Source organism: Roseateles sp. UC29_93 (assembly GCF_042695725.1).
Classification (GTDB): domain Bacteria; phylum Pseudomonadota; class Gammaproteobacteria; order Burkholderiales; family Burkholderiaceae_C; genus Roseateles; species Roseateles noduli_A.
On the sequence record NZ_CP170545.1, the window covers coordinates 4,084,311 to 4,139,016 of the forward strand.

Consider the following 54,706-nt stretch of genomic DNA (forward strand, 5'->3'; position numbering starts at 1 on the left):
ACATCGGCGCTCATCTCGGCGCCGCCACCGCCGCGATCGGCGCCGCGGTCGGCGTCGCGACCACCTTGATGCGCGCGATCATCTCGTCGACGGCCTGGTCGACCGGCACCTTCTCGTTGAGGACGCGGTTCATCGCCTTGGCCCAGACGTTCTCGTTGTTCAGCACCGTGAACTTGTAGTTCTTCGTGAACTCGAACGTGACCGTGCCGGCCATGAACTGATCGTGGACCGATTGGCGATGGGCGTCGGCCTTCCAGAATGCGCTCTGCTGCGCCGTCCTGGTGACCGGGAACCAGCGGCCCAGCGCGCCTTCGACATAGGGCGTCAGGTTCTGCTCTTCGAGCAGGAAGGCGACGAACTGCTTGGCCGCGGCCTTGTTCTTTGCCTCCTTGAACACCACGCCGGTCTTCACCGCCGCGCGGTACACCATCTTCGAGCCGTCGGGCTTGGCGGGGAACCCCGCGGTGCGGATCCGCTGCGTGTAGTTCTTCTTCGCCGTGGCGCGCTGCTCGTCGCTGAGCATGGCGTTGTTCATGTCGTCCAGCCACTTGGCGGCGATCGAGATCGTCGCGTTGTGCGTCATCACGGTCGTCCTGTTGTGGAACGCGACGTTGTTGTCCGGGTCCTTCCAGCTCGTGCTCGACGGCGGCGAGCATCCCTTGCTGTAGACCTGGGTGTAGTCGGTCATCGCGCGGATCAGCCCCTGGCGCACGGTCGGGTCGTCGATCAGCAGCTTGCCGCTGTCGTTGACGAGCTTGACGTTGTAGGCGTCCATGAAGGTCAGGAACGAGTAGAACGAGTCGCTCGAATCCACGCCCAGCGGCATGCCGATGCCGAACACGCGCGAACCGGTCTTGGCGCGGTACGCGGGTTGGACCCTGTCGCACCAGAAGCTCCAGAAGTCCTTCCAGACGGTCGGGATGTCCGACTCCTTGAAGCCTGCTTCGGCGAGCATGTCGACCCAGAACTCGATGTGCATCGTCTGCTGCTTGATCGGGAACGCGTAGTACGCGCGCTTCCTCTCCTGGTCGTTGTACAGGAACGTGGTCTCGACCGTGTTCGGCGCGAAGCGCGCGCGGATCGGGTCGATCACGCTGCTGATGTCCTCGAGCTTGCCGTCGAAGGCCCACTTGCCCGTGACCTGCAGGTCGAAGAGGTCGCCATAGGACACGTCCGGCGGGTTGCCGGAGTCGAGTGCGGACACGATCTTGGGGATCATGTCGTGCAGCGGGTACAGCGACAACTCGACCTTGATGTCCCTGTGCTTCTCCTCGAATTTCCTGATCGCGGCGAAGAGAGCGTCGTCCTCGGCCTTGTAGAAGCCCTTGACCCACCAGACGGTGAGCTTTTCCTGCGCGAAGACCGGACCGGTGGCAACGAGGCAGGCGCCGGCGAGCGCGACCGTCATCCATGTTCTGAGCTGCATGTGCTTGTCTCCTGTGGAAGGGCCCAATCTGTCGAGGTCTAGTAGTATCGTATGATGATTGGCTGAATCGGACTGCCGGGAAATACCCGGATGGCGGCGCCGATCGGACCGCCTCAGGCGGTGCCGGCCGCCCGCGCGACCGCCCGGGGATCGACCCCGAGCTGGCGTGCGCTCTCGAGGATCTGCCCCCACGTCGTCGCATCGACCGGTACGCCGTCGCGCAGCCGGCGCACGCGCGATTCGCGTTCGGGCTCGCCGGCCAGCCGGATCTTGTCGACGCCTTCACGCGGCGGCGACGCGAGCGCCCAGTCGGTGAACGCCAGCACCTCGCGCTCGAAGGCCGCGCGGTCGCCGAGCGCCGCCGGGTCGACCAGCACCGAGAGCATGCCGTTGAGCACGCGCCGCTGGCCGGTGTCGTCGCCGTGCTGCGCGAGGCCCGCGGCAAGCGCGCCGCCGAGCAGCTCGCACAGCATCGCCAGGCCGTAGCCCTTGTGCGCGCCGAAGGGGAGGATCGCGCCGAAGGGCTCGATCACCGAGTAGCGCGGATCGCGCGTGGGCCGTCCGATGTCGTCGATCAGGATGCCCGGCTCGAGCAGCTCGCCCTTGTTGTGCGCGACGCGGGTCTTGCCCTGCGCCAGCAGGCTGGTCGCGAAGTCGAGGATCATCGGCGGGCGGCCCGGCATCGGCACGCCGGCGGCGAACGGGTTGGTGCCGAAACGCGCGTCGCTGCCACCGAACGGCGCGACGATGCAGCGCGAGATCACGTTGACGAAGTGGAGCGACACCAGGCCCGCCTCGGCCGCCAGCTCCGCCCAGGCGCCGATGCGACCCAGGTGGTGCGAGTTGCCGAGCGCCACGATGCAGCAGCCGCATTGCCTGGCCCGTGCGATGCCCAGCGCCATCGCCTCGCGTCCGATCACCTGGCCGAAACCGGCCCCGCCGTCGAGCCGCAGCATCGCGCCGGTGTCGAGCAGCGTGCGCACATGGGCGTTGGGGTTGAGGCCGGATTCCTGGTACGCCCCGGCGTAACGCGGCAGGATGCCGATGCCGTGGGAGTCGTGACCGGTCAGATTGGCGTCGACGAGGTGGGTGGCGACCGCGTCGATCTCGTCGTCGCTGCTGCCGAAGCCGGCGACGATCAGCCGCACGGCACTGAGCAGCCGCGTCGCGTCGATGGTCAGCATCCCGCTCATGGTTGACATTCCGGCACCGGCGAGATCGGCGGCCTGCCGCCGAGGCGCGCCTGCAGGTTGGCGACCACGAGGTCGGCCATCGCCTGGCGTGTCTGGGTGGTGGCGCTGCCGATGTGCGGCGAGAGCACCACGTGCGGGATCGCGCGCAGGCGCTCGGACACGTCCGGCTCGCGCTCGAACACGTCGAGCCCGGCGCCGCCGATCACGCCGCGCTCCAGCGCATCGATCAGCGCCGCTTCATCGACGACCGAGCCGCGCGCCACGTTGATCAGAATGCCCTTGTCGCCCAGCGCGGCCAGCACCTCGGCGTTGATCAGGTGGCGCGTCGCGGCGCCGCCCGGCGTGATGACAACGAGAAAGTCGCTCTCGGCGGCCAGCGCCACGGGGTCGGCGAGGTAGCGGTGCGTGACCCCCGCCCGCGGGCTGCGCGAGGTGTACGCGATCGACATGCCGAACGCCGCGGCACGGTGCGCGATGGCCTGTCCGATGCGCCCCATGCCGACCAGCCCGAGCCGCGCGCCCGACATCTTGCGGCCCAGCGGCATCGGCCCGCTCGCCGCCCATTGGCCGCTGCGCACATGGCGGTCGGCCGCGGGCAACTGGCGAGCGGCCGACAGCATCAACCCGATCGCGAGGTCGGCGACGTCGTCGTTCAACACGTCGGGCGTGTGCGTGACGACCGCGCCGCGCGCCCTTGCCGCCGCAACGTCGACGCCGTCGTAGCCGACCCCCATCACCGAGATGATTTCGAGTCTGGGCAACTGGGCGATCAGCTCGGCGGGGATCTTGGACTCGCCGTTGGCGGCGATCGCGCGGATCGTCGGTGCGACGGCCGCGAACGCGGTGGGGTCGGTCTCGTGCAGGCGATCGTGCACCGCAAAGGCGGCGTCGAGTTTCGGCACGAGCAAGGACGACAGTCTGGCGGCAGTGAGCAGCGGAATGGCGGCGGGCATGGGTGATTCCTCGGAATGACACGACAGGTTGACGTTCAATCGTCATACCATAATACTGATGCCAGTCCCGGGCGCCGATCCGGGTTAACCGGGGTGGAAATGAACCAGACTCCCAAGAAGAAACCCGCCGCGCTCCGCAGCCAGCAATGGTTCGGACGCCAGGACCGCGACGGCTTCGCCTACCGCAGTTGGCTCAAGGGATCGGGCGCGCCGCACGACCAGTTCGACGGCCGGCCGGTGATCGGCATCTGCAACACCTTCAGCGAGCTCACGCCCTGCAACTCGCACTTCCGCACACTGGCCGAGCAGGTCAAGATCGGCGTGTACGAGGCGGGCGGCTTTCCGCTCGAGTTCCCGGTGATGTCGCTGGGCGAGACGCTGATGCGCCCGACCGCGATGCTGTACCGCAACCTGGCGTCGATGGATGTCGAGGAGAGCATCCGCGGCAACCCGATCGACGGCGTCGTGCTGCTGATGGGCTGCGACAAGACGACGCCGTCGCTGGTGATGGGCGCGGCCAGCGTCGACCTGCCGACCATCGGCGTCAGCGGGGGGCCGATGCTCAACGGCAAGTGGCGCGGCCAGGAACTCGGTTCGGGTACCGGCGTGTGGCGCATGAGCGAACAGGTGCGCGCCGGCACGCTCAAGCTCGCGGATTTCCTCGACGCCGAGAGCTGCATGCACCGCAGCCACGGCCATTGCATGTCGATGGGCACGGCAAGCACGATGGCGTGCATGGTCGAGGCCCTGGGCCTCGGGTTGCCGGGCAATGCGGCGTACCCGGCCGTGGACGGCCGGCGCAACCTGCTGGCGCGCAACGCCGGGCGGCGCATCGTGCAGATGGTGCACGACGACCAGCGGCTGTCGACCCTCCTGACGCGCGAAGCCTTCGAGAACGCGATCAGGACGCTCGCCGCGATCGGCGGTTCCACCAACGCGGTGATCCACCTGATCGCGATCGCCCGGCGCATGGGCGTGGCGCTGGACATCGAGGACTTCGACCGGCTCGGGAGCGACTTGCCGTGTCTCGTGGATCTCCAGCCGTCCGGCAGGTTCCTGATGGAAGACTTCTGCTATGCCGGCGGGCTCCCGGTGGTGATGAAGGAGATCGCGCAGCACCTGCACCTGGGCGCGATGACCGCGAGCGGTCTGAGCGTGGGCGAGAACATCGCCGACGCCGAGAACTTCAACGCGGAGGTGATCCGGCCGCTCGCCGCGCCGTTCAAGGAGAAGGCGGGCATTGCCGTGCTGCGTGGCAACCTCGCGCCGCGGGGCGCGGTGATCAAGCCGAGCGCGGCGACGCCCGGCCTGCTCGTGCACAAGGGCCGCGCGGTGGTGTTCGAGGACATCGAGGACTTTCACCGGCGCATCGACGACGAGGACCTCGACATCGACGAGACCTGCGTGATGGTCCTGAAGAATTGCGGCCCCAAGGGCTATCCCGGCATGGCCGAGGTCGGCAACATGCCCTTGCCGCCCAAGGTGCTGCGCAAGGGCATCACCGACATGGTCCGCATCAGCGACGCGCGCATGAGCGGCACGGCCTACGGCACGATCGTGCTGCACACCGCGCCGGAGGCCGCGGCGGGCGGGCCGCTGGCGGTCGTGCGCAACGGCGACATCGTCGAGCTGAACGTGCCGGAGCGGCGTCTGCAGCTGCACATCAGCGACGCGGAGCTGGCGACGCGCCTGGCGGCCTGGCAGGCGCCGCCGCCGCCGCTCGCCAGCGGCTACTGGCGCCTGTACGTGGACCACGTGCTGCAGGCGGATCAGGGCGTGGATCTGGATTTCCTCGTCGGCAGGCGCGGGGCCTTCGTGCCGCGGGACAACCACTGAGGACCTGGATCGCGGTCGACGAGGCCCGTCGTCGCCGCTGACGTACGCAGAACGGCATCCTGCCTGCCATGCGTCTTCCCACAAGGAGACGCCATTGATGGAGAGCGATGCGCATCGAGACGGCATCCACCGGGCCGCACTGGCCCGACAACTGCGCGAACTGATCGACGACGGCCGCGACGCACTGCCGCTGCCCGGCGGCGGCCGCACGCTCGACCGCTGGCGCGCGCTCGCCCGCGTCGCCGCGCAGGATCTGTCGCTGGTCAAGCTCTTCGAGGGCCACACCGATGCCCACGCCACGCTCGCGGAGGCCGGCGCCGCGCCGCACGCCCGCGCCAGCTACGGCCTGTGGGCCGCCGAACCGCCGCAGGCGCGGGTGGTGTTCCGCCGCGTGGCCGCGGGCGGGATCGTCCTCCACGGCAACAAGTCCTGGTGCTCCGGCGCCGAGAGGCTCGACCGTGCGTTGCTGACCGTGTGGGACGAGCAGGGAGCCGGTCCCTGGCTCGCGGATGTCGATCTGCATCACCCCGGCGTGCACATCGACGACGCCGCCTGGCACGCCGTCGGCATGGCCGCCACGGCGAGCGCCACGGTGAACTTTGAAGCCGCTCCCGCACGCCTGATCGGCGACGCCGGTTTTTACCTGTCGCGCCCCGGCTTCTGGCACGGCGGCATCGGCATCGCGGCCTGCTGGCACGGGGCCGCGTGTGCGGTGGCAGACGCTCTCCGTGCGCAAGCGAACACAAGCCCCGACCCCGGCTGGCACCGCAGCCTGGCGCTGGGCGAGGTGGACCGCCTGCTCAGCGCCAACGCCGCCCTGCTCCGCGAGGCCGCCGCCTGGATCGACCGCCATCCGACCGCCAACGCCCGCATCTGGGCGCTGCGCACGCGGGCGGCCGCCGACGACTGCGCCCAGCAGGTCCTGCGCGCCGCCACGCGCGCCATGGGCGCCGGTCCGCTGTGCCTTGACCCTCATTTCGGGAGGCTGGCAGCCGATTTGCCAGTGTTCATCCGGCAATGCCACGGCGACCGCGATCTGGCCGCCCTGGGGGCCGACAACCTCAAGGAAGACACCCCGCCATGGACGCTCTGATGCACCGACGCCCGTTCCAGACCGTGAACGAGGGCATGCCCGCCGACCTCGCCTCCGGCGAGTCGCCGCTGCGGTCACCGTCCGACCGCCGCATCGACGGCGAAGGGACGCCCGAATGGGCCTGGCGCCAATGGCAGCCGCTGTGGGGCGCGCCGCTGACCTCGCTCGACGAACTGGTGCCCGAAGGCCGCCGCGCCGTCGTCGTCGCGCCGCATCCCGATGACGAGGTCCTGAGCTGCGGCGGCTTGCTGTCGCTGCTGGTGACGCGCCACCGCGCCGGCCTGCCGCCCGATCGCGCGCCGGCGCCGCCGGTCGAACTGGTGGCCGTGACGGATGGCGAAGCCAGTCATCCGGGCTCGCCGCGCTGGACGCCGCAGCGCCTGGCCGTGCAGCGCCGCTACGAGCGTGCCTCCGGCCTGCGCCGTCTGGGACTGCACGTCCCCGTGCATGCGCTCGGCGTGCCGGACGGGCGCATCGCCGAGCAGGAGGACGACCTGGTGCTCGAGTTGTGCCGCCGTCTGCGGCCGGACGATGTCGTCCTCACCTCGTGGCGATTCGACGGCCACCCGGACCATGAGGCCACCGGCCGCGCCTGCGCGCGCGCCACGCTGCTGACGGGCGCCTCGCTGGTGGAGATCCCCATCTGGGCCTGGCACTGGGCCCGTCCCGGCGACGCCGCGGTGCCCTGGCACCGGATGCGGCGCCTGCCGCTCAACGCGCGTTCGCTGCGGGACAAGCGCACCGCGCTGGCCGCGCATCGCAGCCAGCTGCTCGACGACGGGGACCACCCGCCGGTGCTCTTCGCCGAAGCGGTGAACCGCCTGCTGCGCCCCTTCGAATTCGTGCTCGCGCCCGAGGCGCCTCAATGAAGGACGATGCCAGCGGTGCTCCGGCGGCGTTGGCGCGTCATTTCGAAGCGCTGTTCACCGACAGCGCCGATCCCTGGGGCTATCGAACCCGGTGGTACGAACAACGCAAGCGTGCGATGGTGCTGGCCTGCCTGCCGCGGGAACGCTACGCGCGCGGCTTCGAGCCCGGCTGCGCCAACGGCGAGCTGAGTGCCGCGCTGGCCACGCGATGCGACCGCCTGCTGTCGACCGACGGCAGCGAGACGGCCGTGGCGCATGCGAAGGAACGGCTGGCGTCCCTGGTCCATGTCGACGTCACGCGCGCGACCATGCCGGCCGACTGGCCGGTCGGCCGCTTCGACTTGATCGTGCTGAGCGAGATCGGCTACTACCTGGAGGAGGGCGGTCTCGACGCGTTGATCCGCCGCGCCGCCGCGAGCCTGGAGACGGGCGGCACGCTGCTGGCGAGCCATTGGCGGCACCAGGAGGGCGACTACCTGCGCCTGGGCGACGAGGTGCACCGCCGCATCGACCTGCTGCTGCGCGAGCGCCACGGCATGACACGGCTGCTGCGGCACGACGAGGCGGACTTCCTCGTCGAGGTCTGGAGCGACGACGTGCGCTCGGTGGCGCAGCGCGAGGGCTTGAGACCATGATCGGCATCGTGGTCCCCGCGCATGACGAGCAGGCGCTCATCGGCCGCGCGCTGAGGGCGCTGAAGATCGCCGCGGCGCATGAGGACCTGGGCGCGGAGGAGGTCCGGATCCTCGTGGTGCTCGATGCGTGCCGCGACGCGACGGAGGCGGTGGTCCACGCGCTCGGCATCGACTGCCTCGCGATCGAGGCGCGCAACGTCGGCATCGCGCGCGCGGCCGGCGCCCAGGCGCTGATCCAGCGCGGCGCGCGCTGGCTCGCCTTCACCGACGCCGATTCGACGGTCGCGCCGTGCTGGCTCGCGCGGCAGCTCGCGCTGCGCAGCGAGGCGGTCTGCGGCGTCGTGGAGGTCGACGACTGGAGCGGCTATTCCAGCGAGGAGCGGCGCGCCTACGAAGCCGGCTACCTCGATGCCGAGGGGCATCGCCACATCCACGGCGCCAACCTCGGCGTGTGCTCGAACGCCTATCAGCGCGCCGGCGGCTTTCCGCCGCTGACCAGTCGCGAGGACGTGGCGCTGGTGCACCGGCTCGTCGCGCAGGGCGCCCGCATCGCATGGACCAACACCGTGCGCGTGCTGACGAGCGCCCGCCGCGCCGGCCGCGCGCCGGAAGGCTTCGCCTCCTTCATGCAAGGGCTGTGCGTGTCCCCGCAGACCTCGTGAGTTTCGTGAGACTCGCACGCGTCGCGGTAGGACCCAGACGCCTCACGGTCCACAGGCGCCACAGCGCCACTGGTCACTGACCCCGCAGGCCACCAGCCCCGCTGGCCTCATGGGCCTCGCGATGACCGACGCCGTGGCTCTCCTCATGTCCGCAGGTCGGCGACCTTGTCCGGCGTCATCGGCGTGCTGCGCAGGCGCTTGCCGGTGGCGTGGAAGATCGCGTTGCTGATCGCCGCGGCGACGCCGACGAGGCCGATCTCGCCGACGCCCTTGGCGCCGAGGCTGCTGACCACGCGGTCGTCCTCCTCGACGAAGAGCACGTCGATGTCGGGCACGTCGGCGTTGCAGGCGATGTGGTACTCGGCCAGGCTGTGGTTCATGAAGCGGCCGAGCGCGTGATCGCTCAGCGTCTCCTCATGCAGCGCCTGGCCGATGCCCCACACGACGCCGCCGATGATCTGGCTGCGCGCCGTCACCGGATTGATGATCCGCCCCGCCGCGACCGCGCTGACGACCCGCGTCACGCGCACCGTGCCCAGACGCTCGTCGACGCGCACCTCGACGAAGACCGCCGAGTGCACCGCCCGGATGTACTTCCGCTGCTTCAGTACGTTGGGCAGCATCAGGTACTTCTCGTCGAGCGGCCCGCCGGCCTCCTCGCGCAGCAGCTGCGACAGCGGCACCGCCGCGCCGGTGTCGGATCGATGGAGCTGGCCGCCGCGGCAGACCACATCGGAAAAGCGCGCTCCATCGAAGCCCGGCGCGTGTTGCTTCGCCCGTTTCCACAGCGTCTTGCGCAGTTTCTCGCAGACGCCTTGCACGGCTGAGCCCACCGTCGCGACGTGCGCCGAACCACCCTCGATCGGCGCGACCGGCAGCGTCGAGTCACCGAGCCGGAACGTGACCCGCTCCAGCGGCAGGCCCATCTCCGCCGCCGCGATCTGCGCCATCGTCGTGTAGGTCCCGGTGCCGATGTCGGTCGCGGCGCTCTCGACGACGAGACGACCGTCCTCATCGAGCGTCGCCCGCGCCCGCGCGAACATCTGCATCGCATCCCAGGTCCCCGTCGCCATGCCCCAGCCGACGAACTCATGGCCCTGCCGCATCGAGCGCGGCGCGGCGGGCCGTCGCTCCCAGCCGAAGCGGCGCGCGGCCTGCTCGTAGCACTGGCGCAGCGCCTTCGTCGAATAGGGCAGGTCGTTGGCCTCGTCCCGCTCGGCGTAGTTGCGCAGCCGCAGCTCGAGCGGATCGATGCCCGCGGGCATGGGCGAGTTCGTCCATCGCGACCTCCAGCGCATGGACGCCGTGCGCGGCGCCGGGCGCGCGCATGTCGATCGGGCTGTACTGGTCGAGCGGGACGACCCGGTAGTCCAGCCGCACGTTGTCGCAGGCGTAGAGCTGGCCGGACCAGTTGACGACGACCTCCACATAGTCCTCGCGGCGCGAGGTCTCCGCGATGGCCTCGTGCATCACGGCCGTCAGCCGGCCGTTCGCGTCCGCGGCCAGCCGCACGCGCTGCCAGGTCTCGGGCCGATGGCCGAAGGTGAACATCTGCTGGCGCGTCAGCACGACCCGCACCGACTGCTTCAGCTGCAGCGCCGCCATCGTCGCGAGCAGCAGGTTGTACTGCGGCCGCAGGCCCGAGCCGAAGGCGCCGCCGACGAAGGCGTTCTTCACCGTCACCCGGCGCGCCGGCAGCCCGAAGGCGCGCGACACGACCCAGCGCGAGTTCTGCGATCCCTGCGTCTTGTCGTGGATGGTCAGGTGACCGTCGGGATCAATCAGCACCGTCGTGGCGTGCATCTCCATCGGGTTGTGGTGCTCGACGCCGGCGTAGTACTCGCCGTCGGTCGAGAACGCGGCCGCGTGCCACGCGGCCTCCGCATCGCCGCGCGGCTTCGGCGGCGGCGAGAAGCCGACCTTCAGCCGCGACGGTTCGCGGGCGCGCGAACGGTTGTCCAGCAGATGCGTGTCGTGCGGCACGACCTCGACCTCCACGCGGACCAGCATCGCCGCGTAGCGCGCCAGCTCCAGCGTGGTCGCCACCACCAGCGCCACCGGCTGGCCGCTGTAGTGGACTTCGTCGTCGTGCAGCGGCTTGAACGGCGAGCCTCCCGGTGCGGTCATGTCCTTGTAGAACAGGTCCATCGATCGCATCTTGGGCCGGTGGAGGTGGGTCAGCACGTCCACGACGCCGGGCAGCGCCAGCGCGGCGCTCGCGTCGATGGACACGATGCGGCCGCGCGCGACCGGCGTGTTGACGACGACGCCGATCAGCAGCCCGGTGCCCGAATGCTCCGCGGCGTACTTCGCCGCGCCGGTGACCTTTGCCAGCGCGTCGATGCGCGGCAGCGGCGTGCCGATCGCGACCGCGCCGGTGCCGGCGGGGGCCATGGGCTGCTGCGTCTCGCGCAGTCGACGGCGTTCATCACCGGTCGTCGTGCCGGCGCCGGCGGGAAGGTCGAAGGCATCGGCGGCGTCGGAGGCATTGGACGCGTTGGACGCGTTCGCCGCATCGGACGAACTGGAAACGGGCAGTGAGCTCATGGAGCCTCCGCGGTCGGGGCGCGGTCCTCTCGCGCGCCGAGCGCGCGAAAGGCGTCTTCGCCGGTATTGGTGGGGATGCCCGCCAGCGCCATCTCCAGCGCGCGCACGACGGCCTGTCGCGCCAGCGGGATCTTGAAGGCGTTGCCGGGCGTCGATTCGGGCAGCGCGGGACCGCCGCAGGGGGTGGCGTCCTTCAGCAGCGCCGCCGCGCAGGCGCTGAAGAGCTGCGGCGAGGGCCGCTCGCCGACCAGCAGCCGTTCGGCATCCGGGTTCCGCCACGGCTTGTGGGCGACGCCGCCCAGGGCGACCCGTGCGTCGACGATCAACCCCGTGTCGTCGAGTTCGAAGCCGGCGGCCACCGAGACCAGCGCGAACGCGTAGGACGCGCGCTCGCGCAGCTTCAGATAGCAGCTGTGCGCCTGCAGGCTGTTGGGCGGCACGACCAGATGGGTGATGAGCTCGCCCGGAGCCAGTGTGGTGTCGAGGTCCGGTCGATCGCCGGGCAGCCGGTGGAACTCGCCGAACGGGATCACCCGTCGGCCCGCGGTGCCGATGACATGGACCTCCGCGTCCAACGCGGCCAGCGCGACGCAGAGGTCCGACGGATGCGTCGCTACGCAGTGCGCGCTGGCCCCGAGGATCGCGTGCTGCCGCGCCAGTCCCGTCGCCGCCGGGCAGCCGCTGCCGGGGATGCGCTTGTTGCAGGGCACGCCGATGTCGTAGAAGTAGAGGCAGCGGGTGCGCTGCAGCAGGTTGCCGCCGTTGGTCGCGCGGTTGCGGATCTGCGGCGAGGCGCCGGCCAGGATGGCCGAACGCAGCAGCGGCAGGCGCTCGGCGACCAGCGGGTGGTAGGCGGTCGCCGCGTTCGTCGCCAGCGCGCCGAGGTGCACGGCGCCGTTGCCGGTGTCGCGGATCTCGCGGATCTCGCGCAGGTCGCCGACGCCCAGCCGGCCGATGTCGACGAGCCGCACCGGCGCCATCACGCCTTCCTTCATCAGGTCGACGAGGTTGGTGCCGCCGGCAAGGTAGCGCGGCGCGCGCGCCTCGGCGGCGCCGGAGGTCCCGAGGTCGCGCGGCCCGATGGCCGCTTCGGCGAGGGGCGTCTCGGCAGCGTCACCGACCGCACCGGTGGCCAGACCGGCGGCCAGGCCGGCGAACTGGTGGAGGGCCTCGTCCGCGGACGTGGCGCGGTGATAGTCGAAGCGGTTCATTCGCGCACCTCGCCGGTGTCGGCGGCGGAGGCCACCATCGACGCCGCCGCCGCGCAGACGGCGGGCACGGCGCTGTCCGATCGCAGCACGATGCGCGCGACCGCGTCGACGATCTGCGGATAGGCCCCGCAACGGCAGAGGTTGCCGCTGAGCCGCTCGCGCAGCTCATGCCGGTTGACGGGGCGGGGGCTCGTTCAGCAACCCCGCCGCCGAGCACAGTTGTCCTGGCGTGCAGTAACCGCACTGCAGCGCGTCGCAGTCGATGAACGATTGCTGCAGCGGATGCAGGACATCCGGGTCGGTGGCCGTGGGGTCTTGACCCGTGTTCGTGGTTGCGGCCATGGCCGCGTTCGTGGCCGTTGCCGTTGCCGTTGCCGTTGCCGTTGCCGTTGCTGCGGTCACAAGACCGGGCAGGCCCTCGACCGTCGTGATGGCCTGGCCGTCGAGGCTCACGGCGAGCAGCAGGCAGCTGTTCATGCGCGCGCCGTCCACGAGCACCGTGCACGCGCCGCATTGGCCGTGGTCGCAGCCCTTCTTCGTGCCGGTGAGGTCGAGCTGCTCGCGCAGCAGGTCGAGCAGCGTCGTCCATGGCTCGACCGCGAGCGCGTGAGTGCGTCCGTTGATCGTGAGCCGGATCGGCTCGGGCCGCATCGGCGCGGGCAGGGCGTCCGCGCCGGTGTGCAGGGGCGGGTGTTCGGCGATGTCCATGGGACCTCCTGACGGGTGCCGGGGTTGTGCTGCGTTGGGAGCCGGAGGCTCAGGATTTCTTCGTGACGGACGCCCACAGTTCGCGCAGCGTGGCCGCGATGACGCCGCGCGCGTCGGGATCGCCGAGCAGCAGCGCCCTGGCGTACTGCAGCATCTGCCGGGGCTCGACGTGCGGCGGCAGCGGCGGGACGTCCGGATCGACGACCATCTCCAGCAGCATCGGCCGGTCGGCGCGGAGCGCGCGGTCCCAGGCGGGCGCGACGTCCTCGGGCCGGTCGATGCGCAGGCCCTCGAGACCCAGCATGCGGGCGTACTCGGCATACGGGAACGCGGGCAGCGTCTGCGAGGCCTCGAACTTGGGATCCCCGGCCGTGACGCGCTGCTCCCAGGTCACCATGTTGAGGTCGCCGTTGTTGAGCACCATCACGACGAGGCGCGGGTCCGACCAGTCGCGCCAACGATGCGCGATCGTGATCAGCGCATTGATGCCAATCATCTGCATCGCGCCGTCGCCGAGCAGCGCGATCACCGGCCGCCCCCGGTGCGCCAGCTTGGCCGCCAGCGCATAGGGCACGGCGCAGCCCATCGTCGCCAGCCCGCCGGAGACCGAGCCCATCATCCCGGGGCGCGCCTTCAGGTCGCGCGCGTACCAGCCTGCGGACGTGCCGGAGTCGCAGGTCAGGATCACATCGTCCGGCAGGCGGGGCGACAGCTCCCAGAACACGCGCTGCGGATTCAGCGGCTTGGCATCGGTCATCGCGCGCGCCTCGAGGACCTTCCACCAGTCGCGGACGTCGGACTCGATGCGATGCCGCCAGGACGGGTCCGGATTGGGTCTCAGGTACGGCAGGAGCGCCTCGAGCGTGATCCGGCTGTCGCCGACCAGGTTCGCCTCCATGGGGTATCGCGTCGAGACGCGTCGGCCGTCGATGTCGATCTGCACGCCGCGCGCCTGGCCTTCCTTGGGCAGGAACTCCGAATACGGGAAGTGCGATCCCACCATCAGCAGCGTGTCGCACTCGTTCATCATCGTCCAGCTGGGCTTGGTGCCGAGCAGGCCGATCGAGCCCGTCACGAAGGGCAACTCGTCGGAGACGGCCATCTTGCCCAGCAGCGCCTTGGCGATGCCCGCGCCCAGGCGCTCCGCGACCTGGATGAGCGCATCGCCCGCGTGCAGCGCGCCGGCGCCGGCCAGGATCGCCACGCGCTTGCCCGCATTGAGGATGTCCGCCGCGGCGCGCAGTTGCGCGTCGCCGGGCGCGCCGGGCGACGCGGTCCAGCCGATGCCGGTGTGGATCGTGTCATGCGCGCGCGGCGGTTCGGTCACGGCGTCCAGTTCCTGCAGATCGTGCGGCAGGATCACGCAGGTCACGGTGCGCTGGTCCCGCGCGATGCGCACCGCGCGGTCGATCAGGTGGCGCACCTGCGCGGGCGCCATCGCCGTGTGGACGAACTCGTGCGCGACGTCCTTGAACAGGCTGTGCAGGTCGACCTCCTGCTGGTAATCGCCGCCGAGCGCGGAGCGCGCGCTCTGCCCGACCAGCGCGACCACCGGCATGTGATCGGCCTTGGCGTCGTACAGGCCGTTGAGCAGGTGGATCGCGCCCGGCCCCGAGGTGGCCATGCAGACGCCGACCTCGCCGGTGAACTTGGCGTGCGCGGTCGCCATGAACGCGGCGAGTTCTTCGTGGCGGACCTGCACGAAGCTCATGTCGTCCTTGCGCCGCCCGAAGGCGCCCATCAGGCCGTTGATGCCGTCGCCGGGGTAGCCGAAGACGCGACGGATGCCCCAGCCGTGGAGTCGATCGAGGATCTGGTCGCTGACGGTGGCGGTCATTCGGTGAGGCTCCGGCGGGTGGGCGTGTTCCTCGTCGGCAAGCCGCTTGCCCATCCCCGGCAGGGCACACGGCAGCAATGAAGCGGCGGCAGCGTCCGTTCGACACCGTGCCGCCATATTCGATGCCGCCATTCCACGCCGCCGACCAGGCACGAGCGCGGCGGGGCATTGCCGCGGCGCAGCATGACAACGCCGAGGACCGGGGCGTAGCATCGAGATTCCTCGGACTCATGTCCCCCGTCATGTCAGTCTGGCAATTCGATCTCGCCTTTTCGCAAGGCGGCGCGGCGGCCTCGTGGTTGCCGTCCTCGCGCACCGACGTCATGCACTACCTCGCCTCGCGCGTCGGGCCGAGCACGCCGATGCTCGAAGGCTGGCGCTACTTCGGCAACGAGGCGGGCAACTGCATCGACATGGTCTCTGACCCCGACGGTCGCTATGAGCTGCACGCCCGGCTGGACGCCTGCGCCAGCGAGACCGACCACTTCATCGAGGTCGTCTGCGACGTCGCCCATGCGCTGGGCTGCGAGTTCTTCAGCGAGGAGCTGTCGGCGCTGGTGCGGCCGAGCTCGCGTGAACTGAAGGAAGCGCTGCAGCGCTCGAGCGCCTGGCGCTTCGCGCTCGATCCCGAAGGCTTCCAGCCGAGCCGCTGATCAGCCACTGATCAGCCTCGGTTGATCAGCCTCGGGTGTTGCCGTCGATCGCCGCCTTCAGATGCGGCGCCGTGCGCGAGTCCGTGCTGGCGGCCACCTCGTCCGGCGTCCCCGCCGCGACCACGCGCGCGCCATCGCCGCCGGCCCCGGGGCCGAGGTCGATGACCCAGTCCGCCGCGGCGACGACGCGCATCTCGTGCTCGACGACGACCACCGTGTGGCCGGCCTCGACCAGGTCGCGCAACTGGACCATCAGCTTGTCGACGTCGGACGGATGGAGGCCGGTGGTGGGCTCGTCCAGCACGTACAGCGTGTGGCCGCGTTGCGTGCGCTGCAGCTCGGTGACGAGCTTGATGCGCTGCGCCTCGCCGCCGGACAGCTCGGTCGCCGGCTGGCCGAGCCGCAGGTAACCCAGGCCGATGCCCTTCAGCAGCCCCAGCGGCCGTGCCAGCGCCGGTTCCTCCGCGAAGAACTCGAAGGCCGTGTCGACAGTCATGCCGAGCACGTCCGCGATGCTGCGGTCGCGGTAGCGGATCTTCAGCGTCGCCTCGTTGTATCGGGCGCCGTGGCAGGCGGGGCAGGGCGCGAAGACGCTGGGCATGAACAGCAGCTCCACGCTGACGAAGCCTTCGCCCTCGCAGGTCTCGCAGCGGCCCTTGGCGACGTTGAAGGAGAAACGACCCGCATCGAACTTGCGGGCGCGCGCGGCCGGTGTCGCGGCGAAGAGCTTGCGCACGTGGTCGAACAGCCCCGTGTAGGTCGCGAGGTTGGAGCGCGGCGTGCGGCCGATCGGCTTCTGGTCGACCTGCACCAGCCGGCGGATCGCCTCGGCGCCGCCGGCGATCCGTCCGCCGGTGGCCGCTTGCACGTCGGCGCTGAGCTCAGCGTCCTCGTCGTCCTCGACAGCCGCGGGTTCATGGCCCAGGTGCGCGCCGACCAGGTCCACCAGCGCGCGGCTCACCAGCGATGACTTGCCGGAACCCGACACGCCGGTCACCGCGGTGAACACGCCGAGCGGGAACGCGGCGTCCACGTCGACGAGGTTGTTCTGCGTGATGCCTTCGAGCCGCAGCCAGTCCGTCGGTGCGCGGCGAGCGGGCCGCCGGTCGGGACTGCTCGCCGCGCCGGCGGGTCCGATGGAGTGCTCGGAGCCGCCGTGGGCCGGCGCGTCGGGGGAAGGACTCGGGGAACAGGTAGGCGGCGGTGCGTGACTCCGCTATGCCGCGCAGTCCCTCCGGGGGGCCGCTGTACAGCACGCGGCCGCCGAGTTCACCGGCCGCGGGCCCGACATCGACGATCCAGTCCGCGGCGCGCATCAGGGTGAGGTCATGCTCGACGACATAGACCGAGTTGCCCGCCGCCTTCAGCGATCGCAGCGAGGCGAGCAGCGATTCGTTGTCGGCCGGATGCAGGCCCGCGGACGGTTCGTCGAGCACGTAGACGACGCCGAAGAGGTTGGAGCAGATCTGCGTGGCCAGCCGCAGCCGCTGGAGCTCGCCGGGCGAGACGGAGGGCGTCGCGCGCTCCAGCGACAGATGGCCCAGTCCCAGCGTGAGCAGCGGACGCAGCCGCATCAGCACGTCGTCGACCAGGCGCCGCGCCGCGAGGCGCTTCTCCTCGCTGAGGCCGTCCGTCGCGGCATCGCCGAGGTGCTCCGCCAGCTGCGCCAGCGGGAACTGCGACAGCGCGCCGATGTCGAGCCCGCCGAAGGTCACCGACAGCGCCTCGCGCTTGAGCCGCTTGCCGTCGCAGACCGGGCAGGCGCCGCCGATCAGGTAGCGCGACACGCGGCGCTTCATCAGCGCGCTCTGCGTGGTCGCAAAGGTGTGCATCACGTAGCGCCGCGCGCTGCTGAAGGTGCCCTGGTAGCTGGGCTCCATCTTGCGGCGCAGCGCGTCTTTGGTCTCTGCGGGCGTGAAGCCGGCGTAGACGGGCACGGTGGGCTGCTCGTCGGTGAACAGGATCCAGTCGCGCGTCTTGCGCGGCAGTTCGCGCCAGGGCTTGTCGACGTCGATGCCCAGCGTGACCAGGATGTCGCGCAGGTTCTGGCCGTGCCAGGCCGGCGGCCAGGCGGCGACGGCGCGGTCGCGGATGGTGAGCGTGTCGTCGGGGACCATCGAGGCCTCGGTGACCTCGTACACGCGGCCCAGCCCGTGGCAATGCGGGCAGGCGCCCTGCGGCGTGTTGGGCGAGAAGTCCTCCGCGTACAGCATCGGCTGCTTCGCGGGGTAACGGCCGGCGCGCGAGTACAGCATCCGCAGCAGCGACGACAGCCCGGTCACGCTGCCCACGGACGAGCGCGCGCTCGGCGTGCCGCGCTGCTGCTGCAGCGCCACGGCGGGCGGCAGGCCGTCGATCGAATCGACGGCGGGCACGCCGACCTGATCGATCAGCCGGCGCGCGTACGGCGCGACCGATTCGAAGTAACGACGCTGCGCCTCCGCGTAGATCGTGCCGAAGGCGAGGGAGGACTTGCCGGAACCCGACACGCCGCTGAACACCACGAGCGCGTCGCGCGGCACGTCCACGTCGACGTTCTTGAGGTTGTGCTCGCGCGCGCCGCGGACCTGGACGAAGGCGGCGCGTCCGGGGCGTTCGCGCACGGCATCGGGCGCCGCGACGGGCGCGGACGCGGACGCGAACGTCTGCTTGGACCCGGGCGTGGACGACGAAGAGGACGGTGGGCGAGCGGTAGGGCGTTTGGCCAAGACGGAACCTCGGGTGATCAGCGCGACGCGCGCTGGGACGGCGGGGGCGAAGTATCGGTCGATGGCACCGATCAGCAAGCAGGATGCCCACCGGGACGGACATGGCCCTTGCCGATGCCGATGCCGATGACGGGTTCCACTCCCGAGCCGCCATGAAGCGCTCGACCGATGTGATGCCCGTGCGATTCGCGCCTGCGCCCGAGCGGTTCGGCGGGCCGGGAGCGGGACTTGCTGCGAAGGAGGGAAACCTTTCCACCTTTCACAGGAGTCCCCATGACCGACAAACCCCTCTCCGACACCGAGCGACGCGAGAAGCTCTGGGACCTCATCAAGGACATCAAGGTCGGCCTGTTCACGACGCACCATGCGAACGGGCATCTGCACTCGCGCCCGATGACGCTGCAGAACAAGGCGCTCGACGAGGGCGAGTCGCTGTGGTTCTTCATGTCCCGCAGCGGCGAGCCCTTCAGCGACATCGTCGCGTCGCCGCAAGTGAACGTCGGCTTCGCCGATCGGGACGACGACACCTACGTCTCGGTGTCCGGCACGGCGGAGCTCAGCGAGGACCGCGCCAAGCGCCAGGAGCTCTGGAGCAAGGCGGCGGAGGCCTGGTTCACCCAGGGCATCGACGATCCCGACCTGGCGGTGGTGCGCGTGCGCATCAGCCACGCCAGCTACTGGGACGTGAAGGCGTCCAAGCTGACGCAGCTTTATGCGATGGCGAAGGCGGCCGTGACCGGCAAGCCGCCCACCGGCCTGGCCGAGACCGGCGAGGTGCGCATGAAGTGAGGCCGTAATGAGGCCACATTGAGGCCGGCGGATCGCGAAGGCGGTCTGCCGGATTTCCAGCATCGAACGACGATCGGAGGTCCCCATGCCCAGAGGCGACAAGTCGTCCTACACGGACAAGCAGAAGCGACAGGCCGAGCACATCGAGAGCGGCTATGAGCACCGCGGTGTGCCCAAGGATGAAGCGGAACGGCGCGCGTGGGCCACGGTCAACGCGGAAACGGGGGGCGGCAAGAAGTCCGGCTCCGGTCGAGGTCAGCCTGAGGACCACGCGCCCGCCCGCAAGGGCGGACACCTGGGCGGCAAGGCTGCGGCGAGCCGCACGGCTGCGGAGCGCTCCGCGTCCGCGAAGAAGGCTGCGGCGACGCGCAAGCGCAATGCGGCGGCACGCGCCGGTCATCACTGACGACGGATCTTTCTCCCGGCCCAAATGACAACGCCGACAGGATGAAGGTCCTGTCGGCGTTGGTCGCTTCGGGCTCCAAGCCCGAGGGGCAGTCTTAGCGGGCGGCAATGCCTTCGGTCGCAACGCCCTTGGCTTCCTTGGCCGCATAGCGCTGCACCAGCGCGGCGTACGTCGGCGACGCCTTCATCTCCGCGTAGCGGGCTTGCGCCTTGGCGCGTTGACCGGCGTTCAGGCTGAAGTCCTCGGTGCGGTCGACGGCGGCCAGGCCGGACTCGCGATAGATCTCCAGGTCGGCCAGCACTTCGGCGCGGCTCTTCTGGCTCTGCGTGATCGGATCGAGGTGGCTGTAGCTCTGCGCGAAGGCCGGCAGGGCGGCGGCGGACAGGGCGATCAGGGCGGTGGCGATCAGGGTCTTGGCGGTCATGATGGGTTCCTTTGAGAGAGCGGTGGATCGGGGTGTCTGAGAGTCTTTGGCCGGCGTCGTTTGCCGATGACTGAAGGTTAGGCGTGGGACTCGTCCGGATAAACGGGCTGCGTCGCAATGCCTCGTTGTGAGGCTCGCAACAATCGACCGTCCTTCGATACGCGCGATTCACAGGGGCTGCTCGACGTGCTCGGCACAAAGCAAGACGCCCGGCATGAGCCGGGCGTCTTGCGTGGGAGCGAACCGAAGGCCGTCAGTCCGTGGATCGCTCCACCGACACAGCGCAAGCTGAAGCGTTCATTCGGCCGAGTTGTCCTGGTCGACAGCCGTGCTGCGGCGGCCGGTCACGTACACCGTGGGCAACTGCTCGCGCTTCACGGTGACGACCACCGGGTCCAGCGTGACGATCGAGGCGCGCATCTCGCGTTGGCCTTGTGCATGAGCGATACCCAAGCCGAGGGCCAGCGCCGCGATGGCACCGAAGGCGACAGCCTTGACGGTGGTGCTGGTGGCGGAAGTGATGGCGAGGCGGTGGGCGGTATTCATGTCGATCTCCTTGGGGGCGTTGGCTGTGTCGATGGAGTCAGTGTCGTCATCGAGCCCCTTCGTTTCGAGCGCTCAGCGACGAAGCTGCGCGGCGGCGGTGTGAGATGCATGCCAAGCGGACAAGCCGTAGCGGTTCACACGCCGTTTCGCCCCTCCCAGACGAAGACGCCGGCGGGACCGAAGTCCTGCCGGCGCTTGTGGCCGGGGAGGGCGAGGGGATCACTCAGCGGGCGGAGACGCCTTCGGTCGTCGAACCCTTGGCTTCCTTCGCCGCGAAGCGCTGCACCAGCGCCGCGTACTTCGGCGAGGCCTTCAGCTCGGCGTAGCGGGCCTCTGCCTTGGCGCGCTGGGCTGCGTTCAGCGTGAAGTCTTCCGTGCGTTCCGCGGCGGCCAGGCCGGACTCGCGATAGATCTCCAGGTCGGCCAGCACTTCGGCACGGCTCTTCTGGCTCTGCGTGATCGGATCGAGGTGGCTGTAGCTCTGCGCGAAGGCCGGCACGGCGGCGGCGGACAGGGCGATCAGGGCGGTGGCGATCAGGGTCTTGGCGGTCATGATGAGGTCCTTTGAGAGAGCAGTGGATCGGGGTGTCTGAGGTCTTGGGCCGGCGTCGTTTGCCGATGACTGAAGGTTAGGCGTGGGCCTCGTCCGGATAAACGGGCGGCGCCGCAATGCCCCGTTGTGAGGGCCGCAATAATCCTGGCCACCGTCGACGCCCGAGAGCCTTTGATCCATGCAGACTGCCCGACTCACCCTGTCTCCGCTCGTCGACGCCGATGTCGATGCGCTGGCGAATCTGCTCTGGGACGAACGCGTCTACGAGCACATCGGCGGCCTGCCGTCAGGCGCGGCAGAGGCCGCGCTGGGTCTGCGGAGGGCGTTGGCCGGGCCTCCCGCCCATCGAGCTTCGGAGCGGTGGCTCAACTACGCCGTGCGACTGCGCGGAAGTCATCAACTGATCGGGCGGCTGGAGGCGACGGTGCACGCCGGCATCGCAGAGGTGGCCTTTCTGCTGGCACCGGCGTACTGGGGCCACGGCTACGCCAAGGAGGGATTGAGCTGGCTCCATGACGAGTTGTCGCGCGTGTGCCCCGATGCGCGATGCTGGGCCACGACGCTGCCGGTCAACCTGCGAAGCGGCCGGCTGCTAACCGCATGCGGCTACGAGCGGGTCGATCCGGCCACGGCTCCGGACTTGCTGACCTATGACGAGGGTGACTGGGTCTTTCGCCGGGCTCACGCCTGACTGCAACGCGGCAGCGTGGACCGCCGGCGAGGCGGATGAACCGTTGAGCTCACAAAGCCAAGACGCCGGCAGGACCGAAGTCCTGCCGGCGTCCATGGCCGGGGAGGCGAGCGGCGCTCAGCGGGCGGAGACGCCTTCGGTCGTCGAGCCCTTGGCTTCCTTCGCCGCGAAGCGTTGCACCAGCGCCGCGTACTTCGGCGAGGCCTTCAGTTCAGCGTAGCGGGCTTCTGCCTTGGCGCGTTGGCTCGCGTTCAGCGTGAAGTCTTCCGTGCGGTCCGCGGCAGCCAGGCCGGACTCACGATAGATCTCCAGATCGGCCAGCACTTCGGCGCGGCTCTTCTGGCTCTGCGTGATCGGATCGAGGTGGCTGTAGCTCTGCGCGAAGGCCGGCACGGCGGCGGCGGACAGGGCGATCAGGGCGGTAGCGATCAGGGTCTTGGCGGTCATGATGGTTTCCTTTGCGAGCGCGTTGGATCGGGGTGTCTGGGGTCTTGGGCCGGCGTCGTTTGCCGATGACTGAAGGTTAGGCGCGGGCCCCGTTCGGATAAACGGGCTGCGCCGCAATGCCTCGTTGTGAGGCTCGCAACAATCGACCGTCCTTCGATACGCGCGATTCACAGGGGCTGCTCGTCGTGCTCGGCACAAAGCAAGACGCCCGGCATGAGCCGGGCGTCTTGCGTGGGAGCGAACCGAAGGTCGTCAGTCCGTGGATCGCTCCACCGAAACAGCGCAGCCTCAGGCGTTCACTCGGCCGAGGCGACTTGCGTGTCGACCGCGTCGGCGCTGCGACGGCCAGTGATGTAGACCGTGGGCAGCTGCTCGCGCTTCACGGTGATGACCACCGGATCCAGCGTGACGATCGAGGCACGCATTTCGCGTTGTCCTTGTGCATGAGCGATTCCCAGGCCGAGGGCCAACGCCGCGATGGCACCGAAGGCGACGGCCTTGACGGTGGTGCTGGTGGCGGAAGTGATGGCGAGGCGGGTGGCGTTCATGTCGATCTCCTGAAGGGGTTGGCTGTGTCGATGGAGTCAGTGTCGTCAGTGGCGCGCCGTCTTTCGAGCGCTGCGCGACGAAGCTGCGCGGCGGCGGTGTGAGATGCATGCCAGGCGGACAAGCCGTCGCGCTTCACACGCCGTATCGCCCCTCCCAAACGAAGACGCCGACAGGATCGAAGTCCTGCCGGCGCTGGTGGCCGGGGAGGGCGAGGGGATCGCTCAGCGGGCGGAGACGCCTTCGGTCGTGGAGCCCTTGGCTTCCTTCGCCGCGAAGCGCTGCACCAGCGCCGCGTACTTCGGCGAGGCCTTCAGCTCGGCGTAGCGAGCTTCCGCCTTGGCACGCTGATTCAGTTCCAGCGACGAGTCTTCGGTGCGGTCCACGGCGGCCAGGCCGGACTCGCGATAGATCTCCAGATCCGCCAGCACTTCAGCGCGGCTCTTCTGGCTCTGCGTGATGGGGTCGAGGTGGCTGTAGCTCTGCGCGAAGGCCGGCACGGCGTCGGCGGACAGGGCGATCAGGGCGGTAGCGATCAGGGTCTTGGCGGTCATGATGGTTTCCTTTGAGAGAGCGTGGGATCGGGGTATCTGAGGTCTTGGGCCGGCGTCGTTTGCCGATGACTGAAGGTTAGGCGCGGGGCCGAATCGCATAAATGGCTCAGGCGCGAATGGGTTGTTGTGAGGCCCGCAACAATCGCCCGTCCCCACGCGCGCAGGGCGCTGGGGGCTGAAGCTCCAGCAATCGCACCGGACATTCATGGACCCTTCCATGAAGCGGCTCTATGATGAGAAGAATTCTCATTTGCAACAAAACCCGTCGTCCATGTCTTTCCCGGTCTCACGCCTGCGGGGCGCAGTACCGCTGATCTCGCGCATCGCCGCGGCGATCGGCGGCGGTTACGCGCTGGCGGCGCTGGTCAGCGTCGCGGTGCTCGCGCTGCCGGTGAACCGCATCCAGGCGGTCATTGGCGGCATGCTCGGCAGCTTCGCCGTCTACGCCGGCGCGGTCGTCTGGGTCTTCGCGGTGCGTAGCGCCACACGGGCCTGGGTCGGGCTGATCGTCGCCGCGCTGCTCCTGCTGCCTCTCGCGTGGTCCGTCTGGACCGCGGTCGAACCCGCCGCCTTGCCATGAGCGTCGACGTCCAAGCCCCCTCGGCCGCGCCGCAGCCGCGCGGCATCCGGCAGACGATGTCGGACCTGCACATCTGGACCGGCCTGCTGCTGGGCTGGTTCCTGTTCGCGATGTTCCTCACCGGGACCGTCAGCTACTTCAAGGAGGAGCTGTCGCAATGGATGCGGCCGGAGATCGCGCATCAGGCCGTGACGCCCGAGCCGGCCGTCGTCGCCGGCCGCATCGCCAGGGAGCTCGAGACGCTGGCCCCGGGCACCACGCAGTGGAGCCTGCGCCTGACCGACGATCGCCACAGCGTGGCCAACGCCTTCTGGCGCGTGCCGCCGAAGGACGGCGTCAAGCGCGCATTCAAGGACGCGAACTTCGATCCGCAGACGGGGGAGAAGGTCAGCGCGCGTGAGACGCTGGGCGGCGAGTTCTTCTACCGCTTCCACTTCCAGTTCCACTACATGCCGGTGGTGTGGGGCCGCTGGCTCGCGGGACTGGCGGCGATGTTCATGCTGGTGGCGATCGTCAGCGGCGTGATCACGCACAAGAAGATCTTCACCGACTTCTTCACCTTCCGCTGGGGCAAGGGCCAGCGCTCGTGGCTGGACGCGCACAACGCGCTGTCGGTGTTCGGGCTGCCCTTCCACCTGATGATCACGTACACCGGCCTGGTGACGCTGATGACGCTGTACATGCCGTGGGGCGAGCAGGCCGGCATCAACTCGCCGGCGATGAAGCAGCAGCTGACCTCGGAGATGAACGCGTTCCTCCAGCCGGCCAAGCCCTCGGGCGAGGCGGCCCCGCTGGCCTCGATCGAGGCGATGGTGCGTGAGGCCGAGCGCCGCTGGGGACCGGGCAGCGTGGCGCGGGTCACCGCGGTGAATCCGGGCGATGCCGTGGCGCGCGTGGCGATCACGCGCGGCGAGGGCGGACGGGTCTCGATGAGTCCGCAGTACCTGCTGTTCGACGGCGTCTCCGGACGACTGGTCGAGGAGAAGAACGGCGTGGGCGCGGCGGCGGAGACCCGCGGCGTGCTGTACGGATTGCACCTCGGGCGCTTCGGCGATGACGCGACCCGCTGGCTGTACTTCATCGTCAGCCTGGCCGGCACGGCGATGGTCGGCAGCGGGCTGGTGATGTGGACCGTCAAGCGCCGCCAGAAGCTGCCTGACCCGGACAAGCCGTACTTCGGCTTCCGCGTCGTGGAGCGGCTGAACATCGCCGCCATCGCAGGCCTGCCGCTGGCGATGAGCGGCATGTTGTGGGCCAACCGGCTGTTGCCCACGGGGCTGGAGAAGCGCGCCGAGTGGGAGGTGCACGTGGTCTTCATCGTGTGGGCGGTGACGCTGCTGCACGCGCTGGTCCGGCCGGCGAAGCGCGCCTGGATCGAACTGCTGTGGCTGGGCGCGGTGTCGCTGGCGCTGCTGCCGGTGGGCAACGCGCTGACGACGGACCGCCCGCTGTGGCGCAGCGTCGCGCAGGGCGACTGGACCTTCGCGGGCGTGGAGCTGATGTGCTGGGCGTTCGCGGCGGTGCTGGCGTACCTGGCGATCCGCACGGGGCGCCACGCCCCTCGCGCGTGGAAGGGGTGGCCGGTCGCCAAGGACAGGCCGCATGCCCAGGCCTCGCGGGCGCCGCTGGCCGCGTCGTCGGCCTCGTCTTCCGGAGAGGTCGGCTTGGCGCTGCGATCCGGCGGGGAGGGCGCGCGGTGATGCACCTCCTCAGCCTGTTGATCTGCGTGGCCGCCTTCGCGGCGCTCGCGATGGCGACGGACCGCGCGCAGTGCGACGTCCTGGGCCGCGAGCTGCCCGCGGCGAAGTCCCGCGCGCTGCGCACCGCCGGCTGGGCACTGCTGCTGGCAAGCCTCGCGCTCGTCGTGACCGAACAAGGCTGGGGCCTGGGCCTCGTCAGCTACAGCGGCCACACCAGCGTCGCGGCGGGCGTGGTGTTCGTCGCGTTGATCGTGCATCAGCGGCGCCAGCCTCGGAAGCGCAGGCGCTGAGCCCCGGCGCGGCGTGAGCGAAACCCGTCGCCGTGTAGTCCTTCGCCTGACTTCCTGTCGGCCAGCGGGCCCACCCTGGCTGGGGGCCGGTCAGTCTCGAAAAAGATCCGGGCATCAACCATCATGGAGTCACACAGGGAGACAAGACATGAAGGTTGCACTGATCGAGGACAACGCGCTGCTCCGACGCCTGATGGTGTCGCGCCTGGAGTCCGAGGCGTCCATCACCGTGGTGAGCCAGGCCTCCAGCGAGAACGCCGCGATCAGCACGATTGCACTGAGCGCGCCGGACGTGGTGCTGGTGGACCTGAGCATCGACGGCGGCTCCGGCCTGGGCGTGATCGAACGCCTGCGCGCGGCGCGCTTCCGCGGCCGCATCCTGGTGCTGAGTTCGGAAGACCGCTCGGCCTACGAGCCGCGCGTCCTGTCCTGCGGCGCGGACGGCTTCTACGACAAGGCCTGCGACTTCGAACGCCTCGTCGGGGAGCTCTGCACGCTGTCCAACAGCGCGTGGATGGCGGACTGAGCCGCCCAGCGACGTCGACCGCAGCGCGCGATCGGTAAAGTGCGGGATCCTTCCTGAGGATTCCCATGACCAACATGGCCTACAGCACCGTGTCCTGTCTCGAATGCGAGGAGCGGTTTGCGTTCCCCAACGAGACACTGCTGTATCTCCCGCCCGGCAAGGCCGCGGCCGACGCCAATGTCTATGGCGAATATGGCCGCATGCTCACCGATCGCGTGTGGTGTTTCCGCTGCGAGCGGCCAGCCTGGATCGAACGCATTCCAAATGTCCGGGAGTTCGAAGTAGCGGCCCGCCTTCGCGCGATGCCCGACCGTCCGGCCTTGCCGAATGTGGAGGACGAACTGCTCGACATCCCCGACGCGGAGTTCGATTTCCTGAGGAGACATCTGACTCGGCGGACAGCCACCGGGCAATGCTTGACATGTGGCTCTCCGTCAGTGCGCCGTCTGGACGTGGCCATCAATCAGGTGGTCAACCTGAGGCACCCTTTGTGCGGGGGCGCTCTGCAAGTCGAATCCTGGTTTGTCATGGGCGCCTATCCCACGATGGCGCGCTGGTTCACGGTCGACGGCGTCGCCATGGAAACGGTCGGAATGAACGTCGACTTCGGTGGTACCGGCCCCGGTGCTCGAACCAGGGATGGTTGCTCGGTGGAGCTCTACCGCCGGGCGCGCTACGCTGGCGAGATCGAGCACTTGCGGCCGCTTCTGCCCCCCGGCACAACGGTACTGGAGCTGGGGTGCGGCACAGGATTGCTGACGCATCGGCTGCTTGAATTCGGCTGCAAGGTGACCGGTGTCGACAACTCGGAAGAGATGCTGGCCCACGTCTCCGGGCAGGTGCGAAAAGTCCACGCGGACATCGTGGCGCTGGCGCTTCCGGAGCGTTTCGACGTCGTGCTGATCCCGAGCGGACTCATCAATCACGCGGACGCCGCAGTGCGGCGGGGCTTCGTCGCCGCAGCTGCGCGCCACGTCGCGCCCGGTGGCGCCGTCATCCTCAAATGCCAGAGTGCCCACTGGTTGCGGACGGTGATGTTGGGACGCGTGGCCGGGGACGACGATGAGGCCATTGACGTGATCCACGTCGATCGCACGCCCGATGAGCAAGGCCTGAAGGTAAACATGACCCTCAAGTACACGATGGGCGACGACGAATGGACACATTCATTCGCCGTCGTGCCGATGGACGAAGCGGCGATCACGCAGCTGTTGGGCGACGAGGGCTTTCAGCCGCCTGAGGCGTTGGATGCGAAGCGCGAGTGGTTTGCTGCTCGTCGCGGAAGCGATTCAGCAGCGATAGGACTTCGCTTCTACCCGCGCGATCTCTCCGACACATCCACAACATGGAGGATGTCCGCCCATGGATCACCGCCCCAACCGAACGCGGGGTCCCGAGTTGGGGCAGACGATGCGCCGGGTCGGAACGATCCCGCTCAATGCGCGTGGTCGCCGTGACCACCGCCCTTGTCATCCTTCGCCGGCATCGCCCCATTGAGCGCGCGCACCGGCGCCTTCACCTCGACGGTCTGTCGGACACCGCCGCGGTCCTCGAAGATCAGCGTCAGCGGCACCTGGTCGCCCGCCTTCACCTGTGCGGGCAGGTCCAGGAACATCACGTGATACCCGCCGGGCTTGAGCTCGATCGTCTTGCCCGCCGGCAGCTCGATCGCCGGGACCTGGCGCATGCGCATCACGTTGTCCTGCATCGCCATCTCATGCACCTCGGCCTTGGGCGTCAATGGCGTGGTGACGCCAATGAGCTTCGTGTCCTTCGTCGCCGTCAGCTTCATGAAGGCGCCGGTGGCCTTCTGCTGCGGCACGGTGGCGCGCACCCAGGCGTCGTCGATCTTCACCTGGGCATGGGCGATGGAAGCGAGCAGCGAGCCCGCGACGAGCAGCAGCGAGTGGATCTTGAAAGTCATGTCGGTTCTCCGGAATGGGTGTGTTGGGATTTGGAGGGTCAGGCGTTGAGCAGTTGGCGCACGTCCTCGGCGAGGTCGGCGGCGCTCATCTCGTGCTTGATGGCCAGGCGCGCCTTGCCCTTGCGGTCGAACACGGTGCTCAAGGTCGAGTGGTCCATCGTGTAGCTGGCACCCGTGGGCACCTTGCCGTAATAGACCTTGAACTCCTTGGCGACGGCGGCGGTCCCGGCGAGGTCGCTGGAGAGCCCGAGGAAGCTCGGATGGAACGCGGCGGTGTAGGCCGCCAGCACCGGCGCGGTGTCGCGCTCGGGGTCGATGGTGACGAAGAGGACCTGGAAGTCCGCGGCGTCCGCGCCGAGTATCTGATGCACCGCCGCCGCGCGCGCCAGCGCGGTCGGGCAGACGTCGGGGCACTGCGTGAAGCCGAAGAACATCATCACGACCTTGCCGCGGAAGTCGGCCAGCCGATACGGGCGGCCGTCCGCGCCTTGCAGCGCGAAATCGCTCGCGTAGCTCACCAGCGAGAGATCAATGCCGTGGAAGGTCGGAGAGGGCTTGCACGCCGCCAACGGCAGCAGGCAGGCGGCGATCGTCAAGGCGCGACGACGCGCGTCGGGCTCGGCGACGGGATCGCCATGAGGGGAACGCGCGCGGAGCGCGAGGGAAGGGAGTCGCATGATCGAAATGGCGTGGACCGACCTTGCCGCGCATGAGCGCATGAGCGCATGAGCGCATGAGCGCAGAGGCGCAGAGGCGCAGAGGCGCATTCGCGCGAGCGAAGGCGACAGATCAGTCGTGGAGTGATTCGCGTCCGGGACGGAGCGAAGTGCGCATCGGCCGCAAGGCGGCGATCAGGCGACGGCGGGAGGTCCGCGAGCGAGCGAAGGCGCCCACGCGAAGAGCGGGCGCGGCGCGACGAGGAACAGGCGCGGACGCTCGAACTTCAACGCGTCGGGCGGTGTCCACTGCAGCGTGGCGGGCGGCAGATCAGGCGCGCCATGGTGGATGGCGCAATACGGGCAGTCCATCGACGTCTTCATCAGCGTCGAGCCGTCGCGACCCGGATCGACGTTGCCGGCGGCGTCGATCACCACGAGCCTGGCGCCGGTGGCGGAACAGATCTCCGCGAAGGTCGCGCCCTGATGGACCAGCATCGCATGCGACAGCGACGGCAGCATCGCCGCGAGCAGGATCGTGAGACTCACGAGCCATGCCCAGCGCCTGGTCGAAGTCCGCGTTGCATGCATGCGCGGCATTCTATGCCGCAGGCTTTCGAGCAGAGGCTCGGTTCGTCAATACGTCTTGTACGGCAGGAACTTCCCGCTCATCACGATGCTGACGCGGTCGCCCTTCGGGTCGGGCTCGCGCTGCAGGTCCATGCGGAAGTCGATCGCGCTCATGATGCCGTCGCCGAACTCCTCGTGGATCAGCTCCTTGAAGGTCGTGCCGTAGACGCTGATCAGCTCGTAGAAGCGGTAGATCAGCGGATCGGTCGGGACCGACGTCGGCAGGCTGCCTTTGTAGGGCACGACCTTGAGCCACTGCGTCTCCGCCTCGGTGAGATCGAAGAGGCCCGCCAGCGTCGCGGCCTGCGCGTCGTCGAAGGTCATCTGGCCCAGGCAGCCGGCCGTGACCCATTCCTTGCTCAGGCCGACGGCCTCGGCCACGTCGGACCACTTCAGGCCCTTGGCCACCTTGGTGGCGATGATCTTTTCGGTGACGTCGAGTCGGCTCATGGGATGCTCCTTGGAGGGGTGACGGGATGGCTGCGCTCCACCAGGAAATCCATCAGGTGGTTGCGCATCGGGTAGTACTGCGGGTCGTGATGCAGCGTGGCGCGCTGGCGCGAGCGGGGCATCGTGTTGACGACGATCTCCGCGACCCGCGCGTGCGGGCCGTTCGACATCAGCATCACGCGGTCGGCCAGCAGGATGGCCTCGTCGACGTCGTGCGTGATCATGAAGACCGTCTGCCGCGTCGCGGCGCAGATCTTGAGCAGCTCGTCCTGGATCGTGCCGCGCGTCAGCGCATCCAGCGCGCCGAAGGGCTCGTCGAGCAGCAGCATCCGCGGCTCGATCGCGAAGGCCCGTGCGATGCCCACGCGCTGCTTCATGCCGCCGGAGAGCTGGCTCGGCTTCTTGTCGAGCGCCGGCGTCAGGCTGACCAGGGCGACGTACTTGCGGACCTGCTCGTCGACCTGCGTCTTCGACCAGTCCGGCCACTTGCTGCGGACCGCGAAGGCGATGTTCTGCCGCACCGTCAGCCAGGGCATCAACGCATGGCCCTGGAAGACGACGCCGCGATCGAGGCCGGGGCCGGCGACCTCGCGACCGTCGACGATCACGTGGCCCTCGCTGGCCTGCTCCAGTCCGGCGAGCGTGTTCAGGATCGTCGTCTTGCCACAGCCGCTGTGGCCGACGATGCAGACGAACTCGCCCTGGCGCAGCGTGAAGTCCACGTCCTCGAAGATGGTGGTGTCGCCGTAGCGCTTGGCCAGGCCTTCGACACGCACCAGCACCGGCGCCGCATCGACCGCCGCCGCCGCGCCTTGTTCCAGCGGATCAATCCGCATACGTCACCGCCTTCTGCGCGCGGGCGAAGAGCCCGTCCAGCGCCATGCCCACGAGGCCGATCACGAGGATCGCGAAGATCACGTTGGGCAGGCTGAGGTTGTTCCACTCGTTCCAGACGAAGTAGCCGATGCCGGTGCCGCCGACCAGCATCTCCGCCGCGACGATCACCAGCCAGGCGATGCCCATGCTGATGCGCATGCCTGTGAGGATGGTGGGCGCGGCCGCGGGCAGGATGACCTCGAAGGCGCGGCGCAGCGGCCGGACCTCCAGCGTGCGCGCGACGTTGAGCCACTCCTTGCGCACGCCGGCGACGCCGAAGGCCGTGTTGATCAGCATCGGCCAGACGCTGCAGATGAAGATCACGAAGATGCCGCTCGCGGCCGAATCCTTGATCGTGTAGAGCGCCAACGGCATCCACGCCAGCGGCGAGATCGGCTTGAGCACCTGGATGAAGGGATCGAGCGCGCGGTGGACCAGCGGACTCATCCCGATCGCGAAGCCCAGCGGGATCGCGACGAGGGCCGCGAGCAGATAGCCCAGCGCCACCCGCCCCAGCGAGTACGCCAGCTGCAGGCCGATGCCCTTGTCGTTGGGGCCTTTGTCGTAGAACGGATCGGCGAGGTGATGGACGACGGTCGCGCCCATCTGCGCGAGCGTCGGGAAGCCGCTCTTGGCCGCCGCGGGCGAGGCGCCGCTGCCGCCCGCGTCGGCGGGCACGGGCTTGCCCATCAGCCTGGCGTATTCGATCTGCTCGGCCGTCATCGCCGGGCCCGCGGTGGACGCCGCGGACGAGGTGGTCCCCGTGCCCATCGTCGCCAGGTGCCAGATGCCCAGCACCAACCCGAGCATCAGCAGCGAGAGCAGGGCGGCGCGCGCGTTCAGCGAAGTCATCGCAGCTCCCGCTCAGGCGCGCTTGATCGCGAAGCCGGCCACGTAGGCATCGGGCTGCGCGGGGTCGAAGGTCTTGCCCATGACGCTGAACTTCGGATACGCGCCGTCCGGCACGGCCTGGTCGAGCGCCTTCATCTGCTTCCTCGCGTCGGTGAGCAGGAAGACCTTCTCCGCGATCTGCTTGTAGTTCACGTCGCCCTTCAGATAGCCCCAGCGCTTCATCTGCGTGAGCATCCACACGGCCATGCTCTGCCAGGGGATGGGGTCGAAGTCGGCGCGGTCCGGCACGACCCGCACGTTGCCCAGGCCGTCGGCGAACTTGCCGGTCAGCACCTGCGCGATGACCGTCTCCGGCTGGTTCAGGTAGGCCTGCGGTGCGATGACCTTGGCGATGAGCTCGCGGTTGCGCGCCTCCCGCGCCATCGCGGCCGAGGTCAGCACCGCGCGGTACAGCGCGGCGAAGGTGTTGGGGTTCTTCTGGATGAACTCGGTGCTGGTGCCGAAGGCGCAGCAGGGATGGCCGTTCCACAGTTCCTTGGAGAGGATGTGGATGAAGCCGACCTCCTCGAACACGGCGCGCTGGTTGAACGGATCCGGGCCGAGGAAGCCGTCGATGTTGCCGGCGCGCAGGTTGGCCACCATCTCCGGCGGCGGCACGACGCGGATCTGGATGTCGCGGTCGGGATCGAGGCCCGCCTCCGCCACGTAGTAGCGCAGCAGGAAGTTGTGCATCGAGTACTCGAAGGGCACGGCGAACTTGAAGCCTTTCCACGACTTCGGGTCGCGCTTGTCCTTGTGCTTCATCGCCAGCGTGATCGCCTGGCCGTTGGTGTTCTGGATCGTCGCCACGTTCATCGGCGTGGCCGTCGCGCCCAGGCCCAGGCTGATCGCCAGCGGCATCGGGCTGAGGAAGTGCGTGGCGTCGTACTCCTTGTTGATCATCTTGTCGCGGATCAGCGCCCAGCCTGCGGTCTTCACGACCTCGACGTTCAGTCCCTGCTTGCTGTAGAAGCCCAGCGGGTGCGCCATGATCAGCGGCGTCGCGCAGGTGATCGGGATGAAGCCGATCTTCAGGTCCTTCTTCTCCAGCGCGCCGCGCTCCTGCGCCATCGCCTGCAGCGGCGCGATGGGCAGCACGCTGCCGATCGCGGCCATCGCGCTGCCGCGACCGACCGCGCGCAGGAAGCGGCGTCGCAGCGCGTCCTGCGGGAACAGCGCCTTCACCAGCGCGGCCTCGACGAACTGGTTGGACTCGGCCTCGATGTCGGTCGTGTCCATCGCGTCGGCGCGTTGGCGCAGCGTCGCCACAGCGCGGTCGCGGTCCAGCTCGCGGACATGCTCCGCCTCGCTGCCATGGCGTCCGCAGGCGCAGCGCATCAGCAGCGGGCGATCGGCGTCGTAAGGGTCGTGGCGGAGGTCGCTCATCGCTGCTTTCCAGGTCGGTGGACGGATGCATCCACTCTAGGAAAGCGCGACGGATCACGGCATCGTGCGCGCCGTGGTTCTGATGTAGGGCTGGAACTACACGACCGCGGGCGAGCCGTCCTCGGCCGCCGACAGGATCATCCGCACATACGCGAGCGCGTCGTGCGCGCCGCTGGTCACCGGGCGGCCGTTGATGATCAGCCCGGGGACCGCGTTCAGGCCCTGGCTGCGAGCACGTCGTTCGTCGGCTTCCACTTCGGACAGCCGCGACAGTGACCGCGTCACGGCACCCGGCGCCATGCCGGAGGCCGCCGCGATCTTCTCGAGCACGGCGTCGTTGCCGATGTCCTGCCCCTCGCTGAAGTAGGCGACGAACAGCGCCTCGACGACGCGCGTCTGCAGAGCGGGTCCGCCCTCGACAAGCGCCTGGCGGACCAGCAGGTGCCCGGCCAGCGTGTGGGACGTGCGCGTCTGCAGGTCGTACCGGAAGACCGCGCCCACGGCACTGCCGGCGGCCATCGCGCGGCTGTCCATCGCGACGGCGGCCTCCCAGCTGCCGAAACGCGCGCTGCGGAAAGTCTTGCGATCCATGCCCGCCTTGGGCAGCGTCGGATTGAGCTGGAAGGGCAGCCATTCGACCTGGACCGCGACGCCCTGGTCCTGCAGGACGTTCAGTGCCTTGTCCAGGTGCCGCTTCCCGATGAAACACCAGGGACAGATGATGTCGAACACCACTTGAACGTGGATCGCTTGCTGCTTGTCGGATGCCATGTCGGCCCTCTGTGGTCAGTGTCGCGGCATGCTATCGAGGGCTCCCCGGAGGCGGGAGCCGCGATCACTGCACAGTGGGTGAGCGAAAACGCACGGCGCCGCCGTCGACGTGATCGGGCGGTCCCGCTACGGCGCCAGCAGCTCGCGCCGGACGGCGAAGAGCGTCAGCTCCACATCGTTGCGCACGCCGGTCTTCTCGAGGATGCGGGCGCGGTAGGTCGACACGGTGTTGGAGGACAGCACCAGCTGCTCCGCGATCTCGCCGACGCTGCGTCCGGCGACCAGCATCTGGAAGACCTGGTGCTCGCGGTGCGAGAGCACCTCATGCAACGGCACCGTGTCGTCCGCGGCGAAGCCGTCGCCGATGGCAGCGGCCAGATGCTCGGCGACGCTGGGCGTGATGAAGCGGCGGCCCCGGGCGACGGTGCGCACGGCATCGATCATCTGCTCGCTGTCCGCGCTCTTGTTGAGGTAACCCGCCGCGCCCAGCTTGAGGCTGCGCACCGCGTACTGCCGGTCCGGATAGGTCGAGAGCATCAGCACCGGCAGCTTGGGGAACTCGCTCCGGAGCGCCTTGAGGATGTCGAGCCCGTCGCGCTGCGGCATGGCGATGTCCAGCAGCACGACGTCGGGGCCCGAGCCGGCCGCCGCTCCCGCGCGGACCTGCTGGATCGCCTCCGGTCCGTTGGCGGCCTCGCCCATCACTCGCAGGTCGCTGGCCTCGGCGAGGATCTGCTTGATGCCTTCGCGCACGATGCGGTGGTCGTCGCAGATCAGCACGCGGATCGTCATGACGGCTCTCCTTCGCGCCGTGGCGCTTCCGTCCCCGGCTCGTGGCGCCGCATCTCTTCCAACGGCGCGCCTTCCAGGGGCATGACCAGCCGCACCGTCGTGCCGCGCCCGGGCGCGCTGGCGATGCCGAGCAGGCCGCCGAACTGCGCCGCGCGCTCGCGCATGCCGAGCACGCCGTAGCTGCGCGCGTCGTTGAGTGCCTCGTCCGGCGCGCCGATGCCGTCGTCGCTGACCTGGAGGTAGAGCACCGGCTGCGGCGGCGCGTCGACGTCGATCCGGATGTCGACGCGCGACGCCTGCGCGTGGCGCGCGACGTTGGACAGCACCTCCTGGAAGATCCGGAACACCGCGATCGCCAGGCCGCCTTCGGGCGGAGCGACATCGGCGGCGACGAAGATGCGAAAGCGCACCTCGCGCTCGTCGCTGCCGGCGAGCTGGAACTCCTGCGCCTGCCATTCCAGCGCGGCCCACAGGCCCTGGTGGTCGAGGATGCTCGGGCGCAGGTCCGTGATGATGCGGCCCACGGCATCGACGGCCGTGTCGACGAGGCCGCCCATGCGGTGGCACTTCGCCACCATCGCGGCGCGCTGGCCTTCGTCGCCGACGCGGCGCTCCAGCCAGTTGACGTCCATCTTCAGCGCGACCAGCAGCGAGCCGAGTTCATCGTGGATCTCGCGCGCGATGCGCTTGCGTTCGGTCTCGCGGACGGCCTCGAGGTGATGCGCGAGCTCGCGCAGCTGCGAGGTCCGCTCGGCGACGCGGCGCTCGAGCTGATCGTGGCTGGCGCGCAGCAGCTCTTCCGCGTGCTTGCGCTTGGAGATGTCGACGAAGGTGACCACGGCGCCCTGGACCTGCCCGTGCTCGAAGAGCGGGTAGCTCGAGTACTCGGCCGGGAAGGCGCTGCCGTCGGCGCGCCAGAGCACCTCGTCGTCGATGCGGCAGGGATCGCCGCGGCGGAAGGCGTTGAAGATCGGGCAGTCGCACTCGCGGTAGTCGCTGCCGTCGCCATGCGAGTGGTGGATCAGCGCATGCATGTTGCGCCCGAGCACCTCGTCGGTGCGCCAGCCCAGCGTGTCGCAGGCGGCGCGATTCACGAAGGTGCATCGGCCGTCCATGTCGATGCCGAAGATGCCCTCGCCGGTGCTGGCCAGCAGCAAGGCGAGCCGGCGCGCGGCCTCGTCCGGCGAGGCTTGATCGACGGCATCGGCGGAAGCGGGCAGGGCGGTCGACGTGGACATGCCCCGCGTGAGTGCAAGGGATGTGCCACGTCGAGCCGCCGTGCGGACTCAAGCGCGGCGCAGCTTCACCGACGGGAAGTCGACCGGCACCGCGAAGGCGACGTTCACATAGTTGGTGAACAGGTTCAGCGCGACGTGCGCCAGGATCTCGACGATGGCGCCGTCGTCGAAGCCGACGTCGCGCAGCGACTGCACGTCGGCGTCGTCGACCTGGGCGCGGTCGCTGACGACCTTCAGCGCGAAGCGCAGCGCGGCGGCGATCTTCGGATCGGCGGACTCGCCCATCTGCGCGGCGGCCATCTCATCGGCGCTGGCGCCCGCCTTGCGGCCGAGCGCGGTGTGCGCGGCCAGGCAGTACTCGCAGGCGTTGCGATCGGCGATGGCGACGGCGATCTGCTCGCCCAGCTTCGCGGGGATCACGCCGCCGCCCAGGGCGCCGAAGCTGCCCCACAGGCTCTTGATCGCGGCGGGCGAGTTGGCCACGGCGCGGAACATCGCCGGCGTGGCGCCGAAGGCGGCCTGGATCTGATCGAGCGCGACCTTGGCGTCGCCTTGGGCTTGCTTGGGATCGACGAGGGCGACGCGGGACGTGGTGGACATGATGATTCCTTTCGATGGTGGATGACGGGGGCTGTGTCAGGCAGCGTCTGGTGTTGGCTGCTGGACGTCAGTGTGGTCCTCGCAGGAGTACCATTGGCCGCGTTTCGTCCATCAAACGCATCCAAACGTCCATGGCTGCCAAGTCCGCGTCCTCTGCCGGTGCGTCCCCCATAGCGACCACCAAGGCGCCCCCCGCATCGACGGCGTCGCTCCCGCCGATCGACCGGCTGTCCTCGCTGCTGGAGCACTTTCGCGTGCGTGCGCGGCTGTTCCACGTCGGGCCGCTGTGCGGGGTCAACCCGTTCGATCCGCTGCCGGGCCGGGGCTTCCTGCATGTGATGAAGCGCGGCGAGATGGAGCTCCGCCACCCGGCCAGCGCCGGTCTGCCGCGCAAGCTGCGCGTGGACGAGCCCTCGCTGCTCTTCTATCCGCGACCGGTCGCGCACGAGTTCCGCAACCCGCCGCGCGAGGGGTCCGACTTCACCTGCGCGGAGCTGGAGTTCGACGGCGGCCCGCTCAATCCGCTGGTGCGCGCGCTGCCGCCGCTGGTGCTGCTGCCGCTGGCGCGCGTGGAGGGGCTGGAGATGTCCTTGCAGCTGCTGTTCGCGGAGACCGAGCGGCTGCGCTGCGGTCAGCGCGTGCTGGCGGACCGGCTGTTCGAGGTCGTGCTGATCCAGCTGCTGCGCTGGCTCATCGACCACCCGGCGGAGGCGGGCGTGCAGCCGGGACTGGTGACGGGCCTGTCGGATCCGCGCGTCGCGCTCGCGCTGGCGGCGGTGCACGAGGCGCCGGGCGAGCCGTGGTCGCTGGAGCGCATGGCGGCGCGCGCGGGCATGTCGCGCAGCGCGTTCGCGGCGCGCTTCCGCGAGCTGGTGGGGCAGGCGCCGGCGGCGTACCTCGCCGATTGGCGGCTGAGCCTCGCGCAGGAGCAACTGCGACTGGGTCGCTCGATCAAGCAGATCGCCGACCAGCTCGGCTACGCGAACGCTTCGGCGCTGTCGCGCGTCTTCACGCAGCGGGTGGGAAAGTCGCCGAGGGAATGGCGGCAGGGGATGGTGGCGCAGGGCGAGTCGAGCGCTTCTTCTTGAGACTTGCGTCCTCAGCCGACGGTGGAGCGTGGGCTTTGGGCTAGGCTTGCGGGCATGGATCTGCAGACGCTCATCGATACCGTGTATGAAGACCTTGATGCCTGCGTGAGCTCGGTGTCATTGGACGAGTCGGGCGACCTTCGCCTGCACATCGAGTACGACAGTTTCGTTCTGCCTGAAGAAACGCAACGCGTCGAACTCAAGTGCCTGCGGCCCAAGGAATTCAATGTCACTGCGGGCTGCTTCAGATCGATGGATCAGTTCAAGGAACACGTGCTGCTGGCCGACCATCACGGACCGCAGTCGCAGATATTCTTTTCCTCTGCGCCGACATCGCCGGAAGAGGTGTTCTATCTGGCCCACGCCATGCTCACAAAGGAGTTCGGGCATTGGCGCGATCCAGCGACGTATCTGAACGGTCCACCCGAGCAACTGCGAAGGCACCTGGCTGGCGGCTACGGATTGCTGGCCCGCGGCCCCCGTTTCGCGATGGACGCGCTGGCTGCCGCCGTCGATCCACTCTTGATCGTCAAGACAATCGAGTCACATTCGATGCAAAGTTCCGTCATGGTTTTGATACTCGACCGTCAATTCGTGATCTGCGGAATCGGTCGAAGTTCTGCGTGGGGACCACTGATCGTGTCGCTGCAGCAGAACGTCCAGCAACAGAGCGAGGAGTGCCGCTTCTGCCACATGGAGATCGCGCCGGATCCGGTCATCGAAGAGATCGCGCGCGAAGGCTTCGCGATCATCGATCGTCCTGACGGTCCCAGTCCTCCGTCCCTGCGCCTTCAGCCCCTCACATGCGGCGCGCAGCAGCGCGGTGGCTACCGAAGTCGATCCCCGAGTTTGGCGGACGGCAGGATTCGCTGACCTGAATTTGCGCGACAAGCCAGCCTCGGAGACGAAGCATGATCCGGGTATGTCGATAAGCAGATTTGCACACGTCTTCTTGGCCAGCCTCCTGGCGGTGGGAACCCTGTGTGCCGCGGCCGCCGATGCGATCCGCATCCCGTTCAAGAGCGCCACGCCGGCCACCTTGCACGACGTCGCGCGGGAGAGGAGAGACCGGTGGCCCGTCACGGAGGTCTGGGGAGACCTCAGCTTGCCGGCCGGCGCGAACGGCCCGATCCCGGCCGTCGTGCTCGCTCATGGCAGCGACGGGGTCACGCCGAGCCTCGCCCAGTGGGTGAATCTCTTCAATGACATGGGTGTCGCCACGTTTGTCGTCGACAGCTTTGGCCCCCGCCGGCGTGTCATCGACCGCCGCGGACCAGACATCAGTGCCTGCTGCTGCGAACCTCATGGATTCGTTCGCGGCGCTGCAACTGTTGGCTCACGATCCCCGGATCGACGCCACGCGCATCGGCATCATGGGGTTTTCGCGCGGTGGGACGGTGGCGTTTCAAACCGCTCAGCGGCCGTTCCTTCGAGCCGCCGTCAAAGGCGGGGAGTCATTCGCCTTCCACATCGCTGCGTACGCGGGCTGTTTGCAGGTCTACACCTCGCAGGACGTGACGCTGGCCCCGCTGCTCAATCTCGTCGGCGCAGCGGACGACTACACCCATCCAGAGCCGTGCGAAGCCTTGGCTGCCGAGTACGCGGCCCTGGGAACACCGGTGAAGAGCATCCGTTACGACGGCGCCCACCATGCCTGGGACAGCCTGCTTCCGGTGCGATGGCTCCCGAACGCCACCAGCGGGTACGCCTGCGGTGTCGTGCGGACCGACATACCCAGCTGGACCGTGACGGCCCTGCGCACCGGTGCCACCATCCCGCCCGCGGACGTCGCGGCGTTCTACAGCAGCTGCGTCACGAGAGGTGCGCATGTCGGGCGCAACGCCGCAGCCTTCGAAGCGTCGCGCAAGGACGCTGCGCGTTTCGTCCTGGATCTTCTTTCCGCCCCGGGAAGATGACCAATCCTCGGTCCAGCCGCAGGCGCCCCGGCCAGCAGGCAAGGAATTTGCCGCCCTTGCCATCTGGAGACGTTCCTGAAGCAGTTTTCAGACGACCCGGCTCCAGCGGATCAGATGATCGAAGACGCATCGCCACGGACGCCATTGATCGGACACCGGCCTTGTGGTCGACTGAGCTTCTGGGAAATCTTCCGATGCTTGACAAGCCTGCTGTACTCCACGGTAGATGCGCTTGCGGTCGCGTCGAGTTCGCGGCGCACGCGCTGAGCACGACGGCCTGCGTGTGCTACTGCGATACCTGCCGCCACGCGTCTGGTGGCGCAGGCATTGCGTGGGTCGCGGTCGATGAAGCGTCCTTGCGCATCAACGGAAATGCGACCTCGTGGCACTCCCGCGAGGGATTGCGGCGCTTCTGCGGTTGCTGCGGCAGTCAGCTCTTCGCTGTGGACCATCCAAGGTCGAGCACCTTTCAGGTCACCGTCGGCTCTCTGACCAACGATGAACTCATTGTGGGAACTCAAAGTGCCTCGGCGGAAACCCGCCGACGATGGGACGCCACGCACACCCTACGCTCCCGTAGCGAGGAGGTCTCGGCTGAGCAGGTCATCCCAGCTCAACCACCGGACTTGCCGCAGGCGGGCGTGCGCTTCGACAACCTTCTCGCGAACGCGCCCGATGCGTTCGTGACGATAGACCCCAAGGGGCTCGTCTCCGACTGGAGCCGACGCGCCCAGGAGACTTTTGGATGGAGCTACGCCGAAGCCATCAGACAGCCGTTGCACGAACTCATCATCCCGCCCGAACATCGGTCCGCCCATGTACGAGGCCTCTCGCGCTTGCAACTGACCGGTCATGGACCTGTGCTGGGTCGGCGTTTCGAGGTGGACGCCCTTCGCAAGGACGGCAGCAGAATTCCCGTGGAGCTGTACGTGGCACCCATGAGCATGAATGGCGGCATGGGAGCAACCGCGTTTCTGAGAGACCTCAGCGCGCAGCGCGCCGCGCAAGCGAGGGCCGAAGCCGAGGTCCGCTCCACGACATCGTTGCTGCAGCGCACTGGAGAACTGGCGTCCGTAGGAGCGTGGGTCGTCGACCTGGTCGCCGAGCGCATCACGTGGTCACCGGTCGCCAGGCAGATTCATGGGGTCGACGACGCGTTTGAACCCGACGGCCCAGAGTGTCGCGAAGTTCTATTCTTACGAAGCGCTGAAGACCCTGCAGGCCGCCTTCAAGCGGGGTGTGGAGACTGGAGAACGCTGGGCACTCGAACTTCCCTTCGTCACCGGCGATGGCGAGGCACGTTGGGTGCGCGCCATTGGCGACACCGAGTTCGATGCGAACGGCTCCGCGATTCGGGTCGTGGGCGCCGTCCAGGACATCACCGAACACAAGCGGCTGGAGGAAAGGATCGCGGCCAACGAGCAGTTCATGCGCAGCATCACCGACAACTTGCCTGTTCGTATCGGATATCTTGACCCGCAAGGGCGTTACCAATTTTCCAACCGCGCCAACTGCGAGCGTCTGCGGGCTGCGCGGGAGATGGTCCTGGGCCGGACTCGCGTCGAACTGTTGGGGCACAAAGGGAACGAGGCCGGCACTGCTCATCTCGATGCGGCGCTCAAGGGCATTCGTCAGCGGTTCGAGCAGACGGAGAGGGTGGATGGAAAGCTCGTTCACACGGAGAGCCAGCTCATCCCCGATCTCAACGGCGCGGGCGAAGTGCAGGGCATCTTCACCATTGGCGTCGACATCACCGAGCGCAAAGCCGCAGAAGAATCGCTGCGTGTACTGACTCAGATCTTTGACGCCACGCCGGACTACGTTGTCCAGGCAGATCGAGATGGACGCGTGACCTACATGAATCCTGCCGTGCGCAGGGCCGTGGACATTGCCATCGACGCCGACGTCTCGAAGTACAGCTTCCTGGACTTCAATACGCCCGAGACCACCAGGCGATACAGAGCCGAGATCATCCCGGAGGTGCTTGCCCGAGGCGTGTGGATCGGCGAGACGTCCGTGGTCGTTGCGTCAGGCGTCATCCCCGTCAACCATATGGTTCTGGCTCACAGCGATGCGTCAGGGGAGGTCGTTCGTTACTCATCGGTCATGCGCGACATCTCGCAGGTGGCGGGACGCGCTGACCGGACTGGCCAACCGCCAGGGCCTTGAGTCCTTCCTGCGCAGCATTCCGCCAACGCAGGTCAGGGGCACCGCCATGCGCTACGTGGACATCGCCGCCAAGTCGCGCCACCCAAGGTGGCCTGACCGATTCGAAACGTTGGCCGAGGGTCGGCGCGGACAGGGCATCGATCTTGCCCGTTCTATCCATCACGCAACGATCCAGACCGTCGCACTGGCCGGGACGCGATTGCCGCGAGACATCAGCGTTCGAAGGATCCCATGTCTCCAGCGCAAGCTTCACGACGCGACTCGACCGAGCAACGGTGCCGGCATCCGACGGGTTTTCCGCTCCACTTCCTTGTCGCCGCCAGGTCGTGGACGCCATTGCGCAGGGCGGCGCGAGAAGGACGCAGCCATGACGCTCAAGTCGAAGCTCAATTACTCGTTCGTCGCACTGGTGGGGTTGGTCGTCCTCATGGGCGCATTTGGCCTGGTGCAGCTGGCTCAAGTGAACGCGGTCGCCAACGACATCGCGAGTGAACAGTTGCCCAGCGTCACTTCGCTGGCCAACATACGCGCAACCGCCAATCAGCTCCGACGCGCCGAGGCGGAGCACGTGCTCAGCAAGAACGAGCCTGAGATCAAGGCAGCGGATGCGCGAATCGCAAGCCTGCGAGCAGCGCTCGCCAAGCAGGAAGAGGACTACAAGCCCCTCGTCGCTCCCGGCGAGGAAGCGCAAGGGTTCGCCGACTATCAAAAGCTTCGAGACACCTTCTTCAAGTCCATGGATGCGGTGCTGGCGCTATCTCGCGCCGGGGAAGACTCGTTCTCCCAGGCGCGAGAAGCGCACCTCACCACGTCCAAGCCCACTTTCGAAGCCTGGGTCGCGGCGATCGGTCGCTTGGTCGACATCAACAACGCGAGCGCGGCGGCCGCCGCGCACCAGGCGTCGGCCACCTACAGCTTTGCCAAGGGCGCGTCGTGGAGTCTCATGGCCCTTGCGGTCGTGATCGGCGCCATCCTGTCCACGGCCATCGTCCGCAACGTGCTCGGCCAGATCGGCGGCGACCCGGAGGTTGCGGTATCACTGGCAAGGAAGGTTGCCGACGGGGACCTCACGACTGACATCCAACTCGGCGCAAGCGATGAACGGAGCGTTCTTGCGGTGCTCAGGCAGATGCAGGGAAAGCTCAGCGGCGTCGTTTCCTCAGTCCTCGAGAACGCCCATGGCGTGGCCACGGCTTCCGCGCAGATCGCACAGGGCAACTCCGACCTGAGCAGCCGCACGGAACAACAGGCGTCCGCGCTGGAGGAGACCGCCTCCTCGATGGAACAGCTCGGCGCGACGGTGCGCCAGAACTCGGACAACGCCATGCAGGCCAACCAGCTTGCAAGCAGCGCTTCGGAGGTCGCAAAGCTGGGAGGTCAATCCGTCTCCGAGGTCGTGGCGACCATGCGCGATATCAACGAGTCATCGCAGCGGATTGGCGACATCGTTGGAGTCATCGACGGCATCGCCTTCCAGACAAACATCCTCGCGCTGAACGCCGCGGTCGAGGCCGCGCGCGCCGGAGAGCATGGCAAGGGTTTTGCGGTCGTGGCGCAGGAAGTTCGTACATTGGCCCAGCGAAGCGCTACCGCCGCAAGAGAAATCAAGACGCTCATCGCCACCAGTTCCGAACGCGTTGAGCGGGGAACATCGCAGGTGGATACGGCCGGACAGAAGATGCAGGAAATCGTCACCTCGATCCAGCGGGTCACGGACATCATGGCCGAGATCAGTGCCGCATCGCTTCAGCAGAGCCAAGGTGTCGCCCAGGTGGGCGAAGCCATCGGGCAGATGGACCGGACCACACAGCAGAACGCCGCACTGGTCGAACAGAGCGCCGCAGCCGCAGAGAGTCTGCGCGCCCAATCCGAGCGCCTGGTGGGGCTTGTTGCCATGTTCAAGGTTCGATAGACATCCGAACAGGCTGCCTTGGATGTCCGCAGTTCCTGTCGGCGACCACCGCGACCCAAGCCTTTCACGATGATGCACCGGACCCCAAGGCAGAATCCGGACGTACGGGGCGAGCCCGGCGTCAGGCCTGCCGGGAAGCCCATCTTGAGGAATGGAGCAGCATCAATGGCACTGACGAAGAAGGGCGAGTTCTGGTACGGGACCACGTCCGGCGACACCCAAGCCGAACTGCGCAGCTACAGCGTTGCGAATCGCCATGAGGCCGTCAGGTTCGCCTCGTCCAAATGCGATTGCGGATGCCGGACCTTCGCGCTGCAGACTGATGAAGAGGCCGGTGTGGCAATCCGCACCTGCACTGACTGCGGGCAGGAACACCTGACGGGCGACAGTGAGGACTACGTTGAAGAAGCCTCGCCTGAGGCGCACGAGTGCGTGTGCGAGAACGAGGTGTTCGAGCTGGTGTCCGGCGTCTCCGTGTACGAAGGCACGCATGACGTGCGCTGGTACTACATTGCTTGCCGCTGCGTGGAATGCAACCTGGTCGGGGTCTTCGCAGACTGGAAGTGCGAAGCAGGTGACGCAGCGGCCTTCCTCGCCAAGGTCTGAGATGACGTCATCGATGGACTGGGCTGCATCAATGATCCCCAGCGCAGCAATGCCGCCGCGGCTTCAGGCTGGTTGCGGTCCTCCGCACAGCGGCCGCCGGCTGACTCCGCCACCCTGAGCCGACATCCACTGTCCTGATGTCGCCGCCCTGAAGCTGCCGGTCAGACACGCCCACAGTCACCCGTAGGAGGCCCCGCAGCGCAGGGCACACGTCGGCGGGCAGCACTAAGGGGGATTGAGGCGTAGCGCGCGCTCGCTGTTTCAGCTGATCGAGGGTCTGAGGTACGCGTTCCTCCAGGCGGCCGAGCGCACCCTGGCGCGCACGCCGCGCATCGTCGAGCTGCACGAGCGGGTGGCCGAGCAAGCACGGATGACGGCCTATCTGCGCAGCGAGCGGCGCATTGCGTTCAACGAGCAGGGCACCTTCCGTCGTTACCCGGAGCTCGACCTTGCCTGAGTGGTGGTGATGCTGCTGGCGCGAATCAGATCTTGATCAGGCGAACCCAGGTCCGGATGAAGGTGCGGGGGCGTTTCGCTTCTTCGTTCAGACCGTTCTGAAGCAGAGGGCTTTCATTGAGCTTGACGCTCAGCGGCCTTCGCTTGGCCTTGACGGCTTCAGTCAGCTCGGGGCCGTTCTGCGGGGCGATCTTGTCCGAGATGCCGTGTTTGTTGTACTTGTCAATGCTGCCCGTGCCCGGGAGCGCCTTCCAGAAGCTCAATGGGCTTGGGTAGCGGTCGCGCCAACCGTACAGCTCCCGAAAGGCGTAGCCGAGCTTGCTCAGCTCGGGCGCCAGTACATCCCAAGACTCCACGGTGACCTGAGCCTTGCTTCCCTTCTTGTCTCTGAAGAAGTCGAAAGATGCGCTGGGGCTCGTAGTTGACCTTGTAGTACTCGACGATGCCGCGGTAGAAGTGCGGGGCGTGGCCAGCTCGGCCCAGGTACTTCTCTACCGTTTCAACGTCGTCCGTGGGTGGGGCCTCATGCTCGATCCGGTGCCCGAGCAGGGGCGTGCTGTGCCAGACACTCGGGTCGCTGAAGCTGATGCGCGCATACGGGTCGACTTCTTCTTCCTTGATGTCCCCCGAGGCGAGGCCCTTTTGCGCATAGCCCAGGCGTCGAGCCTTCAGGTCTTTCTGCACCTCGTCGGGCAGCCCCTCTTCGAGCTTGGCCTGCCCTTCGAGGTCGGGCTTGGTGGAGGCGCCTTGCATCTTCAAGGCGTTGTCGTAGGTGAGGTTCACGAACAGCGTGGTGCCGCGGCTGTCCTTGTGGAAGCCGACGTCGCTCTGCGTGCGTTCGCGGTACCAGTCCACGTCGACGATCACCTCGTGGGTCTTGCCGATCTCTTCTGAATTCTTATCGAGGTACGCCAGTTGCCCGGCGGCCTGAAGAGTCGAATGAACCAGCAGCTTGATGTCTCCCAGGTTGTCGTCGATGTCGGCCGGCCAGGGCTTCATGCCGTGTTCTTCGTCGTGGGTCGTGCGCTCGTCCTTCTCGAATTCGCCCGCTCGATAGCTGAGCGAGACCAGCCGGTAGCCGAAGCCAACTTGTCCCACTTCCTTGAGCTTGTCGATCAGCCTCCTTTGCAGCCCTTCCGCAGTGATCTCCTTTTCGCCTTTCACCGGCATGTCTTTGAGCGAGCCGACCGAATCATCGGGAAGCTCCTTCAACTGGGCGCTCGGCACCCAGGGGGACACACGCCGTTCGCCGAGCAGATGGCTGAGCTGCCGGCGCTGCAGGGCCATGCGCGGCCCGTGGTGGATGCCGTCGATCAAAGCCCGCTGCACCGAGGCGCGTGCACCGGGCTCGAACCCTCCTGAGGAGGCGTCTGCAGCCTGGGACCGCGCACCCGCAGTCGCGGCGGGCTCGGAGGGGATCTGGCGGGCGGCTGCCTTGTCTGCATGTTTCATGCAGCCAGCGTGGCCTTGCGAGCCCATTGCAGCCATCGGCAGATTGCGGACAACGCGCTTCAGGATTGCTGATGTCCTCCCGCCGATGCGCCGTAGCCGCAGGGCACCCGCTTCGGGCGCGAGTCTCGAACGGGCCGCGTGGCAAAGCGCGGCGCCCCACAGCCAATGCCTACAGCACCCCCGGCGGTGGCAATGGGGTTACCTCAGTTCAACTTCCGATTGCTTCGATATCGGCATGACGGTGTGCAAGGCCCTGCAGCGGTATCAGGTCACCGGTGACGCACCGTCATCTGCAGATGCCCCGAAAGCTGCCGCTTGTCGATGACTCCTTGCGGCAGGTTGCTGACATCGGCGTCCATTGCTCTCAACGGCTGCACCCGCTGCGATGCCGTCACGGCTCCAGGCTGTGTGCAGCCGTTCAGTGTCGGCAGGTGACGGTCAGCTCGCACTTCAGGCAGACGCAAGTATCGAGGCCCTGTGAGATCGAGCCCAAGCCTGCGAGAACGGGGATGCCAGCAACGCGTCGGACATGATCCCTGCCTGATCCTGCAGTTCAAGGGCCTCAGGTTCATCGTCGAACTGGCAGGCTGGATCAACAGAACTCTGGCGGATTCTGACCGGGCCGCTGAGCCGAGCGCCGCTCGTGCTCAAACCTTGGTAGGGGTTGGATAAACCTACCTCCGATGGTGATGCCGTGTCGAACCTGATGTCATGCGTCAACTCCTCTGAAGAGCAACCATGATCCGCACGAACCCATCCACTGACGCGATCTCAATGCCCAGTTCGCCTGCGAATCGCGCATCTCTGTCGACGCTCTACCTGTGCCGCGGCTTGCTCGCGCTGTTGTGGGCAGCCGCCTTCGCCCCGGCACACGCGACCTCGGGCCCCGCGGCGACGGCATTGCTCGTGAGCTATCCGCTGATCGACGCAGTCTCATCGCTGGTCGACTACCGCGCGCTGAAGCGCGACGCGGAGCGCCGCATCACCGCCTTCAATGCGGCTCTGAGCACTCTTGCGGCGATCGCCACTGGCTCCGCGTCAGCCTACGGCCCCGCCGCCGTGCTCGCCGTCTTCGGCGTCTGGGCGGCCATCGCCGGTGCGGCGCAGTTCGCGCTGGGCATTCGCAGGCGTGGCCAGGAACTCGGTCAACAGTGGCCGATGCTCATCTCCGGTGGCCTGTCCTTTCTCGTCGGCATCGCGTACTGCATCCAGGCCACGGGGCCCATGCCGTCCCTGGCCGTGCTGTCGGTCTATGCGACCGGAGGCGGTGGATTCTTCGTCATCCAGGCGGGACTGCTGGCATGGCGCTCGCGCCGCCAGCGCTGATCCCGACACCTCGTTCGTTGATCGCCGGCCTGCCGACTCGTCTGCAGAACCCTTTCAGCACCCCATCTGTCTCCACGTCGGAGCAATCAAAGGACACCCAATGCACAAGCAACCCGTATCGACATCCGATGCACCGACTGCCATCGGCATCTACTCCCAAGCTGTTCGAGCTGGCAGCACCATCTGGCTATCAGGCCAACTCCCATTGGATCCGCGGACCAACAGGATGGTCGACGGCAATCCCGAGTCGCAGATCCGGCAGGTTTTCGAGAACCTCCGCGCGGTCGTCACGGCAGCCGGCGCGACGTTCGACGGCGTCGTGAAGGTCAATGTCTACCTGACCGACCTTGCCCATTCCGCGCTCCTCAACAGCGTCATGGCGGAGTACTTCCAGAAGCCTTACCCCGCACGCGGCACGGTCGGCGTGGCGGCACTCGCTGGCGGGGCGCTGGTCGAGGTCGAGTGCGTCGTCGCGCTGTGAGGCGCCAGATCCAGTTCAAGACGAATACACCATGACAAGAACCGTTGCAGATCAGTTCGTGGACACCCTTCGGGCTGCTGGCGTCAAGCGCATCTTCGGCGTCGTCGGGGACAGCCTGAACGGGTTGACCGAAGCCGTACGCCGTCGAGGCGACATCGAATGGGTGCCCGTCAGGCACGAGGAGGTTGCCGCCTTTGCCGCCGGGGCGGAAGCACACCTGACGGGATCGCTCGCCGTTTGTGCCGGAAGCTGCGGGCCGGGCAACCTGCATCTGATCAATGGACTGTTCGATTGCCATCGCTCAGGCGTGCCAGTGCTTGCCATCGCAGCTCATATTCCTTCACCGGAAATCGGCACAGGCTATTTCCAGGAGACTCACCCCCAGACACTCTTCCAGGAGTGCAGCCACTACTGCGAATTGGTCTCCGACCCCGAGCAGATGCCTCGGACCCTGGAGATCGCGATACGCGAGGCAGTGAGCAAGCGGGGGGCTCTGTCGTGACGATCCCGGGCAATGTCGCGCTTCTTCCGGCCACCGAGGCACCCACGGCGAGGACGTCGAGCCTGCTGCCGGCGGCGCCCTTGGTGACGCCCGCCGGAGACGAGTTGGTCAAGCTCGCGGAGATGTTGAACAGCGGTCGGCGGATCACGGTGCTGTGCGGCTCCGGATGCCAGGGTGCCCACGATCAACTGATCTCTGTCTGCGAGCGATTGAACGCGCCCGTGGTGCATGCGCTCCGGGGCAAGGAACACGTCGAGTGGGACAACCCCTACGACGTCGGCATGACGGGCTTGATCGGCTTCTCGTCGGGCTACTACGCCATGCTCGATTGCGATGTCCTGCTGATGCTGGGGACCGATTTCCCCTACCGGCAGTTCTACCCCCGCGAGGCGGGTGTGCGCATCGCCCAGGTCGACATCAGAGCGGAGCACATTGGACGTCGTGCACCGGTCGACCTCGGAATCGTGGGAGACGTCCGAGCGACGCTGGAGGCCTTGCTGCCGCTGCTTCAGCAGAATCCAGACGCCGCCCACCTGACGCAGGCGCGCGAGCATTACCGGAAGACTCGCAAGGGTCTCGACGATCTCGCGGCGCCTGGTCGACGGGGCATCCATCCACAGCAGATTGCCAAGGCGCTCAGCGACCAGGCCGCCGACGATGCGGTCTTCACCTGCGACGTCGGCCTGCCGACCGTGTGGGCCTCTCGATATCTCGCCATGAACGGCAAGCGCCGATTGATCGGCTCGTTCTGGCACGGGTCGATGGCGAACGCGATGCCACACGCGATCGGCGCGCAAGCCGCATTTCCTGGCAGACAGGTGATCTCGCTTTCAGGCGATGGCGGGTTCACGATGCTGATGGGTGACTTCCTGAGCCTCGCCCAGTTGGGACTGCCGGTGAAGGTGGTGGTCTTCAACAATTCGGCCCTGGGATTCATCGAGCTGGAGCAGAAGTCGACCGGCACGCTCAACGTCGGTACGGAACTGAAGAACCCGTCCTTTGCAGCAATGGCGGAGTCCGTCGGCGTGCGCGGAATCCGGCTCGAGCATCCCGACGAGGTGGACCGAGGCATCGCGCAAGCGTTGGCACATGACGGGCCTGTCCTTGTCGATGCGGTCGTGAACCGAAGCGAGCTTGCGATGCCTCCCGCCATCACGCTTGAGATGGCCAAGGGCTTTTCGCTCTACATGCTTCGGGCCGTGATGAATGGCCGCGCTGACGAAGTCATCGAGCTCGCACGCTCGAACCTGTGGCGCTGAACTGCGGGAGTGAAATGAAAAGAGATGTTGAAAGCGCGCCCACGGATGCAGCCTGGGACGCTGCGCGAATCACGCGGGCATCGTCTGAACTCTGGCGGCTTCCCGCGACCGAGCTTGCGCAGCTGGTGCGGCTGCGCAAGGTCTCCGCTCGGGAAGCTGCGGTGGATGCACTGAAGAGACTGGACGAGGTCAATCCGCGGATCAACGCGGTGGTGGCGCATCGACCCGAACAGGTGCTCGCGCAGTCAGATGAGTTGGATCGCAGGATCGGACGCGGCGAGGACGTGGGGCCATTGGCCGGCGTTCCTGTGACGGTCAAGATCAATGTCGACATGGCGGGCTTCCCCACGACGAACGGGACCCACCTTCAGAAGGACTTCGTCGCCAAGGTGAACAGTCCCGCGGTCGAGAACCTGGTACGTGCAGGCGCGGTGCTCCTGGACGTAGCAACGCGCCGACCTTCGCGCTGCGCTGGTTCACGAGCAATTCGCTCGACGGCGCTACCCGCAATCCGCGCGGTTCCGCGCTGACCCCTGGCGGCTCGTCGGGCGGTGGTGCCGCCGCCGTCACCGCCGGCATCGGACACCTCGCCGTAGGTACGGACATCGGCGGATCGCTGCGCTATCCGGCCTACGCCTGCGGCATCCATGGTTTGCGGCCCACGCTCGGGCGGGTTCCCGCCTACAACGCCTCCTCTCCTGAGCGCCCCATTGGCCCGCAGATGATGTCGTCCACGGGACTGATGGCCCGAACGATCGACGACCTCCGGATCGGCCTCGCGGCCATGGCGGCGCCCGATCTGCGGGATCCCTGGTGGGTGCCGGTGCCCCTCGAGGGGCCCGAGACGCCACTGGTTGCGGCGATGTGTCTTCGCCCCGGGGGCATGGAGATAGACGAGCACGTCGAGGCGGCCCTGCTGGACGCGGCACGACGCCTCTCTGACGCCGGGTGGACCGTGACGGAGATCGACGATGTGCCGCTCATGCGAGAGGCGGCTGACGTGCAGATGCAACTGTGGCTGGGCGACGGCTTCGCCAACCTCGTCGATGCCGCTCGCCGCGACGGCGATACAGCCGCACTCGCCGTGGTCGATGCGGTCAGGGGCATGGCCGAGGCGCTGCCTGGCGATGTCGTCAGCCGCGCGTTGGTGTTGCGCACCACCGTGCAACGGGCTTGGCGGCGGTTCTTCACCGAGTATCCGGTACTGTTACTGCCGGTCTCTGGCGAATTGCCTTTCCAGGACGGACTCGATCTACAGGGACAGGCGGGATTCGAACGCGTATGGCGAGCTCAACTTCCCATGAGAGCGCCGCCGGCGCTTGGCCTGCCCGGGCTTGCTATCTCCACCGACCTTGTCGGCCCGGTACCCGTCGGCGTGCAGATTCTCGCCAGTCACTACAGGGAGGATCTGTGCCTCCTGGCCGGCAAGGCCATTGAGGCTCGCGGGACGCCTGCGTCTCCCATTGATCCGATCGTCTGAGCGAGGGCAATCGATTCACGGGCAACTGCCTGCTGGTGCTGGGGGGTATTGCCCCCTGCCTGTTGGCATTGACCACGTCCGCAGAGGCGGATTCAACCGGTCGCCAAGCAAACCTACCCGCAGGACGAGAACCTCCACGTGTCTCACGAGACCATCTATCGCAGCCTATTTGTTCAAGCGCGCGGCGCATTGAAGAAGGAGCTGCTGGAGCACCTGAGGCGCACTCGGGGAATGCGGCGATCCCGCCACCATACGCAGAAGACGGTGATCCAGGTCTACTTCTGCGACCCGCGGAGCCCGTGGCAGCGCGGCAGCAACGAGAACGTCAACGGTCTGCTCAGGCAGTACTTTCCAAAGGGCATGGACCTTTCCGAGTACACGCAGCTTGAGCTCGACGCCATTGCCCGACAATTGAACGAGCGGCCGCGCAAGACGCGCGGCTATCAGACCCCGGCAGAGATGTTCAACCTATGTGTTGCATCCACCGGTTGAATCCGCCCTGCAAAGCAGCCGTCAGCGTCAGGCCGAGCCCGATCCTTCGCCCCGTCACGGATTGGCGTACTGCGCCACCCCATTGCCGAACGACCAGTTCTCGCGCTTGACCTCGACCAGGTTGATGAAGACATCCTCCGGCCGGACGTCCAGCGGTGCCAGGCGCTCGACGATCGTCTTGTACAGCGCGCGCTTCTGATCCAGCGTCCGTCCCTCGTTCAGCGTGATCTGGATGTAGATCAGCCGGCTCGAGCGTGGGATGTCCAGATAGCCGGGGTCGAAGACGAAGTGCGTCTCGTCGTGCTCGGTCAGGATCTGGAAGTTGTCCTTGTCCGGGACATTGATCGTGTGGCGCATGGCCTCGTAGACCGCGGCTCCCACCTGGCGGGGATAGCTGGGGTCGGACTGGCGCTGCATGTCGATTCGAACCAAGGGCATGACGGCATCCTGTTGTTCACCGGAATTGGCCCCCTCATCCTGTCATGCCCGGGAATGCCCAGCGGGCTCAGGGCCATTGCATGGGGTCAGGCCGTGCGCCGTCACGTCGACCGCCTGCAGTCGCCGTGCTCGGTGGCAGCCATGATGGAGCGCCGCGGGCAACGTCTCCTCCGGTGGCTCGTGGATCACGCCTTTCCCACCCCCGATCTCAGCGAATCGCCGATATCCGCCACCGGCGACCGGTCACAGCATCAGGTGTCCCGACGGAGTCGACACCCATGCCCGAAGAGAACCCCTTTCGTCCGTCCGAGTACACCGCCGCGTTGCTGCGGCAGTTGCGGCTGATCGGGCCCTTCAGCGGCCGCGCGCTGGAAATGGGCACCGGCAGCGGCGTCGTGCTGGCAGCGCTGGCGGCGGCCGGCGCGCGCGAGTTGGTCGGCGTCGACATCGAGCCCGAGGCCGTCGACCATGCCCGCGCGCTGCTGCGGGCGCAGCGCATCCCCCATGCCACCGTGCATCACGGCGACCTGTGGGAGCCGCTGCGCGGGGAGCGCTTCGACCTGATCGCCTTCGACCCGCCCCAGTTGCCCCTGCAGGACGACTGCACCGACGGCGCCCGGCTGCGCAGCTGGAGCGACGGCGGCCGGGAGGGCCGCGAGGTGCTGGACCGCTTCCTCGACGGCCTTGGCGACCACCTGGCGCCGGCGGGCGTGGCCGTCCTCACTCACAGCAGCTTTGTCGGACTGGAGGAGACCACTCGGCGCCTGTCGGTCCAGGGCCTGCGCCTGGACGTCGCGCAGACCGTGTCGGCGCCGGTCCCGGCCTGGAAGGTGCGCCTGCTGCCTCCGCGCTGGCTGGAGAGCCACCTGGGCCGGGCATTCCATGTCGTCGGCCCCTACGTGTTCTGCGACTTCCATGTCGTCGAGATCCGGCATGCCTTGGTCGACCCGTGCGCGTGACTGGCGGCTGACGCTCCCGTGCCTCGTCCTGGCGCTGAGCGGCGGGGCGGCACAGGCGGCGCCCGACACCCCGGACACCCCCGACGCCCGCGACCTCCCGTCCGCCGTCCATTGCGAGGCCGCTCCCGACACGCTGGCGCGCGTGCGCTGCCGCGGCGAGATCCGCATCGGCGTGCGCGCGTTCTACCCGCCGTTCAGCCAGTCGACGGCGGACGGGCCGCAGGGCTTTGAACCCGCGCTGGCGCGACTGCTGGCGGCGCGGCTGGGCGTCGGCGTGCGCTTCGTGGAGGTCGACGCCGCGAACCGGATGGTGACCCTGGGCGACGGGCGCGTCGACCTGCTGATCGCCACCACCGGCCATACCTCGCAGCGCGACGGCCAGGCGCTGTTCGTGCGGCCGCACTACTACGAATCGCATACCGTTGTCGTGGGACTGCGCAGCACCGGGCCGCCCGAGCTGCGGACGCTGTCGGCACTGGCGGGGCGCACGGTCTGCGTGACCATCGGCAATTCAACCAATGCCGAGCTGGCGGTCAACGGCGCGCGACTGATGCTCTTCGGCACAGCGCGCGCGCTGGTGGAGCAGTTGCAGGCGGGCACCTGTCCGCTGGCCGCGCATGACGACAGTCTGCTGTTGCCCTTGCTGCCGGCGAGCTACGAGGTGAAGCTGTCCTTCGCGCCGCTGCCGTGGGGCGTGGTCGTGCGCCGCGACGGCGCGCCGCTGGCATCGCTGCTGGCTCGCGAACTCCGCCAGTTGCACGCCGACGGAACCCTGCTGCGCCTGGCGCATGAACACGACGTCCCGGAGGACTGGCTGGAAGCACAGCGACGGCGATGGTCGTCGCCTCCCTGCGATGCGCCCGCGGCGCTCGAGCCGGCGCCTTGTCTCGACCCGCCGCGCGACAACCACCTGGCCCCGACGCCGATTGCCGACGCCGTCGAACGGCTGGAGGATTGGCTGCAGGAGCACTGGCGGCTGGAGGTGACGCTGGCCATGCTCAAGACGCGGGTCGCGCTGCGCCTCTTCCTGGAGGGCATCGGCTACTCGGTCGCGCTGGTCGTCGGGGCGGTGCTGTCGACGGTGCTGCTGGCGCTGGGCTTCGGCGCCGGTCTGACGGCACGCTCGCGCGCGCTGCGCTGGCCTTTGCGCGGCGTGCTGCTGACCACCCAGTCCACGCCGATGGTGTTGATGATGACCGTCGCCGGCCTGCTGCTCAGCGGCGCCGGCCAGTCCACGCCGGCGACGGCCTCGCTGGTGGCGGTCGTCGTGCTGGGCCTGTTCAACGGCAGCAACGCCGGGCAGGCGGTGGCCGAGGCCCGGCGGGCCCTGCGCGATGAAGGCCGCAGCGCCGGCCTGCGCGCCGCGGCGCTGCGGGCGAGGGCGCAGATCGCGGCCTTCGCGGTCAACGCCACGCGCGGCACGCCGGTGGCATCGCTGATCGGTGTGCCGGAGCTGCTCGCGGCGCAGACCGACATCGCGTCCTTTTCCTCCCGGTCGACGACGACCTTCGCGCTGCTGCTGGTCTTCTACATGGCGCTGGTGTCGCTCGTCGTGGCGCTGCTCCACCGCGTG

At 68.1% G+C, this 54,706-nt stretch carries 51 protein-coding genes and 7 pseudogenes (1 of these 58 running past the window's edge); 29 read left to right on the forward strand and 29 right to left on the reverse strand.

Going from position 1 to position 54,706, the window contains the following annotated elements; genetic code table 11:
- Window positions 1-10: 10 nt before the first annotated feature.
- From ACFJIX_RS19000 to ACFJIX_RS19010, 3 genes are all read right to left on the reverse strand, one after another.
- Entirely contained in the window at window positions 11-1,426 is a 1,416-nt protein-coding gene (locus tag ACFJIX_RS19000) for an ABC transporter substrate-binding protein (protein ID WP_377153729.1), read from the reverse strand.
- A 113-nt stretch (window positions 1,427-1,539) separates the two neighbouring features.
- Entirely contained in the window at window positions 1,540-2,619 is a 1,080-nt protein-coding gene (locus tag ACFJIX_RS19005; protein WP_377153732.1) for a malate/lactate/ureidoglycolate dehydrogenase, read from the reverse strand.
- Window positions 2,616-3,572 carry a 2-hydroxyacid dehydrogenase gene (locus tag ACFJIX_RS19010; RefSeq protein ID WP_377153735.1) on the reverse strand — a complete coding sequence of 319 codons (957 nt, stop codon included), beginning with the start codon at window positions 3,570-3,572 and terminating at the stop codon, window positions 2,616-2,618. Before ACFJIX_RS19010 ends, ACFJIX_RS19005 begins: the two co-directional genes overlap by 4 nt.
- A gap of 99 nt (window positions 3,573-3,671) precedes the next feature.
- Between ACFJIX_RS19010 and ACFJIX_RS19015 the strand changes: the two genes are divergently transcribed.
- The 5 genes from ACFJIX_RS19015 to ACFJIX_RS19035 all read left to right on the forward strand — a co-directional run bounded on the left by ACFJIX_RS19015 (window position 3,672) and on the right by ACFJIX_RS19035 (window position 8,667).
- On the forward strand, window positions 3,672-5,408 hold the full coding sequence (locus ACFJIX_RS19015; RefSeq protein WP_377153738.1) for an IlvD/Edd family dehydratase: 1,737 nt from the start codon (window positions 3,672-3,674) through the stop codon (window positions 5,406-5,408).
- A 97-nt stretch (window positions 5,409-5,505) separates the two neighbouring features.
- Window positions 5,506-6,501, forward strand: coding sequence for an acyl-CoA dehydrogenase (locus ACFJIX_RS19020; protein WP_377153741.1), 996 nt, complete (start codon window positions 5,506-5,508; stop codon window positions 6,499-6,501).
- Window positions 6,489-7,370 carry a PIG-L deacetylase family protein gene (locus ACFJIX_RS19025; protein WP_377153744.1) on the forward strand — a complete coding sequence of 294 codons (882 nt, stop codon included), beginning with the start codon at window positions 6,489-6,491 and terminating at the stop codon, window positions 7,368-7,370. The genes ACFJIX_RS19020 and ACFJIX_RS19025 overlap by 13 nt, the downstream gene beginning before the upstream one ends.
- Window positions 7,367-8,005, forward strand: a complete 639-nt coding sequence (locus tag ACFJIX_RS19030; protein WP_377153747.1) for a class I SAM-dependent DNA methyltransferase — start codon at window positions 7,367-7,369, stop codon at window positions 8,003-8,005. The genes ACFJIX_RS19025 and ACFJIX_RS19030 overlap by 4 nt, the downstream gene beginning before the upstream one ends.
- The gene (locus ACFJIX_RS19035; protein WP_377153749.1) at window positions 8,002-8,667 is read left to right on the forward strand and encodes a glycosyltransferase; all 666 of its coding nucleotides are present in this window, start codon (window positions 8,002-8,004) and stop codon (window positions 8,665-8,667) included. The genes ACFJIX_RS19030 and ACFJIX_RS19035 overlap by 4 nt, the downstream gene beginning before the upstream one ends.
- Before the next feature lie 143 nt (window positions 8,668-8,810).
- On the opposite strand, the pseudogene ACFJIX_RS19040 reads toward ACFJIX_RS19035, so the two are convergent.
- The 4 genes and pseudogenes from ACFJIX_RS19040 to ACFJIX_RS19055 form a co-directional block, all read right to left on the reverse strand.
- Window positions 8,811-11,061 (reverse strand): annotated as a pseudogene (locus tag ACFJIX_RS19040) (xanthine dehydrogenase family protein molybdopterin-binding subunit).
- 149 nt (window positions 11,062-11,210) lie between these two features.
- Window positions 11,211-12,425, reverse strand: coding sequence for an FAD binding domain-containing protein (locus ACFJIX_RS19045; protein ID WP_377153752.1), 1,215 nt, complete (start codon window positions 12,423-12,425; stop codon window positions 11,211-11,213).
- Between the two features lie 89 nt (window positions 12,426-12,514).
- Window positions 12,515-13,076, reverse strand: a pseudogene (locus ACFJIX_RS19050) ((2Fe-2S)-binding protein); the annotation flags it as partial.
- A gap of 106 nt (window positions 13,077-13,182) precedes the next feature.
- Window positions 13,183-14,970, reverse strand: a complete 1,788-nt coding sequence (locus tag ACFJIX_RS19055; protein WP_377153755.1) for a thiamine pyrophosphate-requiring protein — start codon at window positions 14,968-14,970, stop codon at window positions 13,183-13,185.
- Between the two features lie 242 nt (window positions 14,971-15,212).
- Here ACFJIX_RS19055 and ACFJIX_RS19060 point away from each other — a divergent pair, with 242 nt between their 5' ends.
- A complete protein-coding gene (locus tag ACFJIX_RS19060; protein WP_377153758.1) occupies window positions 15,213-15,623 on the forward strand; it encodes a hypothetical protein in 411 nt (136 codons plus the stop codon).
- Between the two features lie 25 nt (window positions 15,624-15,648).
- Here ACFJIX_RS19060 and ACFJIX_RS19065 read toward each other — a convergent pair.
- Window positions 15,649-18,226: pseudogene (locus ACFJIX_RS19065) on the reverse strand (excinuclease ABC subunit A).
- A 378-nt stretch (window positions 18,227-18,604) separates the two neighbouring features.
- Here ACFJIX_RS19065 and ACFJIX_RS19070 point away from each other — a divergent pair.
- Window positions 18,605-19,120, forward strand: a complete 516-nt coding sequence (locus ACFJIX_RS19070) for a pyridoxamine 5'-phosphate oxidase family protein (protein WP_377153761.1) — start codon at window positions 18,605-18,607, stop codon at window positions 19,118-19,120.
- Window positions 19,121-19,205: 85 nt separating this feature from the next.
- Window positions 19,206-19,526, forward strand: coding sequence for a plasmid stabilization protein (locus tag ACFJIX_RS19075; RefSeq protein WP_377153763.1), 321 nt, complete (start codon window positions 19,206-19,208; stop codon window positions 19,524-19,526).
- Window positions 19,527-19,620: 94 nt separating this feature from the next.
- Here the strand turns inward: ACFJIX_RS19075 and ACFJIX_RS19080 are convergent, their stop codons facing one another.
- The 3 genes from ACFJIX_RS19080 to ACFJIX_RS19090 all read right to left on the reverse strand — a co-directional run bounded on the left by ACFJIX_RS19080 (window position 19,621) and on the right by ACFJIX_RS19090 (window position 21,049).
- The gene (locus ACFJIX_RS19080) at window positions 19,621-19,950 is read right to left on the reverse strand and encodes a DUF4148 domain-containing protein (RefSeq protein ID WP_377153765.1); all 330 of its coding nucleotides are present in this window, start codon (window positions 19,948-19,950) and stop codon (window positions 19,621-19,623) included.
- Between the two features lie 297 nt (window positions 19,951-20,247).
- Window positions 20,248-20,496 (reverse strand): hypothetical protein, encoded by a 249-nt coding sequence (locus ACFJIX_RS19085; protein WP_377153767.1) that lies wholly within the window; start codon window positions 20,494-20,496, stop codon window positions 20,248-20,250.
- Window positions 20,497-20,719: 223 nt separating this feature from the next.
- Window positions 20,720-21,049, reverse strand: coding sequence for a DUF4148 domain-containing protein (locus tag ACFJIX_RS19090; RefSeq protein ID WP_377153769.1), 330 nt, complete (start codon window positions 21,047-21,049; stop codon window positions 20,720-20,722).
- A 178-nt stretch (window positions 21,050-21,227) separates the two neighbouring features.
- Here ACFJIX_RS19090 and ACFJIX_RS19095 point away from each other — a divergent pair, with 178 nt between their 5' ends.
- Window positions 21,228-21,740 (forward strand): GNAT family N-acetyltransferase, encoded by a 513-nt coding sequence (locus tag ACFJIX_RS19095; protein ID WP_377153771.1) that lies wholly within the window; start codon window positions 21,228-21,230, stop codon window positions 21,738-21,740.
- A 117-nt stretch (window positions 21,741-21,857) separates the two neighbouring features.
- On the opposite strand, the gene ACFJIX_RS19100 is transcribed toward ACFJIX_RS19095, so the two are convergent.
- The 3 genes from ACFJIX_RS19100 to ACFJIX_RS19110 all read right to left on the reverse strand — a co-directional run bounded on the left by ACFJIX_RS19100 (window position 21,858) and on the right by ACFJIX_RS19110 (window position 23,287).
- The gene (locus tag ACFJIX_RS19100; RefSeq protein WP_377153773.1) at window positions 21,858-22,187 is read right to left on the reverse strand and encodes a DUF4148 domain-containing protein; all 330 of its coding nucleotides are present in this window, start codon (window positions 22,185-22,187) and stop codon (window positions 21,858-21,860) included.
- A 296-nt stretch (window positions 22,188-22,483) separates the two neighbouring features.
- Window positions 22,484-22,735: a hypothetical protein gene (locus ACFJIX_RS19105; protein ID WP_377153775.1), complete on the reverse strand. Its 252-nt coding sequence runs from the start codon at window positions 22,733-22,735 to the stop codon at window positions 22,484-22,486.
- Window positions 22,736-22,957: 222 nt separating this feature from the next.
- Window positions 22,958-23,287 carry a DUF4148 domain-containing protein gene (locus ACFJIX_RS19110; protein ID WP_377153777.1) on the reverse strand — a complete coding sequence of 110 codons (330 nt, stop codon included), beginning with the start codon at window positions 23,285-23,287 and terminating at the stop codon, window positions 22,958-22,960.
- A 271-nt stretch (window positions 23,288-23,558) separates the two neighbouring features.
- On the opposite strand from ACFJIX_RS19110, the gene ACFJIX_RS19115 reads away from it, so the two are divergent.
- The 5 genes from ACFJIX_RS19115 (at window position 23,559) to ACFJIX_RS19135 (ending at window position 27,840) form a co-directional block, all read left to right on the forward strand.
- Window positions 23,559-23,867 (forward strand): DUF3649 domain-containing protein, encoded by a 309-nt coding sequence (locus ACFJIX_RS19115; RefSeq protein WP_377161856.1) that lies wholly within the window; start codon window positions 23,559-23,561, stop codon window positions 23,865-23,867.
- The gene (locus ACFJIX_RS19120; RefSeq protein WP_377153779.1) at window positions 23,864-25,567 is read left to right on the forward strand and encodes a PepSY-associated TM helix domain-containing protein; all 1,704 of its coding nucleotides are present in this window, start codon (window positions 23,864-23,866) and stop codon (window positions 25,565-25,567) included. Before ACFJIX_RS19115 ends, ACFJIX_RS19120 begins: the two co-directional genes overlap by 4 nt.
- Entirely contained in the window at window positions 25,567-25,857 is a 291-nt protein-coding gene (locus ACFJIX_RS19125) for a DUF3325 domain-containing protein (RefSeq protein WP_377153781.1), read from the forward strand. Before ACFJIX_RS19120 ends, ACFJIX_RS19125 begins: the two co-directional genes overlap by 1 nt.
- Window positions 25,858-26,005: 148 nt before the next feature.
- On the forward strand, window positions 26,006-26,383 hold the full coding sequence (locus ACFJIX_RS19130) for a response regulator transcription factor (RefSeq protein ID WP_377153783.1): 378 nt from the start codon (window positions 26,006-26,008) through the stop codon (window positions 26,381-26,383).
- Window positions 26,384-26,448: 65 nt separating this feature from the next.
- Window positions 26,449-27,840, forward strand: coding sequence for a methyltransferase domain-containing protein (locus ACFJIX_RS19135; protein WP_377153785.1), 1,392 nt, complete (start codon window positions 26,449-26,451; stop codon window positions 27,838-27,840).
- On the opposite strand, the gene ACFJIX_RS19140 is transcribed toward ACFJIX_RS19135, so the two are convergent.
- The 11 genes from ACFJIX_RS19140 to ACFJIX_RS19190 all read right to left on the reverse strand — a co-directional run bounded on the left by ACFJIX_RS19140 (window position 27,819) and on the right by ACFJIX_RS19190 (window position 36,597).
- A complete protein-coding gene (locus ACFJIX_RS19140) occupies window positions 27,819-28,307 on the reverse strand; it encodes a copper chaperone PCu(A)C (RefSeq protein WP_377153787.1) in 489 nt (162 codons plus the stop codon). The two genes, ACFJIX_RS19135 and ACFJIX_RS19140, sit on opposite strands and share 22 nt — an antisense overlap.
- 38 nt (window positions 28,308-28,345) lie before the next feature.
- On the reverse strand, window positions 28,346-28,984 hold the full coding sequence (locus tag ACFJIX_RS19145; RefSeq protein WP_377153789.1) for an SCO family protein: 639 nt from the start codon (window positions 28,982-28,984) through the stop codon (window positions 28,346-28,348).
- Window positions 28,985-29,158: 174 nt separating this feature from the next.
- Window positions 29,159-29,512, reverse strand: a complete 354-nt coding sequence (locus ACFJIX_RS19150) for a DUF2946 domain-containing protein (protein WP_377153791.1) — start codon at window positions 29,510-29,512, stop codon at window positions 29,159-29,161.
- 87 nt (window positions 29,513-29,599) lie between these two features.
- Complete coding sequence (gene cynS, locus ACFJIX_RS19155; protein ID WP_377153793.1) at window positions 29,600-30,043, reverse strand: cyanase; 444 nt, start codon at window positions 30,041-30,043, stop codon at window positions 29,600-29,602.
- Window positions 30,040-30,879 (reverse strand): ABC transporter ATP-binding protein, encoded by an 840-nt coding sequence (locus tag ACFJIX_RS19160; RefSeq protein WP_377153795.1) that lies wholly within the window; start codon window positions 30,877-30,879, stop codon window positions 30,040-30,042. Before ACFJIX_RS19160 ends, cynS begins: the two co-directional genes overlap by 4 nt.
- Window positions 30,869-31,771 carry a nitrate ABC transporter permease gene (gene ntrB, locus ACFJIX_RS19165; RefSeq protein WP_377153797.1) on the reverse strand — a complete coding sequence of 301 codons (903 nt, stop codon included), beginning with the start codon at window positions 31,769-31,771 and terminating at the stop codon, window positions 30,869-30,871. Before ntrB ends, ACFJIX_RS19160 begins: the two co-directional genes overlap by 11 nt.
- 12 nt (window positions 31,772-31,783) lie before the next feature.
- On the reverse strand, window positions 31,784-33,196 hold the full coding sequence (locus ACFJIX_RS19170; protein WP_377153800.1) for a CmpA/NrtA family ABC transporter substrate-binding protein: 1,413 nt from the start codon (window positions 33,194-33,196) through the stop codon (window positions 31,784-31,786).
- A gap of 96 nt (window positions 33,197-33,292) precedes the next feature.
- Window positions 33,293-33,967, reverse strand: coding sequence for a DsbA family oxidoreductase (locus ACFJIX_RS19175; RefSeq protein ID WP_377153802.1), 675 nt, complete (start codon window positions 33,965-33,967; stop codon window positions 33,293-33,295).
- 126 nt (window positions 33,968-34,093) lie between these two features.
- Complete coding sequence (locus ACFJIX_RS19180) at window positions 34,094-34,759, reverse strand: response regulator (RefSeq protein ID WP_377153804.1); 666 nt, start codon at window positions 34,757-34,759, stop codon at window positions 34,094-34,096.
- A complete protein-coding gene (locus ACFJIX_RS19185) occupies window positions 34,756-35,997 on the reverse strand; it encodes a PAS domain S-box protein (protein ID WP_377153806.1) in 1,242 nt (413 codons plus the stop codon). The genes ACFJIX_RS19180 and ACFJIX_RS19185 overlap by 4 nt, the downstream gene beginning before the upstream one ends.
- Window positions 35,998-36,045: 48 nt before the next feature.
- Window positions 36,046-36,597: a carboxymuconolactone decarboxylase family protein gene (locus ACFJIX_RS19190; RefSeq protein ID WP_377153808.1), complete on the reverse strand. Its 552-nt coding sequence runs from the start codon at window positions 36,595-36,597 to the stop codon at window positions 36,046-36,048.
- 131 nt (window positions 36,598-36,728) lie between these two features.
- Here ACFJIX_RS19190 and ACFJIX_RS19195 point away from each other — a divergent pair, with 131 nt between their 5' ends.
- The 8 genes and pseudogenes from ACFJIX_RS19195 to ACFJIX_RS19230 all read left to right on the forward strand — a co-directional run bounded on the left by ACFJIX_RS19195 (window position 36,729) and on the right by ACFJIX_RS19230 (window position 44,745).
- Window positions 36,729-37,685, forward strand: coding sequence for a cupin domain-containing protein (locus tag ACFJIX_RS19195; protein WP_377153810.1), 957 nt, complete (start codon window positions 36,729-36,731; stop codon window positions 37,683-37,685).
- Between the two features lie 54 nt (window positions 37,686-37,739).
- Window positions 37,740-38,558, forward strand: coding sequence for a DUF2024 family protein (locus tag ACFJIX_RS19200; RefSeq protein WP_377153812.1), 819 nt, complete (start codon window positions 37,740-37,742; stop codon window positions 38,556-38,558).
- Between the two features lie 431 nt (window positions 38,559-38,989).
- On the forward strand, window positions 38,990-39,601 hold the full coding sequence (locus tag ACFJIX_RS19205) for a dienelactone hydrolase family protein (protein ID WP_377153814.1): 612 nt from the start codon (window positions 38,990-38,992) through the stop codon (window positions 39,599-39,601).
- A gap of 194 nt (window positions 39,602-39,795) precedes the next feature.
- Window positions 39,796-40,599 (forward strand): annotated as a pseudogene (locus ACFJIX_RS19210) (PAS domain S-box protein); the annotation flags it as partial.
- A gap of 142 nt (window positions 40,600-40,741) precedes the next feature.
- Window positions 40,742-41,770, forward strand: a complete 1,029-nt coding sequence (locus ACFJIX_RS19215) for a PAS domain-containing protein (RefSeq protein WP_377153816.1) — start codon at window positions 40,742-40,744, stop codon at window positions 41,768-41,770.
- Between the two features lie 367 nt (window positions 41,771-42,137).
- Complete coding sequence (locus ACFJIX_RS19220; protein ID WP_377153818.1) at window positions 42,138-43,682, forward strand: methyl-accepting chemotaxis protein; 1,545 nt, start codon at window positions 42,138-42,140, stop codon at window positions 43,680-43,682.
- A gap of 165 nt (window positions 43,683-43,847) precedes the next feature.
- A complete protein-coding gene (locus ACFJIX_RS19225; RefSeq protein WP_377153820.1) occupies window positions 43,848-44,288 on the forward strand; it encodes a hypothetical protein in 441 nt (146 codons plus the stop codon).
- Window positions 44,289-44,523: 235 nt separating this feature from the next.
- Window positions 44,524-44,745, forward strand: a complete 222-nt coding sequence (locus tag ACFJIX_RS19230; RefSeq protein WP_377153822.1) for a glutathione S-transferase family protein — start codon at window positions 44,524-44,526, stop codon at window positions 44,743-44,745.
- Window positions 44,746-44,770: 25 nt separating this feature from the next.
- Here the strand turns inward: ACFJIX_RS19230 and ACFJIX_RS19235 are convergent, their stop codons facing one another.
- The 3 genes from ACFJIX_RS19235 to ACFJIX_RS19245 all read right to left on the reverse strand — a co-directional run bounded on the left by ACFJIX_RS19235 (window position 44,771) and on the right by ACFJIX_RS19245 (window position 46,591).
- Entirely contained in the window at window positions 44,771-45,007 is a 237-nt protein-coding gene (locus ACFJIX_RS19235; protein WP_377153824.1) for a hypothetical protein, read from the reverse strand.
- A complete protein-coding gene (locus tag ACFJIX_RS19240; RefSeq protein WP_377153826.1) occupies window positions 44,967-46,196 on the reverse strand; it encodes a hypothetical protein in 1,230 nt (409 codons plus the stop codon). The genes ACFJIX_RS19235 and ACFJIX_RS19240 overlap by 41 nt, the downstream gene beginning before the upstream one ends.
- Before the next feature lie 269 nt (window positions 46,197-46,465).
- A complete protein-coding gene (locus ACFJIX_RS19245) occupies window positions 46,466-46,591 on the reverse strand; it encodes a hypothetical protein (RefSeq protein ID WP_377153828.1) in 126 nt (41 codons plus the stop codon).
- A gap of 343 nt (window positions 46,592-46,934) precedes the next feature.
- On the opposite strand from ACFJIX_RS19245, the gene ACFJIX_RS19250 reads away from it, so the two are divergent.
- The 5 genes and pseudogenes from ACFJIX_RS19250 to ACFJIX_RS19270 all read left to right on the forward strand — a co-directional run.
- Window positions 46,935-47,522: a DUF308 domain-containing protein gene (locus tag ACFJIX_RS19250; RefSeq protein ID WP_377153831.1), complete on the forward strand. Its 588-nt coding sequence runs from the start codon at window positions 46,935-46,937 to the stop codon at window positions 47,520-47,522.
- Between the two features lie 100 nt (window positions 47,523-47,622).
- The gene (locus ACFJIX_RS19255; protein WP_377153835.1) at window positions 47,623-48,003 is read left to right on the forward strand and encodes a Rid family detoxifying hydrolase; all 381 of its coding nucleotides are present in this window, start codon (window positions 47,623-47,625) and stop codon (window positions 48,001-48,003) included.
- 31 nt (window positions 48,004-48,034) lie between these two features.
- A pseudogene (gene poxB / locus ACFJIX_RS19260) lies at window positions 48,035-49,764 on the forward strand (ubiquinone-dependent pyruvate dehydrogenase).
- Window positions 49,765-49,832: 68 nt separating this feature from the next.
- A pseudogene (locus tag ACFJIX_RS19265) lies at window positions 49,833-51,244 on the forward strand (amidase family protein).
- A 105-nt stretch (window positions 51,245-51,349) separates the two neighbouring features.
- Window positions 51,350-51,736: pseudogene (locus ACFJIX_RS19270) on the forward strand (IS30 family transposase); the annotation flags it as partial.
- A gap of 54 nt (window positions 51,737-51,790) precedes the next feature.
- Here ACFJIX_RS19270 and ACFJIX_RS19275 read toward each other — a convergent pair.
- The gene (locus ACFJIX_RS19275; protein WP_377153838.1) at window positions 51,791-52,174 is read right to left on the reverse strand and encodes a tautomerase family protein; all 384 of its coding nucleotides are present in this window, start codon (window positions 52,172-52,174) and stop codon (window positions 51,791-51,793) included.
- A 278-nt stretch (window positions 52,175-52,452) separates the two neighbouring features.
- Between ACFJIX_RS19275 and ACFJIX_RS19280 the strand changes: the two genes are divergently transcribed.
- On the forward strand, window positions 52,453-53,133 hold the full coding sequence (locus tag ACFJIX_RS19280) for a HemK2/MTQ2 family protein methyltransferase (protein ID WP_377153841.1): 681 nt from the start codon (window positions 52,453-52,455) through the stop codon (window positions 53,131-53,133).
- Window positions 53,108-54,706: the 5' portion of a transporter substrate-binding domain-containing protein gene (locus ACFJIX_RS19285; RefSeq protein ID WP_377153844.1), read on the forward strand. The gene runs 57 nt beyond the window's last position; the window shows 1,599 of its 1,656 coding nt (coding positions 1-1,599); the start codon lies at window positions 53,108-53,110; its stop codon lies beyond the right edge, outside the window. Before ACFJIX_RS19280 ends, ACFJIX_RS19285 begins: the two co-directional genes overlap by 26 nt.

Excerpts from the sequence above, each read along its gene's own strand:
- ACFJIX_RS19100 (WP_377153773.1), bottom strand. The coding sequence starts at position 22,187 with ATGACCGCCAAGACCCTGATCGCTACCGCCCTGATCGCCCTGTCCGCC.
- ACFJIX_RS19130 (WP_377153783.1), top strand. The coding sequence starts at position 26,006 with ATGAAGGTTGCACTGATCGAGGACAACGCGCTGCTCCGACGCCTGATG.
- ACFJIX_RS19115 (WP_377161856.1), top strand. The coding sequence starts at position 23,559 with ATGTCTTTCCCGGTCTCACGCCTGCGGGGCGCAGTACCGCTGATCTCG.
- ACFJIX_RS19095 (WP_377153771.1), top strand. The coding sequence starts at position 21,228 with ATGCAGACTGCCCGACTCACCCTGTCTCCGCTCGTCGACGCCGATGTC.
- ntrB (WP_377153797.1), bottom strand. The coding sequence starts at position 31,771 with ATGACTTCGCTGAACGCGCGCGCCGCCCTGCTCTCGCTGCTGATGCTC.
- ACFJIX_RS19025 (WP_377153744.1), top strand. The coding sequence starts at position 6,489 with ATGGACGCTCTGATGCACCGACGCCCGTTCCAGACCGTGAACGAGGGC.
- ACFJIX_RS19135 (WP_377153785.1), top strand. The coding sequence starts at position 26,449 with ATGACCAACATGGCCTACAGCACCGTGTCCTGTCTCGAATGCGAGGAG.
- ACFJIX_RS19180 (WP_377153804.1), bottom strand. The coding sequence starts at position 34,759 with ATGACGATCCGCGTGCTGATCTGCGACGACCACCGCATCGTGCGCGAA.
- cynS (WP_377153793.1), bottom strand. The coding sequence starts at position 30,043 with ATGAGCCGACTCGACGTCACCGAAAAGATCATCGCCACCAAGGTGGCC.
- ACFJIX_RS19010 (WP_377153735.1), bottom strand. The coding sequence starts at position 3,572 with ATGCCCGCCGCCATTCCGCTGCTCACTGCCGCCAGACTGTCGTCCTTG.
- ACFJIX_RS19205 (WP_377153814.1), top strand. The coding sequence starts at position 38,990 with ATGGATTCGTTCGCGGCGCTGCAACTGTTGGCTCACGATCCCCGGATC.
- ACFJIX_RS19005 (WP_377153732.1), bottom strand. The coding sequence starts at position 2,619 with ATGAGCGGGATGCTGACCATCGACGCGACGCGGCTGCTCAGTGCCGTG.
- ACFJIX_RS19060 (WP_377153758.1), top strand. The coding sequence starts at position 15,213 with ATGTCAGTCTGGCAATTCGATCTCGCCTTTTCGCAAGGCGGCGCGGCG.
- ACFJIX_RS19185 (WP_377153806.1), bottom strand. The coding sequence starts at position 35,997 with ATGTCCACGTCGACCGCCCTGCCCGCTTCCGCCGATGCCGTCGATCAA.
- ACFJIX_RS19190 (WP_377153808.1), bottom strand. The coding sequence starts at position 36,597 with ATGTCCACCACGTCCCGCGTCGCCCTCGTCGATCCCAAGCAAGCCCAA.
- ACFJIX_RS19015 (WP_377153738.1), top strand. The coding sequence starts at position 3,672 with ATGAACCAGACTCCCAAGAAGAAACCCGCCGCGCTCCGCAGCCAGCAA.
- ACFJIX_RS19200 (WP_377153812.1), top strand. The coding sequence starts at position 37,740 with ATGGATCTGCAGACGCTCATCGATACCGTGTATGAAGACCTTGATGCC.
- ACFJIX_RS19280 (WP_377153841.1), top strand. The coding sequence starts at position 52,453 with ATGCCCGAAGAGAACCCCTTTCGTCCGTCCGAGTACACCGCCGCGTTG.
- ACFJIX_RS19055 (WP_377153755.1), bottom strand. The coding sequence starts at position 14,970 with ATGACCGCCACCGTCAGCGACCAGATCCTCGATCGACTCCACGGCTGG.
- ACFJIX_RS19215 (WP_377153816.1), top strand. The coding sequence starts at position 40,742 with ATGGGGTCGACGACGCGTTTGAACCCGACGGCCCAGAGTGTCGCGAAG.
- ACFJIX_RS19145 (WP_377153789.1), bottom strand. The coding sequence starts at position 28,984 with ATGCGACTCCCTTCCCTCGCGCTCCGCGCGCGTTCCCCTCATGGCGAT.
- ACFJIX_RS19070 (WP_377153761.1), top strand. The coding sequence starts at position 18,605 with ATGACCGACAAACCCCTCTCCGACACCGAGCGACGCGAGAAGCTCTGG.
- ACFJIX_RS19080 (WP_377153765.1), bottom strand. The coding sequence starts at position 19,950 with ATGACCGCCAAGACCCTGATCGCCACCGCCCTGATCGCCCTGTCCGCC.
- ACFJIX_RS19125 (WP_377153781.1), top strand. The coding sequence starts at position 25,567 with ATGCACCTCCTCAGCCTGTTGATCTGCGTGGCCGCCTTCGCGGCGCTC.
- ACFJIX_RS19255 (WP_377153835.1), top strand. The coding sequence starts at position 47,623 with ATGCACAAGCAACCCGTATCGACATCCGATGCACCGACTGCCATCGGC.
- ACFJIX_RS19140 (WP_377153787.1), bottom strand. The coding sequence starts at position 28,307 with ATGACTTTCAAGATCCACTCGCTGCTGCTCGTCGCGGGCTCGCTGCTC.
- ACFJIX_RS19085 (WP_377153767.1), bottom strand. The coding sequence starts at position 20,496 with ATGAATACCGCCCACCGCCTCGCCATCACTTCCGCCACCAGCACCACC.
- ACFJIX_RS19250 (WP_377153831.1), top strand. The coding sequence starts at position 46,935 with ATGATCCGCACGAACCCATCCACTGACGCGATCTCAATGCCCAGTTCG.
- ACFJIX_RS19020 (WP_377153741.1), top strand. The coding sequence starts at position 5,506 with ATGGAGAGCGATGCGCATCGAGACGGCATCCACCGGGCCGCACTGGCC.
- ACFJIX_RS19035 (WP_377153749.1), top strand. The coding sequence starts at position 8,002 with ATGATCGGCATCGTGGTCCCCGCGCATGACGAGCAGGCGCTCATCGGC.
- ACFJIX_RS19195 (WP_377153810.1), top strand. The coding sequence starts at position 36,729 with ATGGCTGCCAAGTCCGCGTCCTCTGCCGGTGCGTCCCCCATAGCGACC.
- ACFJIX_RS19220 (WP_377153818.1), top strand. The coding sequence starts at position 42,138 with ATGACGCTCAAGTCGAAGCTCAATTACTCGTTCGTCGCACTGGTGGGG.
- ACFJIX_RS19275 (WP_377153838.1), bottom strand. The coding sequence starts at position 52,174 with ATGCCCTTGGTTCGAATCGACATGCAGCGCCAGTCCGACCCCAGCTAT.
- ACFJIX_RS19000 (WP_377153729.1), bottom strand. The coding sequence starts at position 1,426 with ATGCAGCTCAGAACATGGATGACGGTCGCGCTCGCCGGCGCCTGCCTC.
- ACFJIX_RS19240 (WP_377153826.1), bottom strand. The coding sequence starts at position 46,196 with ATGAAACATGCAGACAAGGCAGCCGCCCGCCAGATCCCCTCCGAGCCC.
- ACFJIX_RS19225 (WP_377153820.1), top strand. The coding sequence starts at position 43,848 with ATGGCACTGACGAAGAAGGGCGAGTTCTGGTACGGGACCACGTCCGGC.
- ACFJIX_RS19105 (WP_377153775.1), bottom strand. The coding sequence starts at position 22,735 with ATGAACGCCACCCGCCTCGCCATCACTTCCGCCACCAGCACCACCGTC.
- ACFJIX_RS19160 (WP_377153795.1), bottom strand. The coding sequence starts at position 30,879 with ATGCGGATTGATCCGCTGGAACAAGGCGCGGCGGCGGCGGTCGATGCG.
- ACFJIX_RS19090 (WP_377153769.1), bottom strand. The coding sequence starts at position 21,049 with ATGACCGCCAAGACCCTGATCGCCACCGCCCTGATCGCCCTGTCCGCC.
- ACFJIX_RS19045 (WP_377153752.1), bottom strand. The coding sequence starts at position 12,425 with ATGAACCGCTTCGACTATCACCGCGCCACGTCCGCGGACGAGGCCCTC.
- ACFJIX_RS19030 (WP_377153747.1), top strand. The coding sequence starts at position 7,367 with ATGAAGGACGATGCCAGCGGTGCTCCGGCGGCGTTGGCGCGTCATTTC.
- ACFJIX_RS19110 (WP_377153777.1), bottom strand. The coding sequence starts at position 23,287 with ATGACCGCCAAGACCCTGATCGCTACCGCCCTGATCGCCCTGTCCGCC.
- ACFJIX_RS19175 (WP_377153802.1), bottom strand. The coding sequence starts at position 33,967 with ATGGCATCCGACAAGCAGCAAGCGATCCACGTTCAAGTGGTGTTCGAC.
- ACFJIX_RS19170 (WP_377153800.1), bottom strand. The coding sequence starts at position 33,196 with ATGAGCGACCTCCGCCACGACCCTTACGACGCCGATCGCCCGCTGCTG.
- ACFJIX_RS19075 (WP_377153763.1), top strand. The coding sequence starts at position 19,206 with ATGCCCAGAGGCGACAAGTCGTCCTACACGGACAAGCAGAAGCGACAG.
- ACFJIX_RS19120 (WP_377153779.1), top strand. The coding sequence starts at position 23,864 with ATGAGCGTCGACGTCCAAGCCCCCTCGGCCGCGCCGCAGCCGCGCGGC.